59 protein-coding genes and 1 riboswitch (2 of these 60 cut by a window edge) are annotated in these 57671 nt (G+C 52.2%); of the genes, 49 read left to right on the plus strand and 10 right to left on the minus strand.

From position 1 onward, the window contains the following. From glpK to dhaM, 9 genes are all read left to right on the plus strand, one after another. Positions 1–1048, plus strand: the 3' portion of a protein-coding gene (gene glpK, locus FGS84_RS19285) for a glycerol kinase GlpK (RefSeq protein WP_138310026.1). It extends 449 nt beyond the left edge of the window; only the last 1048 of its 1497 coding nucleotides appear in the window; its start codon lies off the left edge, out of view; its stop codon occupies positions 1046–1048. A 105-nt stretch (positions 1049–1153) separates the two neighbouring features. Then, entirely contained in the window at positions 1154–1867 is a 714-nt protein-coding gene (locus FGS84_RS19290) for an MIP/aquaporin family protein (RefSeq protein ID WP_002569414.1), read from the plus strand. A 239-nt stretch (positions 1868–2106) separates the two neighbouring features. Continuing rightward, entirely contained in the window at positions 2107–3546 is a 1440-nt protein-coding gene (locus tag FGS84_RS19295) for an NAD(P)/FAD-dependent oxidoreductase (RefSeq protein ID WP_138310027.1), read from the plus strand. 17 nt (positions 3547–3563) lie between these two features. After that, positions 3564–4829, plus strand: coding sequence for an FAD-dependent oxidoreductase (locus tag FGS84_RS19300; RefSeq protein ID WP_138310028.1), 1266 nt, complete (start codon positions 3564–3566; stop codon positions 4827–4829). 3 nt (positions 4830–4832) lie between these two features. Then, the gene (locus FGS84_RS19305) at positions 4833–5192 is read left to right on the plus strand and encodes a DUF1667 domain-containing protein (RefSeq protein WP_138310029.1); all 360 of its coding nucleotides are present in this window, start codon (positions 4833–4835) and stop codon (positions 5190–5192) included. Positions 5193–5356: 164 nt separating this feature from the next. Continuing rightward, positions 5357–5548, plus strand: a complete 192-nt coding sequence (locus FGS84_RS19310; RefSeq protein WP_002569410.1) for a hypothetical protein — start codon at positions 5357–5359, stop codon at positions 5546–5548. Between the two features lie 164 nt (positions 5549–5712). After that, the gene (gene dhaK / locus FGS84_RS19315; RefSeq protein WP_138310030.1) at positions 5713–6699 is read left to right on the plus strand and encodes a dihydroxyacetone kinase subunit DhaK; all 987 of its coding nucleotides are present in this window, start codon (positions 5713–5715) and stop codon (positions 6697–6699) included. Between the two features lie 52 nt (positions 6700–6751). Beyond that, positions 6752–7375 (plus strand): dihydroxyacetone kinase subunit DhaL, encoded by a 624-nt coding sequence (gene dhaL, locus FGS84_RS19320; RefSeq protein WP_138310031.1) that lies wholly within the window; start codon positions 6752–6754, stop codon positions 7373–7375. A 30-nt stretch (positions 7376–7405) separates the two neighbouring features. Further along, entirely contained in the window at positions 7406–7786 is a 381-nt protein-coding gene (gene dhaM, locus FGS84_RS19325) for a dihydroxyacetone kinase phosphoryl donor subunit DhaM (RefSeq protein ID WP_138310032.1), read from the plus strand. Positions 7787–7858: 72 nt separating this feature from the next. Here the strand turns inward: dhaM and FGS84_RS19330 are convergent, their stop codons facing one another. Then, entirely contained in the window at positions 7859–8209 is a 351-nt protein-coding gene (locus FGS84_RS19330; protein ID WP_138310033.1) for a NusG domain II-containing protein, read from the minus strand. Then, positions 8206–8709: a hypothetical protein gene (locus tag FGS84_RS19335; protein WP_138310034.1), complete on the minus strand. Its 504-nt coding sequence runs from the start codon at positions 8707–8709 to the stop codon at positions 8206–8208. Before FGS84_RS19335 ends, FGS84_RS19330 begins: the two co-directional genes overlap by 4 nt. A 528-nt stretch (positions 8710–9237) precedes the next feature. On the opposite strand from FGS84_RS19335, the gene FGS84_RS19340 reads away from it, so the two are divergent. The 11 genes from FGS84_RS19340 to FGS84_RS19390 all read left to right on the plus strand — a co-directional run bounded on the left by FGS84_RS19340 (position 9238) and on the right by FGS84_RS19390 (position 21130). Next, on the plus strand, positions 9238–9774 hold the full coding sequence (locus FGS84_RS19340; RefSeq protein ID WP_138310035.1) for a Gx transporter family protein: 537 nt from the start codon (positions 9238–9240) through the stop codon (positions 9772–9774). Between the two features lie 136 nt (positions 9775–9910). Continuing rightward, positions 9911–11431 (plus strand): UDP-glucose--hexose-1-phosphate uridylyltransferase, encoded by a 1521-nt coding sequence (gene galT / locus FGS84_RS19345; RefSeq protein ID WP_227146969.1) that lies wholly within the window; start codon positions 9911–9913, stop codon positions 11429–11431. Between the two features lie 446 nt (positions 11432–11877). After that, entirely contained in the window at positions 11878–12327 is a 450-nt protein-coding gene (locus FGS84_RS19350) for a fructose PTS transporter subunit IIA (protein ID WP_138310036.1), read from the plus strand. A gap of 4 nt (positions 12328–12331) precedes the next feature. Next, positions 12332–13396: a PTS fructose transporter subunit EIIC gene (locus FGS84_RS19355; protein ID WP_138310037.1), complete on the plus strand. Its 1065-nt coding sequence runs from the start codon at positions 12332–12334 to the stop codon at positions 13394–13396. 63 nt (positions 13397–13459) lie between these two features. Further along, entirely contained in the window at positions 13460–13768 is a 309-nt protein-coding gene (locus tag FGS84_RS19360) for a PTS fructose-like transporter subunit IIB (RefSeq protein WP_002569400.1), read from the plus strand. 121 nt (positions 13769–13889) lie between these two features. Beyond that, the gene (locus FGS84_RS19365) at positions 13890–15926 is read left to right on the plus strand and encodes a PTS sugar transporter subunit IIA (RefSeq protein WP_138310038.1); all 2037 of its coding nucleotides are present in this window, start codon (positions 13890–13892) and stop codon (positions 15924–15926) included. A gap of 518 nt (positions 15927–16444) precedes the next feature. Next, positions 16445–17116 carry a DUF6198 family protein gene (locus FGS84_RS19370; RefSeq protein ID WP_138310039.1) on the plus strand — a complete coding sequence of 224 codons (672 nt, stop codon included), beginning with the start codon at positions 16445–16447 and terminating at the stop codon, positions 17114–17116. Further along, a complete protein-coding gene (locus tag FGS84_RS19375) occupies positions 17113–18465 on the plus strand; it encodes an amidohydrolase (protein ID WP_138310040.1) in 1353 nt (450 codons plus the stop codon). Before FGS84_RS19370 ends, FGS84_RS19375 begins: the two co-directional genes overlap by 4 nt. Before the next feature lie 32 nt (positions 18466–18497). Next, positions 18498–19142: a flavodoxin family protein gene (locus FGS84_RS19380; RefSeq protein ID WP_138310041.1), complete on the plus strand. Its 645-nt coding sequence runs from the start codon at positions 18498–18500 to the stop codon at positions 19140–19142. Further along, a complete protein-coding gene (locus FGS84_RS19385; protein WP_138310042.1) occupies positions 19129–20463 on the plus strand; it encodes a UbiD family decarboxylase in 1335 nt (444 codons plus the stop codon). Before FGS84_RS19380 ends, FGS84_RS19385 begins: the two co-directional genes overlap by 14 nt. 46 nt (positions 20464–20509) lie before the next feature. Beyond that, positions 20510–21130 carry a flavin prenyltransferase UbiX gene (locus FGS84_RS19390; protein ID WP_138310043.1) on the plus strand — a complete coding sequence of 207 codons (621 nt, stop codon included), beginning with the start codon at positions 20510–20512 and terminating at the stop codon, positions 21128–21130. Positions 21131–21152: 22 nt separating this feature from the next. On the opposite strand, the gene FGS84_RS19395 is transcribed toward FGS84_RS19390, so the two are convergent. Then, complete coding sequence (locus tag FGS84_RS19395; RefSeq protein WP_138310044.1) at positions 21153–22511, minus strand: nucleobase:cation symporter-2 family protein; 1359 nt, start codon at positions 22509–22511, stop codon at positions 21153–21155. A gap of 499 nt (positions 22512–23010) precedes the next feature. Between FGS84_RS19395 and FGS84_RS19400 the strand changes: the two genes are divergently transcribed. Then, positions 23011–23487 (plus strand): (2Fe-2S)-binding protein, encoded by a 477-nt coding sequence (locus FGS84_RS19400; protein WP_138310045.1) that lies wholly within the window; start codon positions 23011–23013, stop codon positions 23485–23487. Positions 23488–23490: 3 nt separating this feature from the next. Beyond that, positions 23491–25749, plus strand: coding sequence for a molybdopterin cofactor-binding domain-containing protein (locus FGS84_RS19405; protein ID WP_138310046.1), 2259 nt, complete (start codon positions 23491–23493; stop codon positions 25747–25749). Between the two features lie 222 nt (positions 25750–25971). Here FGS84_RS19405 and FGS84_RS19410 read toward each other — a convergent pair whose 3' ends face one another. Further along, the gene (locus FGS84_RS19410) at positions 25972–26835 is read right to left on the minus strand and encodes a LysR family transcriptional regulator (RefSeq protein WP_243130019.1); all 864 of its coding nucleotides are present in this window, start codon (positions 26833–26835) and stop codon (positions 25972–25974) included. Positions 26836–26868: 33 nt separating this feature from the next. On the opposite strand from FGS84_RS19410, the gene FGS84_RS19415 reads away from it, so the two are divergent. Continuing rightward, a complete protein-coding gene (locus tag FGS84_RS19415) occupies positions 26869–27144 on the plus strand; it encodes a M20/M25/M40 family metallo-hydrolase (RefSeq protein WP_243130020.1) in 276 nt (91 codons plus the stop codon). Between the two features lie 48 nt (positions 27145–27192). On the opposite strand, the gene FGS84_RS31590 is transcribed toward FGS84_RS19415, so the two are convergent. Beyond that, entirely contained in the window at positions 27193–27384 is a 192-nt protein-coding gene (locus tag FGS84_RS31590) for a hypothetical protein (RefSeq protein ID WP_243130021.1), read from the minus strand. 33 nt (positions 27385–27417) lie between these two features. Between FGS84_RS31590 and FGS84_RS30970 the strand changes: the two genes are divergently transcribed. The 13 genes from FGS84_RS30970 (at position 27418) to folK (ending at position 40940) form a co-directional block, all read left to right on the plus strand. Beyond that, entirely contained in the window at positions 27418–28008 is a 591-nt protein-coding gene (locus FGS84_RS30970) for an MFS transporter (RefSeq protein WP_243130022.1), read from the plus strand. Between the two features lie 191 nt (positions 28009–28199). Further along, a riboswitch (glycine riboswitch) is annotated at positions 28200–28280 on the plus strand. Positions 28281–28558: 278 nt separating this feature from the next. Then, positions 28559–29806 (plus strand): serine hydroxymethyltransferase, encoded by a 1248-nt coding sequence (glyA, locus tag FGS84_RS19430; RefSeq protein ID WP_138310048.1) that lies wholly within the window; start codon positions 28559–28561, stop codon positions 29804–29806. Positions 29807–29893: 87 nt separating this feature from the next. Continuing rightward, entirely contained in the window at positions 29894–30982 is a 1089-nt protein-coding gene (gene gcvT, locus FGS84_RS19435) for a glycine cleavage system aminomethyltransferase GcvT (RefSeq protein ID WP_138310049.1), read from the plus strand. Between the two features lie 17 nt (positions 30983–30999). Further along, positions 31000–31377 carry a glycine cleavage system protein GcvH gene (gene gcvH, locus FGS84_RS19440; RefSeq protein WP_138310050.1) on the plus strand — a complete coding sequence of 126 codons (378 nt, stop codon included), beginning with the start codon at positions 31000–31002 and terminating at the stop codon, positions 31375–31377. Positions 31378–31401: 24 nt separating this feature from the next. Next, a complete protein-coding gene (gene gcvPA, locus FGS84_RS19445; protein ID WP_138310051.1) occupies positions 31402–32727 on the plus strand; it encodes an aminomethyl-transferring glycine dehydrogenase subunit GcvPA in 1326 nt (441 codons plus the stop codon). Beyond that, positions 32718–34163 (plus strand): aminomethyl-transferring glycine dehydrogenase subunit GcvPB, encoded by a 1446-nt coding sequence (gene gcvPB, locus FGS84_RS19450; protein ID WP_138310052.1) that lies wholly within the window; start codon positions 32718–32720, stop codon positions 34161–34163. The genes gcvPA and gcvPB overlap by 10 nt, the downstream gene beginning before the upstream one ends. Before the next feature lie 92 nt (positions 34164–34255). Further along, a complete protein-coding gene (gene lpdA, locus FGS84_RS19455; protein WP_138310053.1) occupies positions 34256–35683 on the plus strand; it encodes a dihydrolipoyl dehydrogenase in 1428 nt (475 codons plus the stop codon). 80 nt (positions 35684–35763) lie between these two features. Beyond that, on the plus strand, positions 35764–36432 hold the full coding sequence (sdaAB, locus tag FGS84_RS19460) for an L-serine ammonia-lyase, iron-sulfur-dependent subunit beta (protein WP_138310054.1): 669 nt from the start codon (positions 35764–35766) through the stop codon (positions 36430–36432). A 12-nt stretch (positions 36433–36444) separates the two neighbouring features. Further along, on the plus strand, positions 36445–37320 hold the full coding sequence (gene sdaAA / locus FGS84_RS19465; protein ID WP_138310055.1) for an L-serine ammonia-lyase, iron-sulfur-dependent, subunit alpha: 876 nt from the start codon (positions 36445–36447) through the stop codon (positions 37318–37320). A gap of 31 nt (positions 37321–37351) precedes the next feature. Continuing rightward, on the plus strand, positions 37352–38698 hold the full coding sequence (locus FGS84_RS19470) for a folylpolyglutamate synthase/dihydrofolate synthase family protein (protein ID WP_243130023.1): 1347 nt from the start codon (positions 37352–37354) through the stop codon (positions 38696–38698). Continuing rightward, entirely contained in the window at positions 38682–39239 is a 558-nt protein-coding gene (gene folE, locus FGS84_RS19475; protein WP_138310056.1) for a GTP cyclohydrolase I FolE, read from the plus strand. The genes FGS84_RS19470 and folE overlap by 17 nt, the downstream gene beginning before the upstream one ends. 5 nt (positions 39240–39244) lie before the next feature. Continuing rightward, entirely contained in the window at positions 39245–40123 is an 879-nt protein-coding gene (folP, locus tag FGS84_RS19480; RefSeq protein ID WP_138310057.1) for a dihydropteroate synthase, read from the plus strand. Further along, positions 40104–40940, plus strand: a complete 837-nt coding sequence (folK, locus tag FGS84_RS19485) for a 2-amino-4-hydroxy-6-hydroxymethyldihydropteridine diphosphokinase (protein WP_138310058.1) — start codon at positions 40104–40106, stop codon at positions 40938–40940. The genes folP and folK overlap by 20 nt, the downstream gene beginning before the upstream one ends. Before the next feature lie 8 nt (positions 40941–40948). Here the strand turns inward: folK and FGS84_RS19490 are convergent, their stop codons facing one another. The 3 genes from FGS84_RS19490 to FGS84_RS19500 all read right to left on the minus strand — a co-directional run bounded on the left by FGS84_RS19490 (position 40949) and on the right by FGS84_RS19500 (position 43280). Beyond that, positions 40949–41470 carry an ECF transporter S component gene (locus FGS84_RS19490; RefSeq protein WP_138310059.1) on the minus strand — a complete coding sequence of 174 codons (522 nt, stop codon included), beginning with the start codon at positions 41468–41470 and terminating at the stop codon, positions 40949–40951. Positions 41471–41646: 176 nt separating this feature from the next. Continuing rightward, positions 41647–42282, minus strand: a complete 636-nt coding sequence (locus tag FGS84_RS19495) for an HAD family hydrolase (RefSeq protein WP_243130024.1) — start codon at positions 42280–42282, stop codon at positions 41647–41649. Then, positions 42279–43280 carry an ROK family protein gene (locus FGS84_RS19500; RefSeq protein WP_138310060.1) on the minus strand — a complete coding sequence of 334 codons (1002 nt, stop codon included), beginning with the start codon at positions 43278–43280 and terminating at the stop codon, positions 42279–42281. The genes FGS84_RS19495 and FGS84_RS19500 overlap by 4 nt, the downstream gene beginning before the upstream one ends. Positions 43281–43461: 181 nt before the next feature. Here FGS84_RS19500 and FGS84_RS19505 point away from each other — a divergent pair, with 181 nt between their 5' ends. The 5 genes from FGS84_RS19505 to FGS84_RS19525 all read left to right on the plus strand — a co-directional run bounded on the left by FGS84_RS19505 (position 43462) and on the right by FGS84_RS19525 (position 49579). Beyond that, entirely contained in the window at positions 43462–44406 is a 945-nt protein-coding gene (locus FGS84_RS19505; protein WP_138310061.1) for an AEC family transporter, read from the plus strand. A 107-nt stretch (positions 44407–44513) separates the two neighbouring features. Further along, positions 44514–45377 carry an EamA family transporter gene (locus FGS84_RS19510; RefSeq protein WP_138310062.1) on the plus strand — a complete coding sequence of 288 codons (864 nt, stop codon included), beginning with the start codon at positions 44514–44516 and terminating at the stop codon, positions 45375–45377. 394 nt (positions 45378–45771) lie between these two features. Next, positions 45772–46980, plus strand: a complete 1209-nt coding sequence (locus FGS84_RS19515) for a hypothetical protein (RefSeq protein ID WP_138310063.1) — start codon at positions 45772–45774, stop codon at positions 46978–46980. Positions 46981–47001: 21 nt separating this feature from the next. Continuing rightward, positions 47002–48393: an amidohydrolase gene (locus FGS84_RS19520; protein WP_138310064.1), complete on the plus strand. Its 1392-nt coding sequence runs from the start codon at positions 47002–47004 to the stop codon at positions 48391–48393. 1 nt (position 48394) lies between these two features. Beyond that, positions 48395–49579 carry a M20 family metallopeptidase gene (locus FGS84_RS19525; RefSeq protein WP_138310065.1) on the plus strand — a complete coding sequence of 395 codons (1185 nt, stop codon included), beginning with the start codon at positions 48395–48397 and terminating at the stop codon, positions 49577–49579. Between the two features lie 115 nt (positions 49580–49694). On the opposite strand, the gene FGS84_RS19530 is transcribed toward FGS84_RS19525, so the two are convergent. Then, positions 49695–50705 (minus strand): MarR family transcriptional regulator, encoded by a 1011-nt coding sequence (locus tag FGS84_RS19530; protein ID WP_138310066.1) that lies wholly within the window; start codon positions 50703–50705, stop codon positions 49695–49697. A gap of 44 nt (positions 50706–50749) precedes the next feature. Beyond that, complete coding sequence (locus FGS84_RS19535) at positions 50750–51763, minus strand: asparaginase (RefSeq protein ID WP_138310067.1); 1014 nt, start codon at positions 51761–51763, stop codon at positions 50750–50752. A gap of 219 nt (positions 51764–51982) precedes the next feature. Between FGS84_RS19535 and FGS84_RS19540 the strand changes: the two genes are divergently transcribed. From FGS84_RS19540 to ilvC, 8 genes are all read left to right on the plus strand, one after another. Continuing rightward, positions 51983–52435, plus strand: coding sequence for an NfeD family protein (locus FGS84_RS19540; protein ID WP_138310068.1), 453 nt, complete (start codon positions 51983–51985; stop codon positions 52433–52435). A gap of 21 nt (positions 52436–52456) precedes the next feature. Beyond that, positions 52457–53407 carry an SPFH domain-containing protein gene (locus tag FGS84_RS19545; protein WP_138310069.1) on the plus strand — a complete coding sequence of 317 codons (951 nt, stop codon included), beginning with the start codon at positions 52457–52459 and terminating at the stop codon, positions 53405–53407. A gap of 139 nt (positions 53408–53546) precedes the next feature. After that, complete coding sequence (locus FGS84_RS19550; RefSeq protein WP_138310070.1) at positions 53547–54941, plus strand: MATE family efflux transporter; 1395 nt, start codon at positions 53547–53549, stop codon at positions 54939–54941. A 41-nt stretch (positions 54942–54982) separates the two neighbouring features. Beyond that, complete coding sequence (locus FGS84_RS19555) at positions 54983–55165, plus strand: HPr family phosphocarrier protein (RefSeq protein ID WP_138310071.1); 183 nt, start codon at positions 54983–54985, stop codon at positions 55163–55165. Between the two features lie 169 nt (positions 55166–55334). Continuing rightward, on the plus strand, positions 55335–56180 hold the full coding sequence (gene nudC, locus FGS84_RS19560; RefSeq protein WP_347563856.1) for an NAD(+) diphosphatase: 846 nt from the start codon (positions 55335–55337) through the stop codon (positions 56178–56180). A 65-nt stretch (positions 56181–56245) separates the two neighbouring features. After that, the gene (locus FGS84_RS19565; protein ID WP_138310072.1) at positions 56246–56914 is read left to right on the plus strand and encodes an HAD family hydrolase; all 669 of its coding nucleotides are present in this window, start codon (positions 56246–56248) and stop codon (positions 56912–56914) included. Between the two features lie 125 nt (positions 56915–57039). After that, complete coding sequence (ilvN, locus tag FGS84_RS19570; protein ID WP_138310073.1) at positions 57040–57543, plus strand: acetolactate synthase small subunit; 504 nt, start codon at positions 57040–57042, stop codon at positions 57541–57543. Between the two features lie 111 nt (positions 57544–57654). Next, on the plus strand, positions 57655–57671 hold the beginning of the coding sequence (ilvC, locus tag FGS84_RS19575; protein WP_138310074.1) for a ketol-acid reductoisomerase. It continues 994 nt past the right edge of the window; 17 of the gene's 1011 nt are visible here — the first part of the coding sequence; its start codon is at positions 57655–57657; its stop codon lies off the right edge, out of view.

The raw sequence follows: 57671 nt of genomic DNA on the forward strand, positions 1-57671 counted from the left end.
CAGGGAACGTGCAGAAAAAGGGGAGCTGCTGTTCGGAACCGTGGAGACATGGCTGATTTGGAAACTGACAAAGGGAAGAGTACATGTAACTGATTACTCCAATGCTTCCCGTACCATGCTGTTCAACATCAACACCCTGCAGTGGGATGATGAGATACTGGCAGAGTTAAACATTCCGAAATGCATGCTTCCGGAAGCCAAACCATCCAGCTGTGTATACGGCGAATCCGACCCCCAGTTCTTTGGCGGCCCAATCCCCATTGGCGGGGCGGCAGGCGACCAGCAGGCAGCGCTTTTCGGCCAGACCTGTTTCAATGCGGGCGAGGCAAAGAATACATACGGAACCGGCTGCTTCATGCTGATGAACACAGGCGAGAAGCCGGTATTCTCCAAGAACGGCCTGGTTACCACCATTGCCTGGGGACTGGACGGCAAAGTGAATTATGCTCTGGAAGGTTCCATCTTTGTTGCCGGTGCGGCTATCCAGTGGCTGCGGGATGAAATGAGAATCATAGATTCCTCGCCGGATTCCGAGTACATGGCCAAGAAGGTAAAGGATACCAACGGCTGCTATGTGGTGCCTGCATTTACAGGACTGGGCGCCCCCCATTGGGACCAGTACGCCAGAGGCACCATCGTGGGTATTACCCGCGGCGTCAACAAATACCACATTATCCGTGCCACACTGGATTCCCTGTGCTATCAGACCAATGATGTGCTCCAGGCCATGAAGGCGGATTCCGGCATTGAGCTGGCAGCCCTTAAGGTGGACGGCGGAGCAAGCGCAAACAACTATCTGATGCAGACCCAGGCAGACATTATTAATGCGCCGGTGAACCGTCCTCAGTGCGTGGAGACCACGGCTATGGGCGCTGCTTATCTGGCAGGTCTGGCGGTTGGATACTGGGCTAACAAGGAAGAGGTCATCAAGAACTGGGCGATTGACCGTACCTTCACTCCGGAGATTTCCGAAGAGAAGAGAAACGGGATGGTGACTGGCTGGAACAAGGCTGTAAAATGCTCTTACGGATGGGCAAAAGAAGATTAGTCAGATATGGGTATGAAACGATGTGATTGAGCATGGCTGCCCGGCATCCGTAGACCTTTCGGCACAGGGGCCGGGGCCATGCCTTAAAGATAAGGGGGTTTTTATATGTTACCATATATAGCAGAGTTTTTGGGGACCATGATACTTATCATTTTAGGTGACGGCGTTGTAGCGAACGTGACACTCAATAAGTCGGGCATGAAGGGTGCTGGTTCCATCCAGATTACCTTTGCATGGGGCCTTGCGGTTATGCTGCCCGCATTTATCTTTGGCGCTGCGTCCGGCGCGCATTTTAATCCGGCGCTGACCATTGCCCTGGCAGTGGATGGAAGCATGTCATGGGGACTTGTTCCCGGATACATTGTTGCACAGTTTGCCGGTGCCTTTGTGGGCGCTGTCATTGTGTATCTTCTGTTCAAAGACCAGTATGACGCAACCGAGTCAGCGGCAACCAAGCTGGGCACCTTCTGTACAGGACCATCTGTTCCTAACATGGGACGCAACATTTTAAGCGAGGCAGTTGGTACATTCGTGCTTGTATTCGCAATCAAAGGCATCGGCCAGGTATCCGGCATTGCACCAGGCGTGGATAAGCTGCTTGTATTCGGAATCATTGTTTCAATCGGTATGTCCCTGGGCGGTCTGACCGGTTATGCCATTAACCCTGCACGTGACCTTGGGCCGCGTCTGGCCCATGCTGTTCTGCCTATTAAGGGAAAGGGAGATTCCAACTGGGGCTATGCACCGGTGGTTATCATCGGACCGGTTGTGGGCGCAGTTGTGGCAGCCTTATTATATCAGGCAATTCCGTGGATGTAACATGTATCCTTAACTGAATATTGATTGCGTGAGATGAGAGCGGAGCAAATAGGTGTGGAAACACGCCTTGTTTGCTCCGCTTTTTAACCCTTCGGGGCTGAATGTTGGCCGCCCTGGCTGGCTGTGTTAAAACCAGGCCGGCGGATTTAAATAAAAGGCCGGCCCGGTGAGGGCGGCGGCAGGGAGATGCCGGGCTGATTCGGCATCTTCACAAAAAAAGAAGGAAGGGAACAAAACATATGTATGACGTAATAATAATCGGGGCCGGGGTGTCCGGCGCTGCATCTGCCAGGGAACTGTCAAGGTATAAGGTGAAGGCCTGTGTCCTGGAACGGGAGGAGGATGTGTGCTGCGGCACCTCCAAGGCCAACAGTGCCATTGTCCATGCCGGATATGACGCAGCGGAAGGTTCGCTCATGGCTAAGCTGAATGTGGAAGGAAACCAGATTATGCCTGGACTGGCCAGGGAACTGGATTTTCCATTCAATCCATGCGGTTCCTTTGTGGTATGTCTGGATGAAGAGTCCATGCCGGACCTCAGGGCTCTGTATGAACGCGGGGTCAGGAACGGTGTAAAGGATATGGAAATCATCACGGATAAGGCAAGGATTAAGGAGATGGAGCCCAATCTGACAGATGAGGTGGCCGGCGTTCTCTATGCACCTACGGCAGGCATCGTATGTCCCTTTAATTTAAACATTGCATTGGCTGAAAATGCTTATACCAACGGCGTGGATTTTAAATTTAACACTGAGGTGACGAATATCCGCAGAATAGAGGACGGATGGGCACTGGAAACCAGCCAGGGTGTGTATGAGACCCGGTATGTGGTCAATGCGGCAGGTGTCCATGCCGACCGGTTCCACAATATGGTCAGTGAGACAAAGATACACATTACCCCCAGAAGAGGAGACTACTGCCTGCTGGATAAGAGTGCGGGAAACCATGTAAACCGCACCATATTTGCCCTTCCGGGAAAATATGGAAAGGGAGTCCTGGTATCGCCCACGGTCCATGGAAATCTGATTGTGGGACCCACAGCCATTGATATTGAGGATAAGGAGGCCACGGCCACCACAAGGGAGGGACTGGATGAACTGATTGCAAAAGCAGGCATGAATGTAAAGGACCTTCCCATGCGCCAGGTCATCACATCCTTTGCAGGACTCAGGGCCCATGAGGACCACCATGAATTTATTATAAAGGAACTGGAGGATGCGCCGGGATTTGTGGACTGTGCGGGAATCGAGTCACCGGGACTTACCAGCTGTCCGGCCGTCGGAAGGATGGTGGCAGGAATTCTTAAGGATAAGCTGGGCCTGGAGCCAAATCCGCAGTTTAACGGCAGCCGCAAGGGCATTCTGGATCCGGATACCCTTACCAAAGAGGAGCAGGCGGAGCTGATTAAAAAGAATCCTGCTTACGGCAATATCATCTGCCGCTGTGAAATGGTCACCGAGGGAGAAATCCTGGACGCCATCCACAGGCCGCTGGGGGCCCGTTCCCTGGACGGCATCAAGCGCAGGACCAGGGCTGGAATGGGGCGCTGCCAGGCAGGCTTTTGTACACCCAGGTCCATGGAACTGCTTCACCGTGAGCTGGGGCTTCCCATGACGGAGATTACAAAAGCCGGCGGGGATTCGAAGCTTGTAGTGGGAACCAATAAGGACAGAATATAGAAAGGGGCGCGCTTGAGATGAGGAAATATGATATTGTCATAATCGGCGGCGGTCCTGCGGGTCTCGCTGCAGCTGTAGCGGCCAGGGATAACGGAGTAGAGAGCATCCTAATCCTGGAACGCGATAAGGAACTGGGAGGCATTTTAAACCAGTGCATCCACAACGGATTCGGCCTTCATACATTCAAGGAGGAGCTGACAGGTCCTGAGTATGCCGCCAGGTTTGAGGAACAGGTGTATGAGAGGAACATTGAATATAAATTAAACACCATGGTCATGGATATCAGCCGCCATAAGGTGGTTACGGCTATGAACCGGGAAGAGGGACTGTTTGAAATACAGGCCAGGGCTGTGATACTGGCTATGGGATGCAGGGAGCGTTCCAGAGGGGCGCTTAACATACCGGGCTACCGGCCTGCCGGCATTTTTTCGGCGGGAACCGCCCAGCGTCTGGTCAATATGGAGGGCTTTATGCCGGGCAGGGAAGTGGTTATCCTGGGTTCCGGCGACATCGGTCTTATCATGGCCAGGCGTATGACGTTAGAGGGCGCCAAGGTAAAGGTGGTGGCGGAGCTGATGCCCTATTCAGGAGGGCTGAAACGTAATATTGTGCAGTGTCTGGATGATTACGGCATACCGCTTAAGCTGAGCCACACCGTGGTTGATATACGCGGAAAGCAGCGCCTGGAAGGTATCACCCTGGCTGCCGTGGATGAGAGGGGTAAGCCCATACCGGGAACCGAGGAGGATTATACCTGCGACACCCTGCTTCTCTCCGTGGGCCTGATTCCTGAGAATGAGCTGTCAAACGGAATGGGAGTGGAGATGAACCGGGTTACGTCAGGACCGGTTGTGAATGAAAGCCTGGAAACCAATATTGAAGGCGTATTTGCCTGTGGCAACGTGCTCCATGTCCATGATTTGGTGGATTTCGTATCAGAGGAGGCGGGAGCAGCCGGCAAGAATGCAGCCAGATATGTAAAGGACGGAAGTCGTTCCGGGGAAGGCAGGGAGATTGAGCTGAGGGCAGTGGACGGAGTACGATACACGGTTCCCTGCACCATCCATCCGGACCGCATGGAGGATACCCAGATTGTACGTTTCCGTGTGGGAAATGTTTATAAAAACTGCTATATCGGCGTATACTTTGATGATGAGCAGGTGATGCACAGAAAGCGCCCGGTCATGGCGCCGGGAGAGATGGAGGAGATAAAGCTCCAGAAGGAAAAATTGATGTTGCATCCCGGACTTAAGACGATTACAATAAAGGTAGAGGAGGCATAGACCATGGAGAGAAGAGAACTTATCTGTATCGGTTGTCCTATGGGGTGTCCTCTGACCGTTGAATTGGAAAACGGGGAAATCCAGACCATCACAGGATACACATGCAGGAAGGGCGAGATATATGCGCGCAAGGAAGTGACCAATCCGACCCGAATCGTTACCTCCACCGTGAGGGTGGAAGGCGGACGGGCTGACATGGTGTCTGTCAAGACCAGGGAGGATATACCCAAGGATAAGATATTCCAGTGTGTAAAGGCCTTAAAGGGTGTAACCGTCAAGGCTCCCATTCATATCGGAGATGTGGTCGTGGCAGATGTGGCAGGCACGGGAGTTGATATAGTGGCCACCAAGGAAGTACTATAGTTGTGTGCTCCTGGCTGGAGAGGGGACGGGAACAGGGTTTCCTTCTGAGACAGCAGGAGTACACCGGTCAGTCGGCAGCCGCCATCAGGCGGCGGCCGGCTTACTGCAGGTTAATGGATGGCGGTCCGGATGGAGCGGCATCCGAATTAGAAGGAGGGCTTTAAATGGAGAAGAAACTGGACATTAATAACATGAACGGAATAACCGAGGAAGAGGATAAGACCTGCGGACTCAATGATATGAATTGCCTGGAAGGGGAAGAGGATAAGACCTGCGGACTCAACGACATGAACTGCGTGGAGGAGGAAGAGGACAAAACCTGCGGACTTAACGACATGAACTGTCTGGGTGAGTAACGGAAACAGTGCAGGGCAGAGGCTATGCGGAGGAGATGTACGGGCGGAGATGAATCCGTCCGGCGCTCCTGCCGCAGGTCCCTGCTTTACGTGGTTCATGAACCAATTGGAAAGCTGCTGCCCCATTTGGCGCAGCCCATAAAATAGAAGGGGGTTTTCGCAATATGAAAAAATTTATCAATGATGTGGCGCTGGTAGAAGACCAGATGATACAGGGGATGGTTAAGGCGTATCCGGGTTATCTGAGAAAGCTGGACTGCGGCAACGTGGTGGTCAGAGCCAATAAGAAGGAAGGCAGGGTGGCCCTGATTAGCGGAGGCGGAAGCGGACATGAACCGGCTCACGGCGGATATGTGGGAACCGGCATGCTGGATGCGGCTGTGGCAGGCGCAGTGTTCACATCACCTACCCCGGACCAGATTTATGAGGGAATCAAGGCCATTGCCACAGACGCAGGCGTACTCATGGTGGTCAAAAACTATACCGGCGATGTGATGAATTTTGAGATGGCTGCGGAAATGGCTGAGATGGAAGGCATTACCGTGAAGCATGTGGTAACCAATGACGATGTGGCGGTAAAGGACAGTCTGTACACAGTGGGACGCAGGGGCGTGGCCGGAACCGTGTTTGTACATAAGATTGCAGGCGCCATGGCCGAAACCGGCGCTTCACTGGATGAGGTCCATGCAGTGGCGCAGAAGGTAATCGACAATGTGCGCACCATGGGGGCTGCCATTGAACCATGTACGGTTCCGGCGGCAGGCAAGCCGGGATTTGAGCTGTCAGATGATGAGATGGAAGTGGGCATCGGAATCCATGGCGAGCCTGGAACCCACAGGGAGTCCATGAAGACAGCGGACCAGGTGGCGGATATGCTTCTGGAACAGATTCTGGGAGACATTGACTATGAAGGCCGCGAGGTGGCTGTCATGATTAACGGTGCCGGCGCAACACCCCTCATGGAGCTTTTCATCATCAATAACAGGGTTTCGGATGTGCTGGCTGAAAAGGGAATTAAGGTTTATAAGACCTTTGTGGGAGAGTATATGACTTCCATTGAGATGCAGGGATTTTCCATCTCGCTGCTGAGACTGGACGACCAGCTCAAGGAGCTTTTGGATGCACCTGCAGATACGCCGGCCTGGAAGTAACAGGCAGTTATGAGGTCTTAGAATAAATAAAGGGAATGAAAGGTGGGTCATCATGGCAGACAGTAAAAAGGTATTGGAAATCATCAAGGCTATCGGTCTGAAGATGGAGGCCGAGAAGGAATATCTCACAGAGCTGGACCAGCCCATAGGCGACAGTGACCATGGCATTAACATGGCGCGGGGGTTCGCAGCGGTGGAGGGAAAGCTTCCTGCCCTGGAGGGAAAGGATATAGGGACCATTTTAAAGACAGTGGGCATGACTTTGGTATCCACTGTGGGAGGCGCTTCCGGACCCCTGTATGGCTCGGCCTATATGAAGGCGGGCATGGCTCTGGCTGGAAAGGAAGAGATGGATATGGCTGATTTCCTGACCATGATGGATACGGCTGTCCAGGCAGTGGAACAAAGAGGCAAGGCCACTGTGGAGGAAGCCACCATGCTGGATGCCATGATTCCTTCCCTGAACGCCATGAAAGACGGGGCGGCAGAGGGAAAGAGCACCAGGGAGGTGCTGGAGGCCGGAGTCAGGGCAGCCTGGGCCGGTGCAGAGCACACCAAGGACCTGGTAGCGACCAAAGGCCGGGCCAGCTATGTGGGAGAGAGAGGACTGGGGCACCAGGACCCGGGAGCAACTTCTTATTCCTATATGCTGGAAGTCATTGCGGGGCTTGTCTAGGGGGTCCGGCTGAAAGGAGCAGCAGTACATATGGTAGGATTTGTGATTGTATCCCACAGTGAGAATCTGGCAAAGAGCGTGGTGGAGCTGACCGCCCTCATGGCACCCAGCGCAAAAATCGCGCCGGCCGGGGGTATGGATGACGGAGGCTTTGGAACCAGTTTTGAGAAGATACAGGCAGCCATTGAGTCTGTGTATTCCGATGACGGGGTTCTTGTTCTGGTGGATTTGGGAAGCGCTGTCATGACCACGGAAATGGTCATTGAGATGTTTGAGGGAAAGAAGGTGGAGATGGTGGACTGCCCCCTGGTGGAGGGCGCTGTGGTTGCCACCATTGATTCTGTAGGCGGAATGAGTTTTGAGGATATCAAGACAGCTCTGGCCGGAGTTGGAACGGCCAAGAAGTTTTAGGCTATGGGCTGAAGGAACGTGCTGAAAGGATATGAAAAGCAGGCGGGGAAATCAGGGCATTTTAAACATGCTCTAGTCCCCGCCTGTTATGGTTACTATCATCTGATTGGGAAGGCACACAATAGTATCGCTGTTTAAGTGCTTTTTTCCCTGATGGACACAGACCTTGTCAGGGCAGCTGGCATCGCTGCACCAAATTTCCCCGTCCTTTACAATCAGGTGGTTGGTGCCGCCGTTGGATGAGGTAACAGTTATCTCTGTATCTTTACTGAGCTCCAGTGTTTCCACCACAATCCCGTCCACAGACACCTGGGCAATGGCTGCCGGTGCGCGGCGGATAAAGTGGTTGATGCCAACGGCGGCAGCTGCAATCAGAAGAATGGCAGCTGCCAGAATCAGGTCGCGTTTTTGTACTAGTTTCATTTGATTTCTGCCTGTTGCAGGCATTCCTCCACTCCGTTCATAAATGGATACACATTGATGCTGACTGAGGACACGGCGTCGGTGGTGTATCCATCCTCACCAGCCAGGCCGGCCAGACGCTGGTGTTCTATCAGATACCGGCAGACGCTGTCTGCCTGGGTTTTCCAGACAGGACCATCCGGTGTCATGATATACTTGCCTTCCATGGAAAGCTTCTGCTTGCTTTCGCCGTCACTGTTAAAGGAATCCCAGACACAGGATACGATGATGCCGTCGGAGACGGTGAGGGTGGTCCTGTCACGGAAACCGTTTGAGTCCGGTTCAGCCTCATGGGTATAGATGCCGTCGGCCAGAGGCACCTCAGGACTGGCTGTGGTTACAGGTCCTCTTAAGGCTTTATACAAAGGGTCTGATACAGCAATCACTGCTAAGGACAGCACTGCCATGACCGCGATGCCTATCAGACTTCTGGCATTGGCGCTGATGGTATTTCTGTTCATGGAAAACACTCCTTTGATAATATAATAGTATGCCCCGGAGGCGGAATAACCGCGGCGCATGGGATAGGGCACATTGTTTATTTTATCACAATGTGATACGGTATACAATCAGTTTTCCCTTAAGCAGCGGTGGAAATTCATTCCTGCCATGGCTGGTCCGCTGTTATTGCATTTTGATCAGGCTGGCTGCTGCCGGAAACCCCTGTTCCATGCAGCCGGACATAGCTGTGATGATGGCTTCATCCCGGTTTATTCCGTTTGTCAGGTATTTCCTGATTGGTTCAATTCTAGCAAAAAAGCTGTTTATTGTCCAGGGTGCTTTCCTTATTCAGGCACTATAGAAGATTTTGCGTAGAAGATTTGGATTGGGCATGGTATACTGTAGTATGCTTATAACTTAATCCCTGCCACCTGTCCTGGAGCATGCCTTAAAAATCATTGCGCCCGTCTGACCGCCCCGCTTTGCGGACCAGGGAGGACAGAGGACTGGTGAAGGATGGAATGCCATGATAAAGACGGGAGGAGAACATGCCTAATCATAAAAAGAAAGTTACAGAATCCCATACGTCTGCCAGAAATGCTGCCCTTTTCGGAATACTGACAGCCCTGGCCCTGGTGCTGGGGTATGTGGAGTCACTGGTGCCGGTATATCTGGGAGCGCCCGGGGTTAAGCTGGGGCTGGCTAATCTTGTGACCATGGTGGGGCTGTACTGTATGGGAACAAAAGAAACAGCCCTTATAAGCGTGGTGCGCATACTTCTGTCAGGTATTCTTTTCGGGCCGCCTTCTGCCATCCTGTTTGGCCTGGCAGGAACAGCCCTGAGCCTGACGGTCATGTCATTTAGCAGGAAATTCAGACTCTTTGGAATGGTGGGAGTCAGCATACTGGGGGGCGTGGCCCATAACATCGGTCAGTTTCTCATGGCAGCCTTTGTGGTGAATACCTTTGGCGTATTTTCGTATCTGCCGGTGCTTCTGACGGCCGGGTGTGCGGCCGGGGCCTTGATTGGCCTGCTGGGCGGTATTCTGGTGGGAAGAGTAAACCGGTTTTTCCGCTCCGTTTAACGGATTGCAGCAGGAAAAGTAAGGGTATAAAAGTAAAAAAGTGCATTGTAGTTCCCGGGGCCGAGGGCTATAATGAAAGAAAACCGCTGTAATAGACTGCGGTGTGATGCAAAGAGTGTACAGGGAGGGTAATTCTATGGTTCATGATGCGATTAAGGGATTGGTACAGTATGGACTGGATAAGGGGCTTATATCTGAGGTGGACGCTGTCTATGCCAGGAACCAGATTCTGGATGTGATGGGGATGGATGAGTATGAGGAGCCCCGGGGCACGGTTGAGAGCGGGAATCTGGAGGCCATTTTAAAGGAGCTTCTGGACTGTGCTGCCGTGACAGGCGTGCTTAAGGAGGACAGTGTGGTCTACCGGGACCTTCTTGACACTAAGCTGATGAACTGTCTGATGCCGAGGCCCAATGAGGTGGTGAAGGAGTTCTGGAAACGATATGAGGAATCTCCTGAGAAGGCCACGGACTGGTATTATGGCTTCAGCCAGGATTCCGATTATATCCGCAGGTACCGTATTGCAAGGGATATGAAGTGGACCACGGATACACGTTACGGCACATTGGATATTACGGTAAACCTGTCCAAGCCGGAAAAGGACCCAAAGGCCATTGCAGCGGCCAAGCTGGCCAGGCAGAGCGGCTATCCTAAATGTCAGCTGTGCATGGAAAACGTGGGATATGCAGGGCGGACCAACCATCCGGCCCGGAATAACCACAGAATCATTCCCATCACCATCAATGACAGCCCGTGGGGATTCCAGTATTCTCCCTATGTATATTATAATGAGCACTGCATCGTGTTCAACGGACAGCATGTGCCTATGAAAATCGATAAGGCGGCATTCAGAAAGCTGTTTGACTTTATCAGGCAGTTTCCCCATTATTTCCTGGGCTCCAATGCAGATCTCCCCATTGTGGGCGGCTCCATCCTGAGCCATGACCATTTTCAGGGCGGACATTATACCTTTGCCATGGCGAAAGCGCCCATAGAGAAGCATTTTTCCATAAAAGGGTATGAGGACGTGGAAGCAGGCATTGTGTTCTGGCCCATGTCTGTGCTGCGGCTTCGGGCAGCAGACCCGGACAGACTGACAGAACTGGGGGATGTGGTGCTGGGAGCATGGAGGGGTTATACGGATAAGGATGCATTTATCTTTGCTGAGACAGAGGGAGAGCCCCATAATACCATCACGCCCATTGCCAGAAAGGTTGATGATACCTTTGAACTGGATTTAGTGCTGCGCAATAATATTACGACAGAGGAATTTCCGCTGGGGGTATATCATCCCCACCAGGAACTGCACCATATAAAGAAAGAGAACATTGGCCTGATTGAGGTCATGGGACTGGCTGTACTTCCCTCCAGGCTTAAGACGGAACTGGCTAGGCTGGGAGAATATATGGTGGAGGGCAGGGATATACGCAGCGATGAAGTCCTTGAGAAACACGCTGACTGGGTGGAGGAATTCCTGCCCGGGTATCAGGAAAAAGGCGTCCGGGTGACAAAGGATAATGTGTGGCCCATCCTGCAGGAGGAAGTGGGAAATGTGTTTGCCCGGGTCCTGGAGGATGCAGGCGTCTACAAATGTGATGAAAATGGACGGATGGCATTTGCCAGATTCCTTCATTCCGTGGGGTTTGAAGAGGCGTAAACTGCATGGACGGGGGATGCATCTGCATGGACCTTTGAGTTCAACATTGGCATTGAAATTAAACAATTTTTGAAATTGCACATCTGAATTTTCAGGTACAGGGGCATGAGGCGGAACCACATCCGCCTTCATGCCCCTGTTATTGTATTACATAGGCGGCGCTGCATTGCATGGACAACCGGGGGTACAACGGCTGGATAAGACGCTGACAAAGCAGGGAGCAGGGGTGTTTATTTGTGTAAAAATTTTTTGCAAATCTTCTATCTGTTCAAAATGCCGGTCCTGGATTATGATAATGCATGTAAGGGACGGCACAAGACAGACAGGACTTAAACATAACAGTGCCGGACACATTTTCTTAAGCGCTTAAGAAGAAACAAACACCAGTGACAAACAGGAAAAAGAATGAAAAGACAAATTCCGGAAGAGCCGGAAGGAGGCAAGGGATGAGTAAGTTAATTAATGAGAACTGTATCGTATTCGATATGGAAGGCAGTAAAAAGGATATCATAAGAACCCTGTCAGGGGAGCTGTACAGGGCCGGAAAAATTACAGACACAGAGGAATTTTACCAGGATGTACTGGCAAGGGAAGCCATTACCCCTACCTTCGTGGGATTTGACATGGGCCTTCCCCATGGGAAGACCGACCATGTGCTGGAGGCCAGCGTATGCTTCGGACGTACCAAGGAACCGGTGGTCTGGAACGAGGAGACAGGGGAGACAGCGGATTTAATCATTCTCATTGCAGTACCCTTAAGCGAGGCAGGGGATACACACTTAAAGATACTGGCCAATCTCTCCAGAAGGCTTATGCATGAGGAGTTCAGGGAGTCTTTGAGAAGAAGCACCAGGGAACAGGTGTACACCATATTAGAAGAAGTTCTGGAGGGGTAAGAAAATGAAAGAGCAGCTGAAGATTTTAAAGAAACATATATTGACAGGTACGTCCCACATGATTCCGTTTATTGTGGCCGGCGGTATCCTTTTCTCTCTGGCAGTTATGCTGAATCCGGCCGGCGCAGCCACACCTGAAACCGGCTGGCTGGCAGGTCTGGCACAGATTGGTCTGGGCGGACTGACACTGTTTGTCCCTGTATTGGGCGGTTATATCGCTTACTCCATTGCCGACAAACCAGGTCTGGCCCCCGGTATGATTGGAGCTTATCTGGCCAAGGAAATGGGCGCAGGATTCCTTGGCGGCATGGCGGCAGGCCTGATTGCAGGCGTTGTGGTAAAGGAACTGAAGAAAATCAAGCTTCCGATTTCCCTGAAAACCTTAGGTTCCATTTTCATCTATCCTCTGGTGGGCACCCTGGTGACAGGCGGCATCATTGTGTGGGGAATCGGCGGACCCATTGCGGCTATTATGAACGGACTCACCAACTGGCTGTCCGGCCTGGGAGATGTGGGCAAGGTGCCTCTGGCATCCATACTCGGAGCCATGACTGCCTTTGATATGGGCGGCCCTGTCAATAAGGTTGCAACCCTCTTTGCGCAGACACAGGTGGATACGCTTCCCTACCTGATGGGCGGCGTGGGCGTGGCCATCTGTACACCGCCTATCGGCATGGGTATCGCTACCCTGCTGGCCCCCAAGAAGTACAATGTGGAGGAAAAAGAAGCAGGAAAGGCAGCCATCCTGATGGGATGCGTGGGAATCACGGAAGGAGCCATTCCTTTTGCGGCCAACGACCCCTTAAGGGTAATCCCGTCCCTGATTGTGGGAGCTGTTGTGGGAAATATTATCCCATTTCTTGCAGGTGTCTTAAACCATGCGCCCTGGGGCGGACTCATCGTGCTTCCTGTGGTGGAAGGGCGTATCTGGTACTTTATTGCTGTGCTGGCAGGTGGATTTGTGACCGCACTTATGGTAAACTTACTTAAGAAGAACTATGTGGAAGAGTCCGCTGGAAATGATGCGGAACTGGATGACCTGGATGAGATAACATTTGACGAACTGTAGTGAACGGCAGGTTAGATTGAAGGCAGAATTATCATAAAAGATGAACAAAAGGAGGATTTTACAATGAAGGTAGTTGGTATTACATCGTGTCCGTCGGGAGTGGCACATACATATATGGCAGCTGAAGCTTTGAAGCTGTCCGGCGAGAAGCTGGGAATGGAGGTCCTGATAGAGACTCAGGGCGGTGCAGGCGTGGAGAACCAGTTAAAGCAGAAGGATATTGACGAGGCTGTGTGCGTTGTTCTGGTCAATGATGTGGCCCTGGAGGGACTGGACCGCTTCAAGGGAAAAAAAGTCCTGAAAATGGGCGTGTCAGACCTGATTAAGAAATCGGACGCAGTGATGAAGAAGATTCACGATTCATTCCAGTAAACCCAGGAAACATTCCGGTATAATGGATTTCAGGGGAGTATATAAAAATATCATATGACAACAGATAAGAGGAGTGGGGAGCGCTCCTCTTGTCTGCATATGCAGACAGGAGAAGAATGAGATGTTTAATGGGAGAATGCTTAACATTATCCGGTATCTGAAGGAGCATGGGGAGGCCACTTACAAGGAGATGGCCAGGGTCCTGGGGATATCGGAGCGGAGCATCCGATATGATGTGGACCGGATTAACGACATATTATCCCTGGAGCGCCTGCCGGAGATAGAGAAACACTCCAAGGGTCTGCTGCGCTATCCGCAGTCCCTGGACCTTAAGGGCCTGGAGGACGGCAACGAGGTGGTTTATACCAGCAGGGAGCGGATGTCTATCCTTCTTCTGATTCTGCTCATGAGAAATGAGGACTTGAAAATCAACCAGCTCAGCGGGCAGTTCCGGGTTTCGCGCTCCACGGTAAAGAACGACATGGCGGCTCTGGATGAGCGGCTTAAGAAGGACGGATTGGGAATCGGGTATTCCAATCATTTTTATCTGGCCGGGCCAAAGCTTAAGCGCACCACCCTGATGAACCAGGAATTCAGGAAATACATTGAATATCTAATTAACCCTTTTACAGAGTACAACTCCTATGAATTTTACTGCATCCATATCATCCATAAGGCCTTTGAGGGCGTCTCCATTGCCAATGTGGTGATGGCGGTGGACGGTCTGCTGGAGGAGCTTAAGTGTACCCTGACCAGCAGTTCCTATCTGTGGTATATGTCAAATGTGGTGGTGCTGGTGTGGTTCATCCTCCATGACAAGGACTATCCGCTGGATATTACGGTGATGCCGGACTATGACCGGGAGGTGTATGAGCGGTTTGGGGAGAAGCTGGGCTCCATCATCGGAAAGCCTGTGTCAGGGGAACATATGGCTATGATGGCAAAGATGTTTGACTTTACCAATAAAATGGCGGGGGGGACGGCGGAGGTAGACCCGGTACACACCCAGGAGGTGACGTTTTCCCTGATTTCCGCCATGTCCAGGCGGATGAACATGCCCTTTGACAAGGACACAACCCTGGTGGAAGGGCTGCTGAACCACATGATTCCCCTGATACAGAGAATCAATAACCATGTGGACATCCACGACAATGTCAGCTCCCTTATGCGGCCTGAGGAGCAGCAGTTCTTAAGCATTGTGAAGCAGTGCTGCAAGGAAACGGACACGCTTCTGAATCTGGAAAATGAGGATGAGCTGGTATACCTGACCATCTGCTTCATGGCCAGCATCCGCAGGATGAAGGGAACCCCCTATAAGAAGGTGCTGCTGGTGTGCGGCCATGGATATGGGACCACCACCATGCTGAAGGAATCACTGCTCAGCGAGTACCAGATTCATATTGTGGACACACTCCCCATTTATAAGCTTTCATCCTATCCGGACTGGGCAGCCATTGATTACGTGCTGTCCACCATCCGCATTAACAACAGCCTGCCCAGGCCCTGCCTCACGGTGAACCCCATACTCCAGACCGAGGACAGGGCTGCCATGGACCGGCTTGGCATACCCAGGAAATCCCTTTTGTCCAGCTATTATTCCATTGAGGAAAAACTGGGGTTCCTGGATGAGAATACCAGGGCCAGGGTGATGGACGTGGTGAAGAAGGAGCTGGGATATCAGACTGTCCAAGTATTTCACAGCCCCAAGAGCTTCAGCAGTTTCCTGAAGTTTGACTGTATCATGAGGGCGGACCAGGTGTCTGACTGGCGGGATGCGGTCCATATGAGCGCCGGGCTTCTGGTAAAGCGCGGTTTTGTGGAGGAATCCTATGTTTCCAATATGCTCGGATTCATAGAGGAGCAGGGCTTTTATGCTGTCTCGGATGACTCCTTTGCCCTTCTGCACGGAAAGGGGGCGGAGGGAATCCTTAAGACCAGCCTCAGTCTTCTGGTCACCAGGGAGCCGGTGGAATTTGGGGAGAAAAAGGCGCGGGTCATATTCTGCCTGGCCAGCAAGGATGGGAAGGAGCACATACCTGCTGTGGTCACGCTGATGCGCATGGTGAAGACAACGGCTCTGATTCACGACCTGGAGCAGAGCCGGTCAGCGGAGGAAATATATCAGACTGTGCTGGATTGTGAGTTTGAAGTGTTATGACAAATGGAAAATGTACAGCGGATGACTGGGGTGAATGAGAAAACGGTTTGTGCAACATGCTTAAAAACCAGCTGATTTATTGTGATATAGCGATATTCTTTTATGAGAATATTGACTTTTGTTCCTGGATTGGTATAATCGTGGAGTAAATAGTTGAGTGCAGAGCTTCGGCTTGATTTTGTACAACATGAGTTTGTGGACCTTTCTTTATCAAAGGTCGATGGACTTATGTTGTTTTTTTTGTCCTAAAATAAAATTGGGAGGGGAAAACGGACGGGGTGAATGCACGGATTACTATTATTTTTCCAAAAGACAGGAGTGTACACTCACACCATATTCCTGCCGGTCGTACTATTCTAGAAATCCGGCGGGAAATGGACTACTTCCGGCCAGCCTGCTCCGGCGTGGCGAAGGGCCTGATTCCGGAATTACACATATATGTGTACCGCGCGAAAATTCCGGAACGAGCAGGAGGCTGAACGCAAACCAAATGAAAAGAAAGCGGAGGTTACTCAATTATGTCTAATGGTACTAATTATGCAAAGGATTCAAAAATGACCAGGCGTTATATCATGCTTCTTATTGGAATTTTCTTTATGGGGACGGGAATTTCCCTGATTATTAAATCAGGAACAGGTACATCTCCAATGAGCAGCCTGACCAATGTCATGACCCAGATATGTCCCTTGCTGACATTGGGTATGTACACGTTTTTGCTGAATGTATTGTTTTTTATCGGGGAATTCATTGTGGACCTTAAGAGCTTTTCAGCGTCCAAGTTCCTGCAGCTGATTCCTACCTTTTTCCTGAGCATTGCAGTGGATTTCAACATGTTCCTTGTAAGGGGACTTCATCCTGAAACCTATATGCTGAAGCTGGTGGTGCTCATTATCGGATGCATGTTCTTTGGACTGAGCATTGCGTTCATGGTTTCGGCGGATGTGATTCTTATGCCCGGTGAAGCTTTGATTAAGATTATCTCTGTAAAGTACCAGAAGGAATACGGCAATGTGAAGACCGCAGTGGATGTTTCCCTGGTGGTGCTGGCGGTAATCGTATCACTTATTTTCCTGAACACCATATACGGCGTCAGGGAAGGTACCTTGATTGCAGCATTCACAATCGGTAATTTTTCCCGGTTTTTCAGAGGTTACACAAATAAGCTGGTAAGGGAGGTTGCGCTGCAGTGAGAGAAGGATACCATAACCTGCACATCATAACCGTGGATGGGCAGGACCGTATATACGAGGATGGCGGCATCCTCTACGAGGACGGAGTGATTACCCATGTGGGGGACAGGGCTTACATAGAGGGGAAGGCAAAGGAACTTTACATTGAGCTTAAGGACGGAAAGGGAAGATATCTGTTTCCGGGACTTATCAATACCCACACCCATCTGTATCAGGATATCATGAAGGGGATGGGAAGCGACCTGAGCCTGGAGGAATGGTTCCCCAAGTCCATGGCCCCGGCAGGAGCCGTGCTCCGGGAGAGGCATGTGGCGGCAGGCGTAAGGCTTGGGCTGGCGGAAGCCATCCGCTGCGGCGTGACCACGGTGGCGGATTATATGCAGCTGCAGCCTGTAAAAGGGCTGGGTAAACTGGAACTCACGATTGCAAAAGAGATGGGTGTCAGAATGGTGTACGGCCGGGGCTACCGGGATATCGGCAAAAAAGAACTGGTGGAAAAGCCGGAGGATGTATTTGCGGATGTAACGGCCCTGAAGGAGGAATTTGAAGGGGACGGCATGTTCCGTATATGGCTGGCCCCGGCAGCCGGATGGGGAGCCAGTACCGGGCTTCTTAGGGCGACCAGGGAATATGCGGACCGGAATGACACGCCTGTTATGATGCATATGTTTGAGACAGGAACAGATGATGCAATCAGCCGGGAAAGGAACGGCAAGAGCGCCATCCGCCATTACGAGGAAACCGGCCTGCTGGGTCCCGGCCTGCTGGCCGTACATTCGGTAGCCATTGGGGAAGAGGAAATCAGGGCCTATGCAAGGAACCAGGTGTCTGTCTCCTACAATCCCATTGCCAATATGTATCTTGCATCCGGCGTGGCACCTGTGGGGGAGATGCTGAAGGCAGGGATTACAGTGGCAATCGGCACGGACGGAGCAGGCTCCAACAATGACAACGACATGCTGGAGGCCATGAAGTTTGGGGCTCTGCTGCAAAAGACCTTCCACAAAGACCCGCTGGCCATGACTGCGGGAGGAATGCTCAGGATGGCCACCATAGAAGGGGCCAGGGCATTGGGAATGGACCGGATAACGGGATCCGTTGAAGAGGGAAAGAAGGCGGACTTTTTCCTGTTTGACCCGTCTAAGAGCGTAAAGTCATGCCCGGTCCATGACATTGTGGCAACACTGATTTATTCAGGGGACCATAAGGCAGTGGACACAGTGGTTATTAACGGAAACACGGTTTTGGAGGACGGCAGGTTCCTTCTGGCAGATGAGAAAGAGATTCTGGATGACGCTCAGCTTATGGCTGATGATTTGGTAAGGTGCATACAGGAGAATCAGGGATAAAAACAGAACACAGATGAAATGAGGAGAGTAATATGGCAAAGATATTAGGTATCAGCGGAAGCCCAAGAAACAAATCTACGGAATATGCCCTGAGCGAAGCCTTAAAGAGCATAGAGTCAAGGGACGGCATAGAGACAGGTATGATTACCCTGAGGGGCAAAAAGATTGCGCCCTGCAACGGATGCGGATATTGCAAGAAGAATAAGACGTGGTGCTGTCTGAAGGATGATTTTCAGCCCCTTCTGGAAGAGTTCATGGCAGCGGATGCGTACCTGTTCGGCTCACCGGTCTATGCCTACGGGCCAACTCCTCAGCTGTCTGCTTTTTTCAGCAGGATGCGGCCGCTGTTCCATGTGTATCCGGAAATCATGAGGGATAAAATCGGCAGTGCATTTGCTGTGGGCGGAACCAGGAACGGGGGAGAGGAAGCCACTATAACGGCCATGCATAACATGATGATGGCAAGGGGGATTAACATTGTCTGTAACGAGGTATACGGCTACGCCGGAGGCTATATCTGGTCCAAGGACCAGGGGCAGGAAGGCGTTGATGCAGATGAAGTCGGTATGGGAGGACTTAAGAAGCTGGCAAACAAGCTGGCTGATATGGCACTCATCCGGGAATACGGCAAGAAGGCGTTGGCAGAAAGAGAGGCAGCATTGCATGAGCGGAATTAAGGATTTAAGAGATTTTCTGGCAGTTTTAAAGGACAACAAACTGTTGTTTGAGACAGAACGGGAGGTAGACTGGAAATATGAAATTGGCTCCCTGTTAGCCACCCTGGAGGCAGAAGGGCAGAAAACAGGACTGTTCTGCAGCATCAAGGATAAGGAATTTTCCGTGTGCGGAAATGTGCTGGCATCCATGGACGGCATTGCCCTGGCCCTGGGATGCAGGAAGGATGAGATGACGGATTTTCTGGCAGAGTGCCTGGAACATCCCATTAAACCTCAGGTGGTGGCGGACGCCCCCTGTCATGAAAACATACTGACAGGGGAGGATATTGACCTGGGACGCCTTCCGGTTCCCATTCATGCGCCAAAGGACGGCGGCCCCATTATCACAGGCGGGGTGATTGTCAGTAAGGAGATAGACGGAACCCGTCAGAATCTGTCCTTCCAGAGAATGCATGTAAAGGGGAAGGATAAGTTCAGCATCATGATTAACGAGTGGCGCCACCTGAAGGATTTCTACGACCAGGCAGAAAGCCAGGGAAAGGCCCTGCCCATTGCGGTTGTCATAGGAGCGGACCCTGTTATCTATGTGGGAGCCGGACTTCGCTATGACGGGGACGAGACAGAGATTGCAGGCGCCATCCGGAAGAGGCCCATTGAGGTGGTGAAATGCATTACCTCCGATATCTATGTACCTGCCATGGCTGAGTTTGTGATAGAGGGCGAAATCCTGCCGGATTACAGAGAAAAGGAAGGACCTCTGGGGGAATTCACCGGCCATTACAGCGAGCCCTGGAACAGCCCCATGGTACAGGTAAAGGCCATTACCCACAGGAACGGGGCTATTTACCAGACCATTAACGGTGCCTCCTTTGAGCACATCAATCTTGGAAATGTACTGCCCAGGGAACCCCTGCTTAAGACACACACGCAGTATGTGAGCAAGGGCGTTACCAATGTACATATTCCCCCTTATGGCAGCGGGTTTCTTGCTATTGTCCAGATGAAGAAAAAGAACCCGGGAGAGCCTAAGAATGTGGCTCTTGCAGCCATGACCGCCTATGTGAACATCAAGAATGTAATTGTGGTGGATGAGGACGTGGATATCTATGACCCTGCAGACGTGATGTGGGCGGTATCCAACCGGGTCATTCCTGAGAGGGACATTTTCTATATCCACAATGCCCAGGGACATGAGCTGGACCCATGCTCCGACGAGCGGGGTGTGCAGACTAAGATGGGGATTGACGCCACATTGAATGAGGAGAGCAGATGCCTTGAAAGAGTACGCTATCCAAAGGCGGACTTAAAGGATTACCAGTAAAATCCCTGTGCGGAATACAGAAAATATGAGATAAGGAGCATGGCAAATGGGAAAATATATTGTAGGAATCACCGGGGCAAGCGGGTCCGTCTATGCGAAGCGGGTTATAGAAAGGCTGATTCAGAACGGTCATCATGTGTGTATCTGTATGACCCAGGCGGGGAAACTGGTGGTGGAGTCTGAGCTTGGCTGGCAGATTGGGCAGGATACCCCTTCCTGCCAGGTGGAACAATATCTGCAGGAAACCTTCGGGTCAAAGGAGCTGATACACCATTACGATATCCATGCAATCGGCGCCCCCATAGCCAGCGGTTCGTCCGGCATGGATGCCATGATAGTGGTCCCCTGTTCCATGGGTACATTATCCGCCATCTGCCATGGCTCCTCCCACAACCTTTTGGAACGGGCCGCTGATGTCTGCCTGAAAGAACGGCGCCCCCTGGTAATCGTACCCAGGGAAGCGCCCTACAATCAGATTCATCTGGAGAATATGACAAAGCTGTCCGGTTACGGGGCTGTCATAATGCCTGCATCTCCAGGCTTTTATTCCCGCCCAAGGACCATTGAGGAGTTAGTGGATTTCTTTGTGACGCGGATTCTGGACCAGATGGGAATCCGTGAACCCTCTGAATGCCGGTGGACAGGGATGGATGCCTGTGTCAGGTAGACAGGCGGGATGGTGCGTTTGCTTACTCCGCGTCCAGGGCTGCACGCTCCCGGGCCTCTTCGTCAACGGTTTTTCCGGGGGCCAGCAGGTTCAGAAGGAAGGACATAACGCCTGCCACTACCACTGGTTTTGAGAGAAGGGCCTGGGCCAGAGGAGGAAAATTTTCCAGAGCCGCAGTGCCTTCCAGGGTGGAAAGACCCATGGCCAGGGCTATGGACACTCCCACAATGGTGCTGTTGCGGGCAGTCAGGGGCTCGCTGGATACTAATTTAAGCCCTGTCAGCGTAATCATACCGAATACAATAAGGGTTCCTCCGCCAATAACAGGAGCCGGAAGAGTGGATACCAGCGCGCTGAATTTTGGCACAATACCCAGAGCCAGCATGATTGCACAGGCAATGGTGATGACCCGGCGGCTTACCACCTTGTTCATGGATACAATGCCCACGTTCTGGCTGAAGGAGGAAACCACAGGCACACCGAAGACAGCGCCTATCAGGGTGGCGATTCCCGATGCAGCCACGCCTCCGGTCAGCTCCTCGCTGCGGGGCTCGCGGTCAAATCCTCCTACGGTGGTGCCTGTTATGTCTCCCACGGACTGCATGATATTCACAATGGTAATCAGAAGGATGGGCAGCACCATGGATAAGTCAAAAGAGGGGGTTCCGTAGAAAAACGGCTTTGGCACGGCCAGCCAGCTGGCAGTGACCACACCGTCAAAATGGACCATGCCCATGCACAGCGCCAGGAGATATCCTACCACAGCGCCTAACAGGATGGAGGCCATCTTGACCACGCCCTTGCACATCAGGTTGAAGAAGAGTACGGCGGCCAGGGTCACAAAGGCCACAATCCAGTTGTTCAGCTGGCCATAGGTAGGCGAGCTGGCATTGCCGGCCATGTATTTCAACGCAATGGGATACAGGGACAGGCCAATGGACAGGATGATGGTGCCGGTGACCACCGTGGGAAAATATTTATGCAGCCTGCCCACGAAGAAGCCCAGGGCAATGGTGATGACCGCACACAGAATCTGGGCGCCGAATACGCCGGCCAGGCCGTACTGGGCCGCGATGGGAGTAAACACAGGTACACAGGTAAATCCCGCACAGAATATGACGGGAAGCCTGGAGCCAACAGGGCCCAGGGGGCATACCTGAATCATGGTGGCCAGGGCGGACATCATCAGTGAATACTGAATCATGATGGTCCTGGTGGCGGCGTCGGCGCCGGCAGCGCCGGCTATGACGATGGGTACTGTTACTGTACCCAGAAACATGGCCATGATGTGCTGCAATGAGATGGGAAGCGCTTTGCGGACAGGCGGTTTGCTGTCAAAGACATACAGGGAATGGCTCGTTTTTTCCTTTTGTGCATTCATTTCGGATAAATCTCCTTTGATGAAAAGTATGTTAAAAGTTCTACGAAGCGAGTATAAGTCATTTGCAATATTTTGTCAACTTGCATAAAATGTGGTGTGTATATGATAATTAAACAGGCGAAATGCCTTGATTTACAAGGAATTTTTTGGAATCCCAGCAATGCATCGGACGCAGAAACGGAGAAAAAAAGTTGAAATTTGTAAATAATGCTCAAAAAAGCTGCTTTCTGTTGTGATAAAGCGACAATCTTTTTCGAGAATGTTGACTTTTATGATTGAGTTGGTATAATCAAAAAATAAACAAATAAATACAAAGCTTCGGCTTTTTATAAAACAACACATGACATAAGTTTGGAGACCTTTCTTTACCAAAGGCCGACATGCTTATGTTTTTTTTATCCCGAAAAACAGGATGGGTTATTCTGAAAAACAGGATGGGTTATCCCGGGATGCAGGGCAGGGATAGGCGTTCTGAGGACGACAGACAGGAGATGGTAAGATGGAACAGGTATGTTTAAATATTAACAAAAAAAACTACAATGTGGCAATTGAGAAAAACTGGACGCTGCTCTATGTACTGCGGGAAGAACTGGGGCTGACAGCTGCGAAATGCGGCTGCAATACAGGAGACTGCGGCGCCTGCAAGGTAATCATTGACGGGGAAGCAGTGAATTCATGCCTGGTCCTTGCCAGGAATGCGGCGGGAAAGACCATTGAGACCGTGGAAGGTTTATCGGACGGCATTCACCTTCATCCCATCCAGCAGGCGTTTATTGACGTGGGCGCGGTTCAGTGCGGCTACTGCACACCGGGTATGGTCATGTCGGCCAAGGCGCTGCTGGATAAAAATCCTGACCCCACAGAGGCGGAAATCCGGGCCGGCATCTCTAACAACCTGTGCAGGTGCACGGGATATGTAAAAATTGTCAAGGCCATTCAGCTGGCGGCCAGACGGATGCAGAAGGAGGGGGAGTAGAGGATGGAATTACAGACGCCTAAGAACGGAGTGATTGGAACGGATGTGCCTGTCAGGGACGCGGCCCTTAAGGTAACAGGGCAGTTTAAATACGTGGGAGACATGACCCTTCCCCATATGCTTCACGCCAAGGTGCTGTTCAGCCCTGTGGCCCATGCCAGAATCAAGTCCATAGACACCAGCCAGGCAGAGCAGTTAGACGGAGTCCGGGCCGTGGTTTGCTACAAGGACGCCCCGGACGCCCTGTTTAACAGCTGCGGCGAGGAGATTGACGGCGAGAAGACCGAACGCATATTTGACAGTACGGTGCGCTATGTGGGTGACAAGGTGGCTGCCGTGGCTGCTGAGACAGCAAAGACAGCGGAGCAGGCCCTGAAACTGATTCGGGTGGAATATGAGGAGCTGCCCTTTTATCTGGAGCCGGAGGATGCGCTGCAGGAGGGAGCTTATCCCATTCACAAGGATTCAAACGTGATTGAGGAAGTGGTCCAGGAAGCAGGGGATGTGACCAGGGGAATGTCAGAGGCGGACTATATTTTCGAGGATGATTTTGAGACCCCTGCCATCCATCATGGGGCCATTGAGACACACACATCCCTGGCCGTCTATGAGAGCAACGGCAAGCTCACCGTCTATACGCCCAGCCAGGATGTGTTCGGGCACAGGACCAATCTGTCGCGGATTTTTGGCCTTCCCATGAGCAAGGTGAGGGTGGTGAACCCTGGAATCGGAGGCGGATTCGGGGGCAAGATTGATATGGTGACAGAGCCTGTCACCGCTCTTCTGGCCATGAAGACAGGGCGTCCTGTGCGCCTGGTTTACACCAGGAGGGAGGATATACCGTCTTCCAGGAACCGCCACAGCATGAAGCTCCATTTAAAAACAGGCATAAAAAAGGACGGCACCATTGTAGCCCAGCAAATGGATGTCCTTGTGAATGCAGGCGCATACGCAGGCGGAACCATGAGCATTGTATGGGCCATGAGCGGCAAATACTTCAAGAACCATAAAACGCCGAATCTGCGGTTTCACGCGGTTCCGGTGTACACCAACACCCCGGTGGCAGGGGCCATGAGGGGATTTGGCTCCCCCCAGGAGTTCTTTGCCCAGCAGAGCCAGCTGAACCGGATTGCCAATGAACTGGGGATGGACATAATCCAGCTTCAGCTTAAGAACCTGGTGGAGCCGGACGGTTATGACCAGAGGGACGGCCTGCCCCATGGAAATCCCAGGCCCATTGACTGTGTCATGGAGGGAATCCAACTGTCGGGATACCAGGAGGCCCTCAGGGAACAGGAGGCAGCCAGGGACAGCCGGTACCGCATCGGCGTGGGTATGGCTGTGGCTGCCCACGGCAACGGGGTATTCGGCGTAAGGCCGGATACAACGGGCGTCATCATCAAGATGAATGAGGACGGAACAGCTGTCATGTTCACCGGGGTCAGCGACATGGGAAACGGTTCCGTTACAACCCAGACCCAGGTAGTCAGTGAGATACTGGGAATCCCCATGTCGCACATTGAATGCGTCCAGGCCGATACCGATGCCACCCTCTGGGATATGGGGAATTACTCCAGCCGAGGCACCTTTGTGAGCTGCAGCGCAGCGTTAAAGGTTGCGGGCCAGGTGAAGGAAGAGCTTTTGAAGGAAGGGGCCGGTCTTCTGGGAGTGGATGCAGGCGGGTTGGATTTGGGGAACCAGAGAGTGTACTGCAGCTCCAATCCTGAAATGTCCGCCACCCTGGCCGAGGTAATCAGATATGCAAAGCAGGCCCATGGCAGGGATATCTGCTGTGCGGACACATTTGCCTCCTGCGCCATGGCCGTATCTTACGGAGCCCATTTTGCCAAGGTCCAGGTGGATATGGAAAATGGCAGTGTGAAGGTGCTGGATTACACGGCGGTCCATGACATTGGCAAGGCTCTCAATCCCATGGCTGTGGAGGGCCAGATTGAGGGTGCTGTCCAGATGGGAATCGGCTATGCACTGACAGAAGGTTTTATACTGGATGACAGGGGAAAGGTAAAGAATACCACCCTAAAGCAGTACCATATGCTGAATGCCCAGGAGATGCCGCCCATTAAGGTGGGTATGGTGGAACAGATTGAGAAGTCAGGACCTTTTGGTGCCAAGAGCATTGGAGAGTGTTCCGTGGTGCCTGTGGCGGCCGCTGTGGCGAATGCGGTATCCAATGCAGTGGGAAAACAGGTGAAACGGATTCCCGTGAGACCGGCTGATGTGCTGAAGCTGAAAGAGAGCTGAGTTTGTCAGGTATTGTGAGCAGATAGTTGAATGAATGATTCCGGGGAGGGGAGTTAAAACCATCCCCGGGAAGTTTGCATCACGTTCTGTAATCATCCGGCCTCAGTATAAACCATTAAAATCTATTATTATAGAAGAAACACCTTTAGTCTGCTGTTCTTTCATTGTCTCTATATTATATTCCAACACCAGTCCAAATCCATTCCATGACTCATCGGCCCATCAGGACTTCTGTCCGTCTAAGGTGGCGAAATCCCGCAGAAACCGTATAAATTCCCGTTCTCTTTTGTTAAGCCTGTAGTTCTTCTGCGTCACACAGTAAAGATTCAGATACAGGTTTTTTTCGCTGATTGGCACGAAAAAGAACCCGCGTCCCTCCGAGGTTTTACCCCGGACAGACAGGGAGATATATTGTCCCTCCCGGATGGCATCAAAGAATTGTCCCCGGTTATCCACTTCCAGCCGGTTTGGATGGTCGGCCAGACCGACTAATTTCAAATAGGAGATTGCGGACACATCGTTAAAGTGCACATAGGGGTAGTCCAACAGCTCCTTCAGGGAAACAGAGGTCTTCTTATAGAGGGGATGTTCCCTGGAAACCATGACATACAGCGGAATGGAGGTCATCAGTTCATCGCAGGAGCAGTGGAAGTCCTTGACCAGCCGCAGGTATTTATCTTTTTTTTCGGAGGCGCAGAGAATGAAGCCAAGACGCGTGCGGCCTGCAGCGACAGACTCAATGACCTCCTGATTCCCCATCTCTGTGAGACGGTCCGGGAACTGTTCTGCGGACTGTTTTTTGAATTCAAGGAAGAGCCTCATGATATTGGATACGAAATAGGTGGAAATCTCTAACGGCTGTACTGACTCATCCCAGGACAGCTGTTTTAGCTTTTCGTATTCATTCAGTATGATGCGGGCGCTGTCCATGAATTTTATTCCTTTTTCTGTCAGCAGGATTCCGTTATGGCTGCGCTTAAATAGCTGGCAGCCCAGTTCCTCCTCCAGATTCTTGAGAACTCCGCTTAAATAGGGCTGGGAGACCAGCAGCTTTCTGGAGAAGTAGTCATAAAACTGACAAAACACAGCATGGCCTGTCTGAAGGAAAGGGGTAGAAAAATGTATAGAGAATTATTGGAAGAGGCAATTAAGGAGCTGGAGCCGGAGATAAAGGCAGTCTGCGCTTATCATGTAATGGGCTCTGAGGACTTTGCCTATATATCCCGGGAGATACCCCCCAGCTATATGTGTATTGGAGTCGGTATTGAGGATATCTCAAAGCGGTATGTGGAGCACAATCCCAAGGTGAGATTCCATGAGCCGGCCCTGGTTAAAGGCGCGGCTATCTATGCCGGAACAGCCATGAGATGGCTGGAACTGCATGGCAACCAGTAGGACATACATATAGAGGGAGGGTAATATAGCGGAAAAGAAAGGTTTTTTTTACGGTTGGCTTATACTGCTGACCTGCATCCTGATAATGGGGCTGGGGTACGCGCCCCTGGTGAGCTGCGCCAGCCTGTTCACAAAGCCGGTGACAGAGGACCTGGGATTTACCAGAAGCGCATATGCTCTGGTCAGTACCATTGCAGCCCTGATGATGGCGTTTATGTCGCCGTTCATCGGAAAAATCATGTCAAAGCCATACATGCACAAGGCGCTGGTGGTATGTATGCTCGGAAACTGTCTGGCTTACTGCTGTTATTCCTTTGCCAGCACCCGGCCGCTGTCATGGACGCCGGATATGCCACGACCACAGCGGCCTCCATTGCATCCCTGTACCTGTTTATTACCATTCCAGGAAAACTCATACTGGGACATATTTATGACAGGTATGGAGTGAAGGCAGGCATACTGTTTGGGAATGCCATGTTTTTTCTCTCAGTTATTTGTTTGATATTTATTAAACACCAGCCCTTCCTGTATCTGAAGGCAATTTTGTTTGGATTCGGAACCTGTATAGGAACCGTAAGCGCGCCGGTCATTACCAGCGGAATCTTCGGCACAAAGCATTATGCGGAAATCTATGGATTCCTGAGTCTGTTCCCCAGCGTGGGATATGCCATCGGCGGCCCTCTGATTGCATCAGCCTATGATTTGACAGGATCCTACAATATTGCGTGGATGATTGTGGCAGCCCTGGCCATAGTCATGACCCTATCCCTTTTGTATTCCTACAGGGTCAGCCGCATGTGCATAAAGGAGCAGGAAACGGCTGTTCGTATGGGGAAAGCAGGCGGGGAAACAGCCTTGTCCTAAGCTCATAGTCAAACAAAAAAACAGGGGACATGGAACAGGGATAAGATGAAAATCACAGCAGATTGACGGTAAAATGCGTTAAAAATTAAACACATTTTACCTATTGACTGAAAATATTAAGTGTGATACTATGACATTAGCACAAAGCAGGACCAGAAGAAATGCTTTTGTTGACAATTTTATATAATCGGATGATGGATTCGGGAGAGACTGCTCAGGCAGCGCCGAAGGGGAAGCGAAGAACTCTCAGGCAAAAGAACCGGATACTGGACGAAACTCTGGAAAGCGATAGCACCGACGAAGCCAAATCTTTCAGGTACAAAGACAGAGCGCATGAACAAATTTTTGTTCGTGCACTTTTTTTGATATCCGGACCGCGGATGTATCCGGCGGACTTCAAAAAAGCGCACGGTACGAAAGGGGAGGTGGTATGGTTTCGGAGGCAGAGCCATCCGGCATCATCCGGCGTCAAGGGATGATACCGGGAAACGGTGTGGAGCAGGGCATGTTGATAAGCCCATGATGAAAAATAAAAGGAGGATATGAACCAATGGTTGAACAGGTAATGGATTTTATTGAGGGATATGATAAGGAGATAGGGGAGGCGGTCAAGGCAGAGTGCGGACGCCAGAGAAGGAACCTGGAACTGATTGCTTCTGAGAACATTGTATCGGAGCCGGTGATGGCAGCCATGGGCACGGTTCTCACCAACAAATATGCGGAAGGATATGCGGGAAAACGCTATTACGGCGGATGCGAGTTTGTGGACGTGGTGGAGACCATTGCCATTGAACGGGCAAAGAAGCTGTTTGGATGCGACTATGTAAATGTACAGCCTCATTCCGGAGCCCAGGCCAACATGGCGGTGTTCGTGGCCATGCTGAAACCGGGCGACACGGTCATGGGCATGAACCTGGACCACGGCGGCCATCTGACACACGGAAGCCCTGTAAACTTCTCCGGCCTGTATTTCAACATTGTGCCTTACGGCGTCAATGAGGAGGGTTACATAGATTATGACAAGCTGGAAGAGACAGCAGTTGCCTCCAAGCCTAAGTTAATCATTGCAGGCGCCAGCGCCTACTGCAGGACCATTGATTTTAAGCGGTTCAGGGAAGTGGCCGACAAGGTGGGCGCTTACCTGATGGTGGATATGGCCCACATTGCCGGACTGGTTGCGGCAGGCCTTCATCCAAGTCCCATCCCATATGCGGATGTGGTGACCACCACCACCCACAAAACCCTGAGAGGCCCAAGGGGAGGCATGATACTGGCAAACCAGGCAGCGGCAGATAAATTTAATTTCAATAAGGCCATTTTCCCGGGAATCCAGGGCGGACCTCTGGAGCATGTCATTGCGGCCAAGGCAGTCTGCTTCGGAGAGGCATTAAAACCGGAGTTCAAGGCATACCAGGAACAGGTCATCAGAAATGCGGCAGCCCTGGCAGCAGCCCTTAAGGAGCAGGGCTTCAACATCCTGACCGGGGGAACGGATAACCATCTGATGCTTGTGGACCTGAGGGGAATGGATGTATCGGGCAAGGAACTTCAGAACCGCTGCGACCAGGTATACATCACCCTGAATAAGAACACGGTTCCAAACGACCCCAGAAGTCCTTTTGTCACCTCCGGCGTGCGCATCGGGACACCGGCAGTCACCTCCAGGGGGCTGAAGGAAGAGGATATGGAAAAGATTGCCCAGTGCATCTGGCTGGCAGCCACTGATTTTGAAGCCAAGGCTGATTACATCAGGGGAGAGGTTGATAAAATCTGCGGCAAATATCCGCTGTACCGGTAATCAGGAAGGTAACTATAAAGTGAAGCAAAACCGTTGGAAGCGGTTGCAGGGCAACCGTAAAAACATGGAGAAAAAGGAGCAGAGAGTATGGAATTAAAGACACCGCTGTATGACATGCATGTAAAGTATAAGGGAAAGATTGTACCGTTCGCAGGCTACCTTCTTCCGGTCCAGTATGAAACGGGAGTGATTGCGGAGCACATGGCAGTGCGTGAGCAGTGCGGCCTTTTCGATGTATCCCACATGGGCGAGATTCTGTTAAGCGGACCGGATGCCCTTAAGAATGTAAATATGCTGCTGACCAATGATTATACGGTCATGGAAGACGGAACAGCCAGATACAGCCCCATGTGCAATGAGGCGGGCGGCGTGGTGGATGACCTGATTGTCTATAAAATAAAGGACAACAGCTACTTCATCGTTGTCAATGCATCCAACAAGGATAAGGATTACCAGTGGATGAAGGACCATGTGTCAGGAGATGTGGAGCTGAAGGACATATCCGACCAGGTGGGACAGCTGGCCCTTCAGGGCCCCAAAGCCCTGGATGTGCTTAAAAAGGTGGTGGAGCCGGATGATATCCCGGATAAGTACTACACCTTCATAAAGGACTGCCGCATAGACGGCATCCCCTGCATCATTTCCAAAACAGGATATACCGGAGAGGACGGGGTGGAAATTTACATGGCAGGAGAAGACGCTCCCAGACTGTGGGAGCTGCTGCTGGAAGCTGGCAGGGAGGAAGGACTGATTCCGTGCGGCCTGGGAGCCAGGGATACCCTCCGTCTGGAGGCCTCCATGCCCCTCTACGGCCATGAGATGGACGATACCATTACGCCAAAGGAAGCAGGACTGGGCATCTTTGTCAAAATGGACAAGGAGGACTTCATCGGCAAAAAGGCGCTGCAGGAAAAGGGACCTCTTACCAGGAAACGCGTGGGGCTTAAGGTTACGGGCCGGGGCATCATCCGTGAGCACGAACCTGTATTTGCAGGGGAAGACCAGATTGGAACAACCACATCCGGCACCCATTGTCCCTACCTGGGATATCCGGTGGCCATGGCATTGGTGGATACAGCCTATAAGGAGCCGGGCACCCAGGTTGAGGTGGATGTAAGAGGACGCAGGGTTGGGGCAGAAGTAGTGAAGCTTCCATTTTATAAGAGAGAGAAATAGAAAAGGAGAAAATAAAAATGAATGTACCGAAGGAATTAATGTATACAAAGTCCCATGAGTGGGTAAAGGCAGTGGATGATACAACCGTAGTGGTAGGGCTTACGGATTATGCCCAGGATGCACTGGGAGACCTGGTGTTTGTAAACCTTCCGGAGCCGGGGGATGATGTGGCGGCAGGAGAGGCGTTTGGGGATGTGGAGTCCGTAAAAGCTGTTTCAGATGTGCTTTCGCCGGTTACAGGCCAGGTGGAGGAAATCAACGAGGAGCTGCTGGACAGCCCGGAGTCTGTGAACCAGAACCCTTATGAGGCATGGTTTATCAGGGTAAAGGATGTAAGCGGCAAAGAGGAACTGATGGACGGGGAGGCCTACGAGGCATATCTGGACACACTGTAGGCATTTTGAAAAGGAGGTGGACCCATGGGTTCTTATGTACCCAATACCAGTGAAGAGCAGCAGGAAATGCTCAGGGAAATCGGCTTTGACAGCTTTGAGGCCCTGTTTTCCCATATTCCCCAGGATGTCCGTGTAAAAGGCGGCTTAAAGCTTCCTGAGGGCCTCAGTGAAATGGAAGTCATCGGGAAGATGAAGGACATTGCAGAACAGAACGTGGTATTCAAACACATATTCAGGGGAGCGGGGGCTTACAGCCACTACATACCCTCCATTGTAAAAAGCGTGGTATCCAAGGAGGAATTCCTGACATCCTATACCCCTTACCAGGCTGAAATCAGCCAGGGCATCCTTCAGTCCATATTTGAATATCAGACCATGCTCTGTGAGCTTACAGGCATGGATGTATCCAACGCATCGGTCTATGACGGCGCTACGGCGGCAGCTGAGGCAGCGGCCATGTGCAGGGACAGGAAGAGGAGCAGGGTCTACCTGTCCGCCACCACCCATCCCCAGGTCCTGGAGGTGGTTAAGACATATTGTTTCGGAAGCGGGGCACAGGTGGTGATTGTTCCCGAAAAGGACGGAGTCACGGATGCAGATGCCTTGAGGGAAATGCTGGACGATACAGCAGCCTGCTTCTATGTACAGCAGCCAAACTATTACGGCAACCTGGAAGAATGCAGTCTTTTGGGAGAAATCACCCATGAAAAGGGGGCCAGATATATTATGGGCTGCAACCCCATATCCCTGGCAATCCTGCCCACGCCGGCAGAATGCGGGGCGGACATTGCAGTGGGGGACGGCCAGCCTCTGGGCATGCCGCTGAGCTTCGGAGGTCCCTATCTGGGCTTTATGACAGCCACATCCGCCATGGGAAGGAAGCTTCCGGGCAGAATCGTGGGAGAGACAAAGGATGTGAATGGAAAACGGGCTTATGTGCTTACCCTGCAGGCCAGGGAGCAGCATATAAGACGTGAAAAGGCCAGCTCCAATGTGTGCTCCAACCAGGCGCTCTGCGCCCTGACTGCCAGCGTTTATATGGCGGCCATGGGAGGGGAGGGCTTAAAGAAGACAGCGCTTCTCTGCACCTCCAAGGCCCATTATCTGAAGGAGCAGCTGGAACAGGCGGGTCTGAAGGCTAAGTATGACAGGGAATTCTTCCATGAGTTCATTACCACGGGTAATGCGGATTCCGGCCTTATCCTAAAGGCCCTTGAGGAGAAGGGAATCCTGGGGGGACTGCCCCTTAATGACAGGGAGATTCTCTGGTGCGCCACGGAGCAGAACCGTAAGGAAGATATGGACCAGGCAGTTCAAATCGTGAAGGAGGTGTGCGGGGCATGCAATTAATATTTGAAAAAGGAACTCCGGGCAGACATTGCCATCTGCTTGGGGACTGTGATGTGCCGGTCCATGAGATAGGGATTCGCAGGGAAAAGAAACTGAGCCTGCCGGAGCTCTCTGAAAATGAAATCAGCAGGCATTATACCAGCCTTGCAAAGCGGGCCCACGGCGTCAACGACGGGTTCTATCCCCTTGGCTCCTGCACCATGAAATACAATCCCAAGGTAAATGAGGAGGCGGCATCCCTGGAGGGGTTTGCCGGCATCCATCCCCTGCAGCCGGAACATACGGTCCAGGGCGCCCTTAAGGTGCTAAACCTGGCAGAAACATATCTGTGCGAAATTACCGGTATGGATGCCATGACCTTCCAGCCTGCGGCAGGCGCCCATGGGGAATTTACAGGTCTTCTGCTGATTAAGGCTTACCATCACTCCAGAGGGGATGAAAAGAGGACTAAAATCATTGTCCCGGACTCTGCCCACGGCACCAACCCTGCCAGCGCCACCATGGCCGGGTACAGCGTTGTCAGCATTCCATCCAGGGAGGACGGCTGTGTGGACCTGGATAAGCTTAAGGAGGCAGTGGGGGAGGATACGGCCGGACTGATGCTGACCAATCCCAATACCGTAGGGCTCTTTGACAAGAATATCCTGGAGATTACCCGCATTGTCCATGAGGCCGGGGGACTGTGCTATTACGACGGAGCCAACCTCAATGCTGTCATGGGAATCGTAAGGCCGGGAGATATGGGGTTTGACGTAATCCATCTGAACCTCCACAAGACATTTTCCACGCCTCACGGCGGCGGCGGGCCGGGCAGCGGACCTGTGGGCTGCAAGGAATTATTAAAACCCTTCCTGCCGGGCTTTATGGTTAAGACCATGGAGGAGCATGAGGACGGAAGCAGGGCTTACAGCTTTGCAAAGATGCCGGAATCCATGGGAAGCGTAAAGATGTTCTACGGCAACTTTGCAGTGGTGGTAAAGGCGCTGGCCTATATCATGACCCTTGGAAAGGAAGGCATCCCCGAGGCATCCTCCAATGCGGTGTTAAATGCCAACTATATGATGAATAAGCTGTCAGACCTGTATAAGATGGCTTACAATGAAACCTGTATGCATGAGTTTGTCATGACGCTGGAGGACTTGAAACACGATATCAATGTATCGGCCATGGATATTGCCAAGGCCCTTCTGGATTACGGCATCCATCCGCCTACCATGTATTTCCCGCTGATTGTCCATGAGGCTCTGATGGTGGAGCCGACAGAGACAGAGTCAAGGGAAACCCTGGACGAGGCCATTGAGGTATTCCGCAAAATCTATGAGACAGCCAAGGCAGACCCAAAACGCCTTCATGAGGCGCCTCTGCGGACGCCGGTGGGCAGACTGGATGAGGTGACTGCAGCGAGGAAACCTGTGCTGCGTTATATGGGAGAGTAAGGACAAAGAACTGATTCACGAAAAAATATAGGCAGTGCCAGGGAGCGTGTTGGAAGTAATTCCGGCACGCTCCGGCAGCAATAGGAGGAAAAATGGCAGAAATGTTTGATTTGGTTATCATAGGAGCTGGTCCCGGCGGTTATGTGGCGGCAATCAAGGGAGCCAAACTGGGGCTTACCGTGGCAGTGGTGGAGAACAGGGAGGTAGGGGGCACCTGCCTGAACCGCGGCTGTATTCCGGCTAAAGCCATGATTCATGCATCCCAGCTTTACAGGGAGATGAAGGAGGGCGGGCAGTTCGGGATTTTTGCAGAGAATGTCCGGTTTGAGTATGATAAGATTCTGGAATATAAGGAGGGAACCTCAGGCAGCTTAAGGCAGGGCGTGGAACAGCTCTTTAAGGCAAACGGCGTGACTCTGGTAAGGGGGACCGGCACCCTTAAGGCGGACGGGACCGTTCTGGTGTCTGGGAATGAAGGGGAACCGGAAAGCCGGGTGCTGAAAGGCAGGCATGTGCTGCTGGCCTCGGGCTCAAAACCAATGAACCTGCCTATCCAGGGGCTGGACCTGCCTGGGGTGCTTACCAGCGACGGACTGTTTGAGATGGAACATGCGCCGGAAAGCCTGCTGATTATCGGAGGAGGCGTTATCGGCGCTGAATTTGCCTCTGTATTTTCATCCCTTGGCGTCCGGGTGACCATAGTGGAGGCGCTTCCCAGACTGCTGGCAAACCTGGATAAGGATATATCCCAGAATCTGAAGATGATTCTCAAAAAGCGGGGAGTCAAAATCTATACAGGGGCCATGGTGAAACGGATTGAGAAAACGGAACACGGTCTGGCATGCATATTTGAGGAAAAGGGCGGGGAGAAGCGGGAGGAGGCGGAGTATGTGCTGTCCGCAGCCGGCAGGGTTCCGGAAACGGAAAAGCTGCTGGCCCCGGGGACAGACCTTGCCATGGAGCGCGGAAGAATCGTGGTAAATTCTGACTTTGAGACATCCATGAAGGGCGTGTATGCCATCGGCGATGTGATTAAGGGAATCCAGCTGGCCCATGTGGCCAGTGCCCAGGGCGTATGGGTGGCGGAACATCTGGCAGGAGCCGGTCATTCCATTGATTTATCCGTGGTTCCCAGCTGTGTGTACACCAGCCCGGAGATTGCCTCCGTGGGTCTTACGGAGGATGAGGCGGCCCAGGCAGGAATACCTGTATCAGTGGGAAAATTCCTGATGTCCGCCAACGGCAAATCCCAGATATCCAGGGAGGAAAGAGGATTTATCAAAATCATTGCAGCAGCTGACCATAAGGTGGTGCTGGGAGCCCAGATGATGTGCGCCAGGGCCACGGACATGATTGGGGAAATGGCAACAGCCGTGGCCAATAAGCTGACCGTGCCCCAGCTGCTTCTGGCCATGCGCGCCCATCCCACCTACAACGAGGCAGTGGGAGAGGCGCTGGAGGAACTGGAAGGCGGCAGTATCCACACGGTTCCCAGGAGCAGGTCCAGGGGAAACCAGTAACCATCATCCGGTCCCAGGCGTTTAGAAGCGTATCTAAGACTGGGCCAGGGACAGAGCATAATGTCAGGAGGAATAAGTATATGGCAGTCATCAGTGCATTTGACGTATTAGGCCCCAATATGATAGGGCCATCCAGTTCACACACGGCGGGAGCGGTGGCCATAGCCCTCCTGGCCCAGAAAATGATAGCAGGCGAGGTAAAAGAGGCGGAGTTTACCCTGTACGGTTCCTTTTCCAGAACATACCGCGGACACGGCACGGACAGGGCCCTGCTGGGAGGAATCATGGGATTCAGGACAGATGACAGGCGGATTCGGGATTCATTTTCCATTGCAGAGGAACGGGGGCTGCGCTATTCCTTCCTGACAAATGAGAAGGAAAAGGATGTCCATCCCAACACGGTGGACATCCGCATGGTAAACGGCCAGGGCCAGGAAATGACGGTCCGCGGGGAGTCGCTGGGCGGGGGAAAGGTGCGCATTGTAAAGATAAACCAGGTGGATGTGGATTTTACAGGCGAGTACAGCTCCCTGATTGTCATACATCAGGATAAACCGGGGGTGGTGGCCCATATCTCCAAATGCCTCAGCGACTGCAATGTGAACATTGCGTTCATGAAGCTTTTCAGGGAGGAAAAAGGCGCGCAGGCTTACTGCATCGTGGAGTCCGACGAACGCCTGCCCCTGGAAATCACGGACTGGATTGACAGCAACCCGCATGTATACCATACCATGCTGGTTCAGGTATAGGGAGGGATGGACATGGATTTTAAAAGCGGAGCAGAACTTCTGGAGCAGTGCGCGGTCCGGGGCAGTAAGATATCGGAAGTGATGAAACAGCGGGAATGCGATTTGACAGGCGCATCCATGGAGGACATTGAGGCCAGGATGAAGGATGTGCTGGCGGTTATGAGGGATTCAGCCACCCTGCCCCTGAGGGAACCGGTTACGTCCATCGGCGGTCTTATCGGCGGGGAATCCGCCAGGATGGAGAAACGGCGCGCCGGGGGCACATCCATCTTAAGCGGTGTCCTGGGAAGGGCTGTCATATATGCCATGGCTGTTTTGGAGGTCAATACCTCCATGGGCCTGATTGTGGCAGCGCCCACAGCCGGGTCCTCAGGTATTGTGCCGGGGCTGCTGCTGGCTCTCCAGGAAGAATACAATCTGCCGGACAGTCAGGTGGCTGACGGGCTGTTTGCAGCCTCGGCCATCGGATATCTGGCCATGCGCAATGCCACGGTGTCGGGGGCGGTTGGGGGCTGCCAGGCAGAGGTGGGAGTGGCCTGCGCCATGGCCGCTGCCGCTGCGGTGGAGCTGATGGGAGGCACGCCGGACCAGAGCCTGGACGCGGCGTCCGCTGCCCTGATGAATCTGTTGGGCCTGGTCTGCGACCCGGTAGGCGGACTGGTGGAATGCCCCTGCCAGAACAGGAACGGTGCAGGGGCGGCCAATGCCCTGGTCTGTGCCGAGACAGCACTCAGCGGTATCCGGCAGCTGATTCCATTTGATGAAATGCTGGAAGCCATGTATGCAGTCGGCAGGGGGCTTCCGCTGGAACTGAGGGAAACAGCCCTGGGCGGCTGCGCCGCAACACCGTCAGGATGCAGAATGGGCTGCTGTGTGCAGAAGGCTTAGCGGTATAAGGATGATTGGGAGGAAGGCGGACATGGATTTTACGGAGACAATGGACTTTAAGGCGGCAGTGGATTTTTTGGAGCAGAGGTCAGGACTGGGCAGCGTCATGGGCCTGGATTCCATAAGAAACCTGCTGTGGGAGCTGTCTGACCCGCAGCAGGATTTGAAATTTGTGCACATTGCGGGAACCAACGGAAAAGGCTCCGTGTCGGCCTGCCTTTCTTCCATATTAAAGGAGGCGGGCTGCCGTACAGGCACCTATACCTCCCCGGCGGTAATATCAGTTCTGGAGCGGTTCCAGGTGGACGGCGCCTGGATTACGGAGCGGGAATTTGCAGCATTGGCAGGGCAGGTGAAGGCTGCGGCAGAGCGCATGGAGGAAAGGGGAAGGGGAAAGCCCACTGTATTTGAGATAGAGACAGCCATGGCTTTTCTGTATTTTAAGGAGAAGGGCTGTGACATAGTGGTGCTGGAAACCGGCCTGGGCGGGGAACAGGACGCTACCAATGTGGTGGAGCATACCCTGGCGGCAGTGTTTACATCCATCAGCATGGACCACATGGGAATGCTGGGAAATACCCTGGGCGAAATTGCTGCCTGTAAGGCAGGAATCATGAAGCCTGGATGCCAGGTGGTTTCGGCGCCCCAGGCTCCTGAAGTGGTCCGTGTCCTGAAGGAACGCGCCGCCCAAATGGGCTGCAGCTTTGCCCAGGTGGATGGAGGCTGCCTGGATGCAGGAACAAAGCAGCGGCAGGACCGCCCCCGCAGTTATCCCGGTGAAAATGTTTTTTCATATAAAGGCATGAAAGGAATCCGCATATCCCTTCCTGGAACCTATCAGATGGAAAATGGGGCGCTTGCCCTGGAAACAGCCCTTGCCCTGACCAAAAAGGGCATCGCCATATCTGAATCTGACATAAGAAGGGGGCTTTCCAACGTTTCCTGGCCGGGAAGGTTCCAGATGATTAAGGCTTCCCCTGCGGTGATTGTGGACGGGGCGCATAACAGGGATGCCGCTCTCAGGCTGAGGGAATGTGTGCAGACCTGCCTGAAGGGTAAGCGCCTGATTTTTATTATGGGAGTTTTTATGGATAAGGAGTATGCCCTCATAGTACAGACCATGGCTCCTCTGGCGGAACAAATCTATACGGTATGGCTGCCGGACCGAAGCAGGAGCCTTCCTCCTGAGGTCCTTGCAGAGGAGGCGGGGAAATATTGCGGCAGGACGCAGGCAGCGGATTCAGTGGGAACAGCCCTTGACATGGCGCTGGAGCAGGCCGGCCGGGAGGGCGTTGTGCTGGCCTTCGGCTCCCTGTCCTATCTGGGACAGGTTATGGAGGAAGCGGAAAGGAGGAGAAGGGATGACAGACAGGAATAAGGTGGAGCAGGCTGTCAGGCTGCTGTTAGAGGGAATGGGCGAGGACCCGTCCAGGGAAGGTCTGGCCGAAACGCCTGAGCGGGTGGCCAGGATGTATGAGGAATTGTACGGCGGTATGGACGAAGAGCCGGGAATGTATCTGGATAAAACATTTCAGGCGGAGAATAATGACCTGATTGTGGAAAAGGACATAACCTTTTATTCGGTTTGCGAACATCACCTTCTCCCTTTCTATGGGAAGGTCCATGTGGCTTATGTGCCGGATAAGAAGGTGGCGGGACTGAGCAAGCTGGCCAGGACCGTGGAAGTGTTTTCCAGGCGCCTGCAGATACAGGAACAGCTGACAGCCCAGATTGCAGATGCATTGATGGAATGCCTGGCTCCCCGGGGCGCCATGGTCATGATGGAGGCGGAGCATATGTGTATGACCATGCGGGGAATCAAAAAGCCGGGCAGCCGGACCGTCACCGTGGTAAAGAGGGGCTGCTTCTGTCAGCGGGAAGACCTGGTAAACCTGTTTTTTCAAATGGTAAGGGGGTAGTCAGGATGATTATAGGACAAAAAGAATTTGATGTGGGGAACAGGACCTATATCATGGGGATTCTGAACATAACGCCGGATTCCTTTTCCGACGGAGGCAGGTACCGTGACCGGGAGGCGGCTCTCAGGCAGGCTGAGAAACTGATTCTGGACGGCGCTGACATCATAGATGTGGGAGGGGAGTCCACCCGTCCCGGCCATCAGCCGGTGGGGGAAGAGGAGGAAATGGAGCGGATTCTCCCCATTATCCGGCTGATTCATGACAATTTTGATATCCCCGTTTCCGTGGATACCTGCAAAAGCAAAGTGGCCCGTCAGGCAGTGGAGGCAGGAGCAGCCATGGTCAACGATATATGGGGGCTTAAGAAGGATAAGGATATGGCCGGGACCATCGCAGGGCTGGGAGTGTGCTGCTGCCTCATGCACAACAGGCAGAGCCCTGTCAGGCACCATTTCATGAATACGATGATGGAGGAGCTGAACGAGACCATTCTCCTTGCAAAGCAGGCTGGTATAAAGGATGACAGAATCATCCTGGACCCGGGTGTGGGATTTGGAAAGACCTATGAAATGAATCTGGAAGTGATTAAAAACCTGTCTGCCTTTAAACGCTTCGGCTATCCGGTGCTGCTGGGGGCGTCCAGGAAATCCGTGATTGGCGTTGCACTGGACCTTCCTGTGGAGCAGCGGGAGGAGGGAACTCTGGTGACAACGGCGGCAGCTGTTTTTTCGGGATGTTCCTTTGTGCGTGTGCACGATGTGGAGGGAAATAAAAGGGCTGTAAGGATGGCTGAGGCCATTATGGGCGCCAGGGATTTCAGACAGGGAATACAGGATATGAATAGAGAAAGGAAGCGTACTGGACATGGACCAAATCAGGATTGAACAACTGGAGGTATTTGCAAAGCACGGAGCCATACCGGAGGAAAATGTACTGGGCCAGAAGTTTCTGGTATCGGCAGTGCTCCATACAGATACGAGAAAGGCCGGCAGAAGCGACCAGCTGGACCAGACCATCAGCTATGGCCGGGCAAGTAAATTTATGGAACGTTTTCTGAGGGAACACACCTTCCAGCTCATCGAAAGCGCGGCCGAACAACTGGCGGAAGAATTGCTGCTCATGTATCCGGACAGCCTGAAAACCGTGGAATTGGAGATAAGGAAGCCCTGGGCTCCCATAGGACTTCCCCTCCAGTACGTATCGGTGAGGATTGCCAGGGGATGGCATCAGGCGTATATTGCCCTGGGCTCCAATATGGGGGACAGAATGGCATACCTTACAGGAGCAGTGGATGGGATAAAGAAACTGAGAGAGTGCCGTGCGGGCCGGGTATCCGGCTTTATTGAGACGCCTCCCTACGGTGTGACGGACCAGGCTGATTTTCTCAACGGCTGTATGGAAATACAGACCCTTCTCACTCCGGAGGAACTGCTGGATGCCCTTCATGAAATCGAGGCAGCAGCCGGCAGGGAACGAATTATACACTGGGGACCCAGGACACTGGACCTGGATATCCTTTTCTATGATGACCTGGTATATGAATCCGAACATCTGTGCATTCCCCATGCAGAGATGCACAAACGTGATTTTGTGCTGAAGCCGCTGGCTGAGATAGCGCCCTATAAGCGCCATCCCATTTATGGAGAAACCGCGGCTGAAATGCTTGCGTGTGTGCAGGCCGGCGGGCGCAATGATTTTTAAGACATGCTCTAAGCCCTTAAGGCCATGGACAGAGGTTTTTGAAGGATTGGATACAGGGCGCTGGATATAACCAGGCCGCTGATTCCCTGGATGATGTTGCTGGGAACGCTGGCCAGGGCAGCTCCCGGACCGTACAGGAATATTTCGCACAGACAGTATCCTCCGGCCACCAGAAGAATGTCAATCACACCGCCTCCGGCCACGGCGGCGTGCGGATTCACGCCTCCGGCGCTTAACCTGTGATAGATATGGCTTGCAGAGAACGCTACCAGACCCTTGATGAGGAAGGTAATGGGTACATAGATGAAATATCCGCCCAGCAGGTCCGCCATGCAGGAGCCGATTCCGGCTGCCAGAAATGCGGATACCGGGTCCAGGAACACGCCGCAGAGAATCACGATGGCGTCGCCGGGATGGATGTATCCGCCCGTGCCGGGAGTGGGAATGCGGATGGACATGGTGGCCACACAGGCCAGGGCTGCAAAGAGGGCGGACAATACCAGCTTTTTAGTAGAGAAACGTTCCGTCATAGTGATACCTCCTTAAATCGCAATGATTAAATGTTGATACCTACTATAATGGAAAAGTGGACTGAGTAAAATATCCAGTTAGATAATATTTGACCAGTCCAGATGAATAATCCAGCCGCAAATATATAGCGAAAGCCGGATTATCATCCCTGCTGCATATGATTCAGGCCGGCCCATCATTCCAGCCAGTGCATCAGGGAAGCCGGTTCATCGAAGCGGCAGGTGGATGCGATGCTGTCCGGGCAGTGGCAGCCCCACAAAGCAAGGCAGGAGTCCACTCCGGCCCGGGAGGCGCACTGCATGTCATAGATGCTGTCCCCGATATAGAGAATCTGCTCCGGACATACTCCGGTGCGTTCCATATATTCATACATGGGTTCAGGGTCCGGTTTGTGGCGGACCGTGTCATCCGCCGTTATGACGGTCTGGAAATACCCGGATATCTGAAAGGGAAGAAAGCTGCAGGTGTACTGGTTCATTGTCTTGGAAGTGATGATGCCCAGGCTGCAGCCCTTTTTTTTCAGAAAATCCAGCAGGGGTATAATTCCCTCATACAGATAGGCGGTGTACTGATATTCCAGTTCGTACTGCTCCCAGCGGGGGTAAATCCGGAATATCTGGTCAGGAGAATGTATGCCCAGCCGTTCAAATGCCTCCAGACCGGGTATGCCCAGGACCGGCAGAAGGCAGCTGATATCCCAGTGCTGGCCGGTTATGTCCCTGAGGGCTTTCTGCAGCCCGTGGAGCACAGCGTCAGTGGTGTTAATCAGTGTGTTGTCAATATCAAAAACAAAATGGGTGTACTGCATCATGAACCTCCTTCGCTGACAGCCTGCTCCAGGGACTTAGCCACGGCAAACAGGCCCTTTTCATAATCCTTCTGGTAATCATAGGACAGCTCTATGGACGGAATTGCCTTGGATGGAAGATAGGAAACGCAGAGACGGCGGATTTCGTCTATCTTTCCCTCCAGTAACGGGTGACGGTAGAGCACCACCATGTGGGGATTCACTGTCACGGCATAAATTTGAATCAGCCGGGCATAAAGCTGGCTGATGTTTCCGGCAGGAGGCAGGCCCTGGCTGCCTCCGTTTAACTGTTCATAGATGGGAAGAAAGCTGACCTCGCTGCAATAGCCGGAGGCGCCGGTCCAAAGGCGGCCGTCAATGACCATTCCCCCTCCGATACCGTTTCCTCCCATGAAAAGCGTGACCAGAGAGCCGGAATCAGGATGTTTCCGGCGCCAGCAGCCCATGGTCAGGTAATTCATGTCATTTCCCACGGTTATGGGAATGGGGGCCAGGCTCCGGAAATGTTCCTCCAGGTTCATGCCTTTAAGCCCCTGATACTGACCTGTCTCTTCCACCACGCCGTGGTTTACCAGGGCTGCAATCCCTGCGGCAGCTGCTTTCAGGCGGGGGAAACGGTGATGGATGTCCAGAATCAGGCCGTCCAGCTGTTCCAGGGACAGGTCCTCAAACGGCATGCTTCCCTGCTCCACGGTATGTTCCCGCAGGTCCTTCAGGTTCCAGCACACGCGGTCCGACTCAATCTGCACCAGAAGGTAAAGGCTGAAAAGGGGATTCAGTTCATAAAGACAGGCGCACCTGCCGCCGGTGGATGAGCCGGCCCCCTGTTGGGACAGTTCGCCGGAGGCACACAGTTCATCAATCAGCCGTCCAACGGTAGGAAAACTCAGTCCCAGCTCCCTGGCCAGCTGGCTTTTGGAAGCGGATTCATGTTTATCCATGTAAGAGCGTATACGTTCTTTGTTAAGTTGTTTTACAGTGACCGGTTCTTCCTGGGTCATGGGTAAGCATCTCCTTTTGTATAGTTATTAACTAACTTTTTAAAATCATATTAATAAGTTAACTCTATTAAACCACCGGATGGAAGAAATGTCAATAAGAAAAACTGGAAAGACTTGACAAAGAAACAGCCAGCGTATATTGTTACAGGGAAAATGTGCAAAAAACAGGAGGCAGACTGCGATGGAACATCTCATATTCAGTCTCAATGCGACCATGCCCATCTTTTTCCTTATGGTATTGGGGGCGTGTTTTAAAAAAGCGGGAATCATGGAAGGGACTTTTGTGGATAAAGCCAACCAGTTTGTGTTTAAGGTGGCCCTTCCGGTACTGCTGTTTGAGGACCTGTCTAATTCGGATTTTTTAAAGGTGTGGGATACCCGGTTTGTGATGTTCTGCTTTGTGTCCACCCTGGCAGGAATTCTTCTGGCGGTCCTTCTTTCGTTGGGCCTTAAGGACAAAAGGCTCAGAGGGGAATTCATACAGGCTTCCTACCGCAGCAGCGCAGCCCTTCTGGGAATTGCCTTTATAAAGAATATATATGGGGATGTGGGTATGGCACCCCTGATGATAATCGGCAGTGTTCCCCTGTACAACGTAATGGCAGTGGTGATTCTGTCCTTTACAAATCCAAGGGGAGCGGTCCCGGACCGCCGGATGCTTGCAGGTACCGTGATGGGAATACTTAAAAATCCCATTATACTGGGAATTCTGTCCGGCATGGCCTGGTCCCTGCTGGGGCTTAAGCAGCCTCAGATTATGGAAAAAACAGTGTCCAGCCTGGCGGGGGTGGCCACGCCCCTGGGGCTGATGGCCATGGGCGCGTCCTTTGACCTGAGGCAGGCGTCCCGCGGGGTCAGGGCAGCCTTGGGCGCCAGCGCTGTAAAGCTGGTGCTCCTTTGCGCCATATTCCTTCCGGCTGCAATATACCTGGGATTCCGGCAGCAGCAGCTGGTGGCCATTCTTGTGATGCTGGGGTCTGCCACAACCGTCAGCTGCTTTGTCATGGCGCGGAACATGGGCCATGAAGGCGTGCTGAGTTCCAGCGTGGTGGCAATCACCACCTGCGGCAGTGCCTTTACCCTGACGCTGTGGCTGGACCTTATCCGTACCCTGGGCCTGGTATAGAGGAAGTATGCAGGGGCCTGGCCGGAAGGGAATGGACAGCGGCCGGTACAAAGGGAATGTACAGATGGAATGGAAGGGACCGGCTGTGTCCCGGAAGGAGTGAACCAATGAAAGCAAAACTGGAAATCATAGGTTCCATGGCAGCCTTTGGCACCATAGGAGCCTTTGTGAGACATATTCCCCTGCCGTCAGGGGAGCTGGCTTTGTACCGGGCCCTGATTGCGGCAGGCGCCATTTTTCTGTGGCAGCTGTGCACGGGGCAGGTTGTGAGGATAAAGGATGTAAAGTCTGAACTGCATCTTCTGATTCTGTCCGGAGCAGCCATCGGAATCAACTGGATTCTGTTTTTTGAGGCTTACCGCTATACCACGGTGGCAATGGCTACCCTGAGCTATTATTTCGCCCCGGTCATTGTGACCGTGGCAAGCCCTTTCCTGTTTAAGGAAAAGCTTACCGCCCGCCAGGTATTCTGTTTCGTCATGTCCACCCTGGGCCTGGTGCTGGTGATAGGCGTCAGCAGGGGAGAGGGCAGCAGCGGCCTGATTGGGATATTGTTCGGCCTGGGAGCTGCTGTGTTTTATGCATCGGTGGTATTGTTCAACAAAAGCATACGCCATGTATCCGGCATCAACCGGACCTTTTTTCAGTTCCTGGCAGCTATACTGGTTCTCACGCCTTATGTGTGCCTGACGGGAGGTTCCCACCTGGCGGATATGGATGCTTACGGTGTTGTCAATCTTCTGGTAGTGGGAGTGTTCCACACCGGTGTCTGCTATTGTATGTATTTTTCGTCTCTGCGTTATCTGAAGGGGCAGGAAGCATCCATTTTGAGCTACATAGACCCCCTGGTGGCTATTCTGGTGTCCGTGGCCTTCCTGCATGAGTCCATCACTGTGTTTCAGGCAGTGGGAGGGGGGATGATACTTGGGTTTACGGTTTTAAATGAGGTGAAGCCCCGTGCCAGGCCATGACGGTTATTTCGTATCACAGTGCTGGCGCCTCTTGTTTTTTATCCGCCGGACAGGCTTAAAATCCTGCCCATGGCGGACTTTTTTGTTTTAGGGACGGAATTCAGCTGGAAAAGTCTGGATGTGGAAAATTAAAGACGTATTTTAGGACATTATATTAGACAAAATAAAAGACTAATAATAGCTAAAATAGCCAAAAAATAAAATGATAATTGACAAAATATAGACATATGGATATAATTATGGTAAATAATATTATTGAAACAACAAAAAATACGCATATAATTGTCCTTAATTCAAAGGAATATAAAGGACAAAACGTCTTTAAATATGCGTATGAAATATGTGCGCACAGGTAAAACATGAAAAAGCAAAAGATGATTAGGAGGAAATGGGAATGAGTTTTTGGAATCCGTTGACCTGTATTACGGGATGCCTGGTGGTTTATTCGATAGGTGAGTTTTTGTCTAAAAAGACCAAGGGGGCTGTTTCGTCACTGTTGTTCGCCTGCGTATTGTTCCTCATAGGGTTCTGGAGCGGCCTGCTGCCCAAGGACATTACCACACAGTCCGGTCTGGTGGCAGTCATGGCCAACTTTGGTACGGCATTCATGATTACCAACATCGGCACGCTGATTAATCTGGAAGACCTGATTCGGGAATGGAAGACTGTGGTCATCTCATTATTTGCTATTGCAGCCATTGCGTTGATTTGTTTCACAGTGGGCTCCCTGCTGTTCGGAAGAGAGTATGCATTGATTGCAGCGCCGCCTGTGGCAGGCTCCACCGTGGCAGGCATTATTGTCACCAGTGCGGCGGAAGCTGCAAACCGTCCCGAACTGGCGGCATTTGCAGTGCTGGTACTGTCTGTACAGAAATTTTTCGGCATACCGATTTCCACATTCTGCATCCGCAAGGAGTTAAGAATCAAGCGCGGCAATGGTTTTTTTAAGAATCATACGGTGGAGGAAAAGACCGGCCTTAAGCTGCCGAGCATGCGCATTTTCAAAGAGACGCCTAAAAACCTGAGAAGCAATACGGTCTATATCTGTAAAGTGGCTCTGGTGGCATGTATCGCTGATTTTGTGGGCAAGGCAACACTGATTCCAGGTTCTTCCCCGGCCAACTATATCCTTAATCCCAACATCGCTTACCTGCTGTTCGGACTTATTTTTGCCAGAATCGGATTTTTGGAAAAGGATATATTTGCAAAAGCAAATTCCTCAGGTATCATCACATTCGGTCTGCTGCTGATGCTGCCGGGAAGCCTTGCAACCCTTTCGCCCTCCGGGCTGATATCCATGATTGTACCGGTATTCGGCATCCTTTTAATCTGTTCCGTCGGCATCATCGTTATCTGCGGTATTGTGGGCAAGGTGCTTGGCTGTTCCCCTTATACATCCGCAGCAGTGGGCGTGACCTGTATGCTGGCTTATCCGGCCACCCAGATTATCACCACGGAAGGCGTTGATTCCTTTGAGTGGGAAGGCGAAGAGAGACAGAGGGCCATGGATTATATCCTGCCTAAAATGATTATCGGCGGTTTCGTTACAGTGACCATTGCATCCGTTGCATTTGCAAGCATTATTGGTCCCATTATCTTTTAAAGGAAAGGAAAGATTGAGTGTATGACAGGTCAGATTGCAATTGAGGAAATTGAGAGGAAAAGGGAGAAAATCCACAGCCTGAGCCAATGTATCTGGAATCATCCGGAAGCTGGTTTTAAGGAATACAAGGCCTGCGAACAGGTGGCGAAACTGCTGCAGGAGGAAGGATTCCAGGTGGAAACAGGAGCAGGCGGCGTGCCCACGGCCATAAAAGCCGTGTATGGAAGCGGCCATCCCGTTATGGGTTTTTTGGGTGAGTTTGACGCACTGCCGGGTCTCAGCCAGAAGGTTTCGGTCAACAAGGAGCCGGTGGAGGGACAGGCCTATGGACACGGATGCGGCCATAACCTGCTGTGTTCAGCCCATGTGGCCGGCGTGATTGGCCTTAAGGAGGAGATGGTTCAGAGAAATCTTCCGGGAACCATTGTGTTCTATGCATGCCCGGGAGAGGAGCTTCTGACAGGCAAACCCCTTATGGCAAAGGGAGGGGCCTTTGAGGGTCTGGATGTGGCGGTGAATTTCCACCCCAACAAAATCAATGAGGCAACAGTGGGAGTGTCCACAGCAGTGAATTCGGTTAAATTCCATTTTTACGGCAGGGCGTCCCATGCAGCCAATGCGCCTGAAAACGGCAGAAGTGCTTTGGATGCAGTGGAGCTGACCGATATCGGCGCCAATTATCTGAGGGAGCATGTGCCTTCCGATGTGCGAATCCATTACACCATTGTGGACGGAGGAGTGGCTCCCAACATTGTGCCGGATAAGGCCGTGGTATGGTATTACATGAGGGCGTTTTCCAGGGAAGTGGTGGAAAATGTGTATGAACGCCTTGTAAAGGTAGCGCAGGGCGCAGCCATGATGACAGAGACTGAGCTGGAAATAGAATTCCTTGGCGGCTGCTATAACACCCAGAACAATCATGTGCTGGCCGGTGTGGTGGCGGAGGCCATGAACGAGATTCCCCAGGAACCATGGACAGAGGAGGAGCTGGACTTTGCAGAGGCGCTGGACCGGCAGACCGCGGAAGCAGCAAAGGCAACCACCAGGAAATACGGACTGCCTGCGGATACACATCTGTACACTGGTCCGGGAAAGGTGACCTGCTTTAACAGCTACGGCTCCACGGATGTGGGAGATGTGATGCATCTGGTGCCAACCGCTTACTTCTTTACAGCCTGCACCAACATGGGTGCGCCTGCCCACAGCTGGCAGTTCGCCTCCTGTGCAGGAAGCACCATCGGTGAAAAGGGAATGATTTACGCGGCTAAGGTAATGGCATTATACGGCCTTAAGCTGATTGAGAAGCCGGAACTGATTGCGCAGGCAAAGGAAGAGTTTGACAGGCAGATGGAGGGCAGGAGCTATAAGTGCCCCATACCGGACGGAATGAGGATGCCCTGGCAGGAGGATTGACATGGTGGATTTTTTAAAGGAAGCAGAAGAGATTGAGCAGGAAGTGATTGGGTGGAGGCGCCATGTCCACCAATACCCGGAGCTGCTCATGGACCTGCCGGAGACAGCCGCTTTTGTGGAACAGGAATTAAAGAGCATGGGGTATGAGCCGGAATACATAGGCCGGTCAGGAATCATTGCTGTGCTGGACAGCCAAAAGCCGGGAAAGACTCTGCTTCTCAGGGCGGATATGGATGCACTGCCCATTGAGGAGGAAAGCGGCCTTGGGTTTGCCAGCAAGCGCCCGGGAATCAGCCATGCCTGCGGCCATGATACCCATACAGCCATGCTGCTGGGAGCGGCAAAGCTTCTTATGAAGCATAAGGACCAGCTAAAGGGCAGGGTCAAGCTCATGTTCCAGCCCGGGGAAGAGGGCGGAGGCGGCGCCCGCGCCATGGTGGAGGCAGGCGTGCTGCGCTCGCCGGATGTGGACGCATGCATGGCATTGCATCAGGTGGTGGCAAGGGACCATGTGCCCACGGGAATCATCGGATATACCCGCGGCCCCATGATGGCCTCAGCCGATATGTTCAGGATAACGGTCCGGGGCAAAAGCGTCCATGGGGCCAGCCCTGAATCCGGGGTCAACCCGGTGCAGATTCTCTGCCAGATATATAACGGCCTCCAGTCCATTGAATGCTCGGAAAAGCCAAGGGGAAGCGCCCTGGCCCTGACCATTGGGCAGATAAATGCAGGCAGGGCAGGAAACGTGATACCGGAACAGGGCTTTATGTGCGGCAGCATCCGGGCTTATGAGGAGGATGTGAGAAACCTGGCTAAACGGCGTTTGAGGGAAATATCAGAACAGACAGCAGCGCTGTTCGGCGGCAGGGCGGAGGTGGAGTTCCTGAGCGAGCTGCCGGCCACGGTCAATGACTATGAAGTAGGCGATGAAATGTTTGGCTATGTCAGAGAACTGGTGGGAGAGGATGGAACCATGATGCTCCCGCAGATTATGGGAGCAGAAGATTTTGCAGAAGTCCTGAAAGAAGTGCCGGGGGTTCTGTTCAGGGTCAGCCTGGGTGACAAACAGGAGGGCTACCCATATATCAGCCATAATTCCAAGGTAATATTCAATGAAAGCGGCATGAAGCATGGGGTGGCTGTATTTGCCCACTGTGCGGTGAGATGGCTCAATGCTCATTGAGAATGGCCGGAAATGTGAAGCGGCCGGGGATGCTCCCCGGCCGCTTTGCTGAGTCTTAAGCCTGCCGTTGTCTGAAATATCCGGCGGATACCCGTGCCTCTTCCGTTATCTGATGTCATAAAATATATTCAGGATGGAACTGGTAAATCTTTTCCGGGCGCCCCCTGGTAAAGGACGGCTGCCGTTCCAGTTCCAGGAAAATGCCGGTTGCGGACAGCCTGCCCAGGAGGCGGTTGGCGCTGCGGGGAGTGATGTGCAGTGCTGCTGCCAGGGCCTGGGACGTGATGCAGTCCCGGTCCATGGCGGACAGGGCTGATAGAAGGCGGTCCGCATAGGATACGGAGATGCCTGCTTTGCGGGACAGCAGCTGGCTCTGGGACCTTAATGCCGGGAAAGAGGTATTATTATCCTGAACCTGGGGAGCCATGACAGAGGCGCCGTCGGAAAACTGCTGGTTCAATGCGGTGATGGCGTTCTGGTTCTGTACAATGGTCTTCAGATGGATTTCCTGCAGCAGCAGGGTAATGGATTCCTGCAGTATCTCATATTTTGGATAGACAAAATATGTCTTCACCCCGGCATCCAGCAAATCCTGTATGATATTGCTGAAACGGGTTACGGAGTATTGGATTTTCTTCTCATTCCAGAGGCGTATGTGTTTGAGCTTGATTTTCTTTTCCATCTCACACAGCTGCTCCAGGGAATAGGTGGAGGTGTTCTGGTATACCTGGTATATGAGCTGGTTAAACTGGCCCCGTTCCAGGTACTGGTGCAGGGGGACTGTTTCGGGAAGCCATTCCAGCAGGTCAAAATATCCGTGCTCCAGATAAAAGTCCTGTTCCTTATACTGCACCTGGAAAAATGTCTCATAGTAGCAGAGGGCATTGCTGCCAAAGGATACAATGGGCCTGGTCAGCACCGGAACCCTGCGGCAGATGGCTGCCCTTGGAACAGGTCCGCTGACCAGAAAACCGTCATAGGATTTCTCCAGTTCAATATATAATTCCCCTGCATGGGCAAAATCATTGTAAATAAAATAAGATAAATCACAGTCAAGGGCAAGGGAGCTGAAATAGGACTCCACATAGTCCTTTAAAAAGCGGGTTAATATTACTGCTAATTTCATGGCGGTTATCTCCTGTCGGTATACTGCCTCCAAAGGGCTGGATATTATTGTTCGCTCCATTTCCAGAGTATGTCCCGGTTCACAGTCTCGTAGAACATCCGGCGTATCCGAACAGGGTCCTTTGTCTGGCCCAGTATCCACATGATTTTTGTGACCACTGCCTCCAGGGTCATATCATATGCTTCCAGAAGCCCGAACTCCTGTTTGATGCTCCGGCCCACCTCGTACACGGACATATCGCTGCCTTCATTGGTGACCTGGGTGGTCATGATGACGGTCTTTCCAAGTCCGGTCCAGCGTGCGATGGCTCCATGGTAATCCCCGTCCTCGTAGGAGGGCAGCCCTCCCACGCCAAAGGACTCTATGATGACAGCATCGTAATGCTCCGCCATGTAATCCAGCAGGGAGGCGTCCATGGAAGGAATCAGCTTCATGAGTCCCACATCCCCCACCATCTCCCGGTAGAAGCGGACCGGCTCTTTGTCCCTGTCCTTGTCGTCCAGATAGAAGATTATCTGGCTGTCCTGGATGATGGCCACATAAGGAAAGTTGATGCTGGAAAATGCATGGTAGCTTTTTGTCCACTCCTTCTTGCCCCTGGTGCCTGCAATGACCTTGCCGTCAAAGACGATGTTCACGTCATGGGCTCCGGGACAGGAGGCAAAGAGAAGGCTGTCGGCCAGATTGGTCCTGGCATCCGTGTTCTCCATGTCAATGGGTTTCTGGGCTCCGGTGATGATGATTGGCTTTGGCGAATGCTGAATCAGGTAGGACAGGGCTGCGGCCGTATAGGCCATGGTGTCCGTGCCGTGGGTAATGACAAAACCGTCGTATTGGCCGTAATGTTCCTCGATTGCTTTTTCAATGGCCAGCCAGTGGCAGGGCTGGATGTTGGTGCTGTCTATGTTCATCAGCTGGATGGAGTGGATTTCACAGTAGCTTTGGCTGTCAGGCACATAGGACAGGATTTCATCCGGTGTAATGACAGGCTTAAGTCCTTTGTCCGTGCGTTTGCAGGCAATGGTGCCGCCTGTTCCAAGTAAGAGTATGCGTTTCATGTCGTGCCCCCTTTACGGTAAGTATAACCTTTCTGCAAAAACATATAATAACAGCAGCTGTGTTGTCCTGACTGCTGCCATAAACTTTCGTACTGCTTACAATTATATTAAGAATATGATAAATTTACAATCCCTTGATTGATTTTAAGTCTGACTATGATACAATAAGAATAAGTAACCAATTTTCTCCATATTCTGTGCAGATGAAAGGAGATTTACATGTCCCTTATTTGGCTTATCGCGTTTGTAGTTTTTTTGGTAGTGGAAGGAGTCACCACATCCCTGACCAGTATCTGGTTTGCCGGAGGTTCCCTGGCAGCGCTGGTGGTTCAGGTATGCGGCGGAGGTCTGTATCCCCAGCTGGCCGTGTTTGTGGCAGTGTCCTTCGTTTTGTTTCTCATGGTCCGTCCCTTTGCGTACAAGTACCTGTACAGCAAGAGAACGAAAACCAATGTTGACAGCCTTACAGGCCGTAAGGCCGTGGTCAAGGACCGGATTGATAATGTGGCCGGTACAGGGACCGCCACCCTGGCCGGCGAAACCTGGCTTGCAAGGGCGGCAAAGGAGGGGGATACCTTTGAGACAGGTGATGTAGTGGTCATATCTGCTGTCAGCGGGGCAAAGCTGATGGTGGCGGCGGCAGAGCAGGAACATGAAGTGGAAAAAGCATAAAGAAACATAAGGAGGATTCATATGTTTGGAGCAATCGGAGGATTCATCACGTTTATTGTCATTGCAGTTATTATTTTATTTATACTGTCCACCTGTATCAGAATCGTACCCCAGGCCCAGGCCCTGGTGGTGGAGCGTCTGGGCGCCTATCTGGGCACATACAGCGTGGGTATTCATTTCCTGGTTCCCTTTATTGACCGTGTGGCCAAGAAGGTGAACCTGAAGGAACAGGTGGAGGATTTCCCGCCGCAGCCTGTTATCACCAAGGATAATGTAACCATGCAGATTGATACCGTTGTATTTTTCTATATCACGGACCCGAAGCTGTATGCTTACGGCGTGGAGCGTCCCCTTCTTGCCATTGAGAACCTGACAGCCACCACCCTGCGTAATATCATCGGTGACCTGGAACTGGACGAGACGCTGACCTCCAGAGAGACTATCAATGCCAAGATGCAGGAGTCTCTGGATATTGCCACAGACCCATGGGGCATTAAGGTCACCAGGGTAGAGCTTAAGAACATCATTCCTCCGGCAGCCATCCAGGAGGCCATGGAAAAACAGATGAAGGCAGAGCGTGAACGCCGTGAATCCATCCTGAGAGCCGAGGGCGAGAAGAAGTCCATGATTCTGGTGGCGGAAGGCAACAAGGAATCCGCGGTTCTGAATGCGGAGGCTGAAAAGGAAGCAGCCATCTTACGGGCAGAGGCTGAGAAGGAAAAGAATATTAAGGAGGCCCAGGGCCAGGCGGAGGCCATCCGTTCGGTACAGAAGGCTACGGCAGACGGTATCCGCTTCATCAAGGAAGCCGGGGCCGATAATGCAGTGCTTCAGCTTAAGAGTCTGGAGGCATTCCAGGCAGCGGCCAACGGAAAGGCCAATAAGATTATCATTCCTTCGGATATCCAGGGAATCGCCGGTCTGGTGAAATCCATAGCAGAGGTGGCGGCAAAAGATGAGGCATCCGAATAAAATCCAGTGGACAAAAGCCAATCCATGATATAAGATAGGAATTGAAGGTAGTACCCATCAGCTGATTTAACTGGTGGGTGCTGTTTTATTCTTTATGATTTTTTAGCTTTATGAAAATGTACAGACATGAGGTGCAGGTATGGAGGGAAAGGTTGTAAAGGGAAACCGAATTACGGAAGGAAGTATTTACGGACAGCTGCTGCTGTTTTTCTTTCCCATATTGTTTGGAACGTTTTTCCAGCAGCTGTATAATACGGCGGATGCCATGGTAGTTGGCCGCTTTGTGGGCAAACAGGCCCTGGCGGCGGTGGGAGGAAGCACCAGCACTCTGATTAACCTGCTGGTTGGTTTTTTTGTGGGCCTGTCCAGCGGCGCAACAGTGGTCATATCCCAGTTTTACGGCGCCAGGAAGGCGGATAAGGTCCATTGGGCTGTACATACATCCATTGCTTTTTCCGTTATTGGCGGCGTCATATTCATGATTGTGGGACTGCTGGGCTCTCCCTGGGCCCTGGAAGCCATGAAGACGCCGGAGGACGTCATGGGTCATGCGGTGGTGTATATCCGGATTTATTTCCTTGGAATCATTGTCAACCTGGTTTATAACATGGGAGCCGGAATCCTGCGCGCCATCGGGGATTCCAGACGGCCTCTGTATTTTCTCATTGCCAGCTGCTTTACCAACATTATTCTGGATGTGCTGCTGGTAGCGGTGCTGGGGATGGGGGTGGCAGGCGCTGCCCTGGCAACCATTACATCCCAGCTGCTCAGCGCCGTTCTTGTGGTCAGGGCTCTTATGAAGACAGACGATATGTATAAGCTGGAATGGAAAAAGGTGCGCATTGACCAGCGGATGCTCCAGAGAATTGTCCGAATCGGCATTCCCGCAGGAATGCAGTCCGTTATGTACAACATATCCAATGTCATTATCCAGGCCGGCGTCAATACCCTGGGAACAGATAATGTAACTGCATGGGCCACCTACGGAAAGGTGGACGGCCTGTACTGGATGATGATTAATGCCCTCGGCATATCCGCCACCACCTTTGTGGGGCAGAATTTCGGGGCCGGCCGTCTGGACCGTGTGCGGAAGGGAGCCGGCGCCTGTATGGTGATTGGCGTGGTGCTGACAGCGTCCGTGGGAGTGGTGCTGTATAACGGCGGCCATCTTCTGGTAGAGCTGTTCACCACAGACCAGCAGGTGCAGGCCATCAGTATGGATTTGCTGCATTTCATGGTTCCCACCTTCATTACCTATATTGCCATTGAGATACTTTCCGGTACCTTAAGGGGCGTGGGGGACGCCTGGATGCCTCTCATCATCACAGGCATCGGCGTGTGCGCGGTCAGGGTGCTGTGGATTATGTTTGTGCTGCCTCATTACCACACCATCATAGGTGCAGCCTTCTGTTATCCTTTGACCTGGAGCCTGACCACGGTTGCGTTTGTAATCTATTATTACTTTTTCAGCAGTCTCAGACGGTGGAAGCTTAAGCCTCTAAAAAAAAGGTTTGGCGTGTATAAGCCCTTCTGATATGGGAAGACTTTCTGTATAAAAATGCAGGAGGCGCCTATATGACAACGAAGGAAGTCATGTTTGATTCAGTGGAGGATGTAAAACAGTTTGTACGGCAGAGCGAGAAGCAGCCCGAGGATATTGATGTGTGCTGCGGCAGCTGCATGGTGGACGGAAAGTCCATACTGGGAATCCTCAGTCTGGGGATTCATAAAAAATTGAATGTTGTGATTCATGACTGAGAGATGAAAAGGACGTACCTGATGCAGGGGCGTCCTTTTTCCGTATCAGCTCCGCTGATTCAGCCTGATTTGAAAGGAAGGTTTTACTTTGGACCGTTCCTGTGATACAATAGACACCAAATATATTTTTACAGGCTGAATGTTTAAGATAAACAGACCGGAAAGGACGATGGCAGGAACCATGATTCAGGATATTGCACCTCATACATATGACCCTGTATTCAGGAGGAAGGAACCTGTGGACAGGGATTACCTGCTGTACTACGAATATAATAAGGTAATGCTTCTAAAAAGTGAAGGGGGGAGTGTGATTCCAACCTTTGGGGAGCTGAAGCAGGAAGGAGATTTCTCAGACAGGGCGCAGTACCTGTTTTCCATTGATGACAGGGCCTATTACTGCGTGACGGATATGGCAGTGCCGGAATTCGGCGGTTTTTACATGGAGCCGCTGACCGTGTTCCGGAATTTTGAACCTCTTTATCAGGCGTTTGCAGGCATAACAGGCAGCCAGCTTTACCGGTGGATGCAGAGCAGGCGGTTTTGCGGCCACTGCGGCGTAAAGACAGAGCCCGGTACAACGGAACGGTCTTTGGTCTGCCCTTCCTGCGGGCAGACGGAATATCCCAAAATCAGTCCGGCTGTTATTGTGGCCATTACCAATGGGGACAAGCTTCTGATGTCCCGGTACGCCAGAGGCGCTTACCGCAATTATGCGCTGATTGCCGGGTTTGTGGAGATTGGAGAGACCTTTGAGGACTGCGTGCACAGGGAGGTTATGGAGGAAGTGGGTCTTAAGGTGAAGAACATCCGCTATTATAAAAGCCAGCCCTGGGCATTTTCCGATACGGAGATGGTGGGATTCACAGCTGAGCTGGACGGGGATGATACCATACGCCTGGAGGAAGAGGAGCTGTGCGAGGCCGGATGGTTTACGCGGGATGAAATTGTGGAATACGGCCCATATATCAGTGTGGGGCATGAAATGATGAAGGCTTTTAAGGACGGGAAGATATAGCGGACAGCGGTGTCCGGCGGGAAACCGTATATGACCGGCAGCGACATATAAAAGGAGAAGTGACTATGAACCGTAAGGATTACATTTTATTTGACTTGGATGGGACACTGACAGATCCAAAGGAAGGAATCACCAAGTCAGTGCAGTATGCACTGAAGCATTTTGGGATACAGGAAGATGACCTGGACAGCCTGACGCCTTTCATAGGGCCGCCCCTGAAGGACAGCTATCAGAAGTATTATGGCTTTTCCGATGAGCAGGCATGGGAGGGCGTTCAGGTATACAGGGAGTATTTCAGTGACCGGGGCTGGGCTGAAAATAAGGAGTATCCGGGCATAAAGGAAATGCTGGAAGCACTGAAGGAGGCCGGAAGGGTGCTGCTGGTGGCAACCTCCAAGCCCGAGGAGTTTGCCAAGAGGATACTGGAGTACTTCGACATGGCGGAGTACTTTGATTTCATCGGCGGGGCCGATATGGGGGAAACGCGGGTGCGCAAGGCGGATGTAATCCGCTATGTGCTGGAACAGTGCGGCCTGGATTCAGATAATGAAACAATTGGCCGCTGCGTAATGGTGGGGGACAGGGAACACGATGTCCTGGGAGCCAGGGAGTGCGGCATGGAATGTGTGGGTGTACTCTACGGTTATGGAGACCGCCAGGAGATGGATGCCTGCAAACCTGCCTGGATTGCAGGGACAGTAGGGGAATTAAGGGATTTACTTCTATCACTATAACCTGAACTCATAATAACCATTCCTATTATGCAATTGACAAATAGAACAATGGTTGCTATGATTGAAATTACTATTAAGAAGGCAGCTGCTTTTGCACTTGCCATCAGATGAGAGGGTGGGATTAGATGGACGACAGAATCGTGTTATCGCTGCTTGTGGACAATACGGCAGGTGTGCTGGCCCGTGTGGCCGGGCTGTTCAGCCGCCGCGGATACAATATTGAGAGTCTGACTGTAGGTGTCACCGCTGACCCGCGGTACTCCAGAATGACTGTGGTTTCCCTTGGAGACCAGACCGTCCTGGAGCAGATTAAGAACCAGCTCAATAAGCTGGAGGATGTAAGGGATATCAAGGAGCTGAAGCCGGACCGTTCCGTATACAGGGAACTGATGATGGTAAAGGTACGGGCCAATGCCAGCGACCGCCAGTCTGTCAGCGCCATATCCAGTATCTTCCGCGCCACCATTGTGGATGTGGGAAAAGATTCCTTGACCGTTATGCTGACAGGGGACCAGTCCAAGCTGGATGCGCTGATTAACCTGCTGGAGGATTATGAAATCCTGGAGCTGGCCCGCACAGGCCTTACAGGACTGGAGAGAGGCGCAGAGGATATCAGGATGCTGCCATAAAAAGAGGCTTAAGGGGGCGGCCAAAGGCGGACAGAGAGTCGTCGGTTTTGTTGCCTTAAACATATATTATTTAAGATTCAAGTTCAAAGGAATTGAAGGAGGAAGAGAGCAATGCCAAAGATTTTTTA

Origin of the sequence: Clostridium sp. 1001271st1 H5, assembly GCF_005845215.1 — a bacterium.
GTDB lineage: Bacteria > Bacillota > Clostridia > Lachnospirales > Lachnospiraceae > Enterocloster.

Coding starts and splice junctions, on each gene's coding strand:
- dhaL (WP_138310031.1), top strand. CDS start 6,752: ATGGCAGACAGTAAAAAGGTATTGGAAATCATCAAGGCTATCGGTCTG.
- FGS84_RS19330 (WP_138310033.1), bottom strand. CDS start 8,209: ATGAAACTAGTACAAAAACGCGACCTGATTCTGGCAGCTGCCATTCTT.
- FGS84_RS19340 (WP_138310035.1), top strand. CDS start 9,238: ATGCCTAATCATAAAAAGAAAGTTACAGAATCCCATACGTCTGCCAGA.
- FGS84_RS19515 (WP_138310063.1), top strand. CDS start 45,772: ATGAGTTTTTGGAATCCGTTGACCTGTATTACGGGATGCCTGGTGGTT.
- folE (WP_138310056.1), top strand. CDS start 38,682: ATGACAGACAGGAATAAGGTGGAGCAGGCTGTCAGGCTGCTGTTAGAG.
- FGS84_RS19550 (WP_138310070.1), top strand. CDS start 53,547: ATGGAGGGAAAGGTTGTAAAGGGAAACCGAATTACGGAAGGAAGTATT.
- FGS84_RS19395 (WP_138310044.1), bottom strand. CDS start 22,511: ATGAATGCACAAAAGGAAAAAACGAGCCATTCCCTGTATGTCTTTGAC.
- glyA (WP_138310048.1), top strand. CDS start 28,559: ATGGTTGAACAGGTAATGGATTTTATTGAGGGATATGATAAGGAGATA.
- FGS84_RS19565 (WP_138310072.1), top strand. CDS start 56,246: ATGAACCGTAAGGATTACATTTTATTTGACTTGGATGGGACACTGACA.
- FGS84_RS19530 (WP_138310066.1), bottom strand. CDS start 50,705: ATGAAATTAGCAGTAATATTAACCCGCTTTTTAAAGGACTATGTGGAG.
- FGS84_RS19310 (WP_002569410.1), top strand. CDS start 5,357: ATGGAGAAGAAACTGGACATTAATAACATGAACGGAATAACCGAGGAA.
- FGS84_RS19535 (WP_138310067.1), bottom strand. CDS start 51,763: ATGAAACGCATACTCTTACTTGGAACAGGCGGCACCATTGCCTGCAAA.
- FGS84_RS19385 (WP_138310042.1), top strand. CDS start 19,129: ATGAGCGGAATTAAGGATTTAAGAGATTTTCTGGCAGTTTTAAAGGAC.
- sdaAB (WP_138310054.1), top strand. CDS start 35,764: ATGGCAGTCATCAGTGCATTTGACGTATTAGGCCCCAATATGATAGGG.
- FGS84_RS19520 (WP_138310064.1), top strand. CDS start 47,002: ATGACAGGTCAGATTGCAATTGAGGAAATTGAGAGGAAAAGGGAGAAA.
- FGS84_RS19525 (WP_138310065.1), top strand. CDS start 48,395: ATGGTGGATTTTTTAAAGGAAGCAGAAGAGATTGAGCAGGAAGTGATT.
- FGS84_RS19295 (WP_138310027.1), top strand. CDS start 2,107: ATGTATGACGTAATAATAATCGGGGCCGGGGTGTCCGGCGCTGCATCT.
- FGS84_RS19390 (WP_138310043.1), top strand. CDS start 20,510: ATGGGAAAATATATTGTAGGAATCACCGGGGCAAGCGGGTCCGTCTAT.
- gcvPB (WP_138310052.1), top strand. CDS start 32,718: ATGCAATTAATATTTGAAAAAGGAACTCCGGGCAGACATTGCCATCTG.
- FGS84_RS19495 (WP_243130024.1), bottom strand. CDS start 42,282: ATGATGCAGTACACCCATTTTGTTTTTGATATTGACAACACACTGATT.
- FGS84_RS31590 (WP_243130021.1), bottom strand. CDS start 27,384: ATGATTTTTCCGATGAACGGCGACATAAACGCCATCATCAGGGCTGCA.
- FGS84_RS19540 (WP_138310068.1), top strand. CDS start 51,983: ATGTCCCTTATTTGGCTTATCGCGTTTGTAGTTTTTTTGGTAGTGGAA.
- FGS84_RS19470 (WP_243130023.1), top strand. CDS start 37,352: ATGGATTTTACGGAGACAATGGACTTTAAGGCGGCAGTGGATTTTTTG.
- FGS84_RS19555 (WP_138310071.1), top strand. CDS start 54,983: ATGACAACGAAGGAAGTCATGTTTGATTCAGTGGAGGATGTAAAACAG.
- FGS84_RS19545 (WP_138310069.1), top strand. CDS start 52,457: ATGTTTGGAGCAATCGGAGGATTCATCACGTTTATTGTCATTGCAGTT.
- FGS84_RS19490 (WP_138310059.1), bottom strand. CDS start 41,470: ATGACGGAACGTTTCTCTACTAAAAAGCTGGTATTGTCCGCCCTCTTT.
- FGS84_RS30970 (WP_243130022.1), top strand. CDS start 27,418: ATGTATGCTCGGAAACTGTCTGGCTTACTGCTGTTATTCCTTTGCCAG.
- dhaM (WP_138310032.1), top strand. CDS start 7,406: ATGGTAGGATTTGTGATTGTATCCCACAGTGAGAATCTGGCAAAGAGC.
- dhaK (WP_138310030.1), top strand. CDS start 5,713: ATGAAAAAATTTATCAATGATGTGGCGCTGGTAGAAGACCAGATGATA.
- FGS84_RS19360 (WP_002569400.1), top strand. CDS start 13,460: ATGAAGGTAGTTGGTATTACATCGTGTCCGTCGGGAGTGGCACATACA.
- gcvH (WP_138310050.1), top strand. CDS start 31,000: ATGAATGTACCGAAGGAATTAATGTATACAAAGTCCCATGAGTGGGTA.
- FGS84_RS19400 (WP_138310045.1), top strand. CDS start 23,011: ATGGAACAGGTATGTTTAAATATTAACAAAAAAAACTACAATGTGGCA.
- FGS84_RS19355 (WP_138310037.1), top strand. CDS start 12,332: ATGAAAGAGCAGCTGAAGATTTTAAAGAAACATATATTGACAGGTACG.
- sdaAA (WP_138310055.1), top strand. CDS start 36,445: ATGGATTTTAAAAGCGGAGCAGAACTTCTGGAGCAGTGCGCGGTCCGG.
- folK (WP_138310058.1), top strand. CDS start 40,104: ATGGACCAAATCAGGATTGAACAACTGGAGGTATTTGCAAAGCACGGA.
- FGS84_RS19290 (WP_002569414.1), top strand. CDS start 1,154: ATGTTACCATATATAGCAGAGTTTTTGGGGACCATGATACTTATCATT.
- FGS84_RS19335 (WP_138310034.1), bottom strand. CDS start 8,709: ATGAACAGAAATACCATCAGCGCCAATGCCAGAAGTCTGATAGGCATC.
- FGS84_RS19405 (WP_138310046.1), top strand. CDS start 23,491: ATGGAATTACAGACGCCTAAGAACGGAGTGATTGGAACGGATGTGCCT.
- gcvT (WP_138310049.1), top strand. CDS start 29,894: ATGGAATTAAAGACACCGCTGTATGACATGCATGTAAAGTATAAGGGA.
- nudC (WP_347563856.1), top strand. CDS start 55,335: ATGGCAGGAACCATGATTCAGGATATTGCACCTCATACATATGACCCT.
- ilvN (WP_138310073.1), top strand. CDS start 57,040: ATGGACGACAGAATCGTGTTATCGCTGCTTGTGGACAATACGGCAGGT.
- FGS84_RS19505 (WP_138310061.1), top strand. CDS start 43,462: ATGGAACATCTCATATTCAGTCTCAATGCGACCATGCCCATCTTTTTC.
- FGS84_RS19415 (WP_243130020.1), top strand. CDS start 26,869: ATGTATAGAGAATTATTGGAAGAGGCAATTAAGGAGCTGGAGCCGGAG.
- galT (WP_227146969.1), top strand. CDS start 9,911: ATGGTTCATGATGCGATTAAGGGATTGGTACAGTATGGACTGGATAAG.
- FGS84_RS19365 (WP_138310038.1), top strand. CDS start 13,890: ATGTTTAATGGGAGAATGCTTAACATTATCCGGTATCTGAAGGAGCAT.
- lpdA (WP_138310053.1), top strand. CDS start 34,256: ATGGCAGAAATGTTTGATTTGGTTATCATAGGAGCTGGTCCCGGCGGT.
- FGS84_RS19500 (WP_138310060.1), bottom strand. CDS start 43,280: ATGACCCAGGAAGAACCGGTCACTGTAAAACAACTTAACAAAGAACGT.
- FGS84_RS19305 (WP_138310029.1), top strand. CDS start 4,833: ATGGAGAGAAGAGAACTTATCTGTATCGGTTGTCCTATGGGGTGTCCT.
- FGS84_RS19510 (WP_138310062.1), top strand. CDS start 44,514: ATGAAAGCAAAACTGGAAATCATAGGTTCCATGGCAGCCTTTGGCACC.
- FGS84_RS19370 (WP_138310039.1), top strand. CDS start 16,445: ATGTCTAATGGTACTAATTATGCAAAGGATTCAAAAATGACCAGGCGT.
- folP (WP_138310057.1), top strand. CDS start 39,245: ATGATTATAGGACAAAAAGAATTTGATGTGGGGAACAGGACCTATATC.
- gcvPA (WP_138310051.1), top strand. CDS start 31,402: ATGGGTTCTTATGTACCCAATACCAGTGAAGAGCAGCAGGAAATGCTC.
- FGS84_RS19300 (WP_138310028.1), top strand. CDS start 3,564: ATGAGGAAATATGATATTGTCATAATCGGCGGCGGTCCTGCGGGTCTC.
- FGS84_RS19380 (WP_138310041.1), top strand. CDS start 18,498: ATGGCAAAGATATTAGGTATCAGCGGAAGCCCAAGAAACAAATCTACG.
- FGS84_RS19350 (WP_138310036.1), top strand. CDS start 11,878: ATGAGTAAGTTAATTAATGAGAACTGTATCGTATTCGATATGGAAGGC.